The 57,671-nt window shown below is 61.7% G+C and carries 48 protein-coding genes; 20 read left to right on the forward strand and 28 right to left on the reverse strand.

Going from position 1 to position 57,671, the window contains the following annotated elements:
* The 8 genes from ABI_RS12770 to ABI_RS26265 form a co-directional block, all read left to right on the forward strand.
* The coding region (locus ABI_RS12770; RefSeq protein WP_040309227.1) for a response regulator at positions 1-672 on the forward strand (672 nt) is incomplete at its 5' end.
* Positions 673-685: 13 nt separating this feature from the next.
* Positions 686-1,015 carry a hypothetical protein gene (locus ABI_RS12775; RefSeq protein WP_040309228.1) on the forward strand — a complete coding sequence of 110 codons (330 nt, stop codon included), beginning with the start codon at positions 686-688 and terminating at the stop codon, positions 1,013-1,015.
* Positions 1,016-1,025: 10 nt separating this feature from the next.
* Positions 1,026-2,192: a sensor histidine kinase gene (locus ABI_RS12780; protein WP_006273425.1), complete on the forward strand. Its 1,167-nt coding sequence runs from the start codon at positions 1,026-1,028 to the stop codon at positions 2,190-2,192.
* A 146-nt stretch (positions 2,193-2,338) separates the two neighbouring features.
* Positions 2,339-3,358, forward strand: coding sequence for a type I glyceraldehyde-3-phosphate dehydrogenase (gap, locus tag ABI_RS12785; protein ID WP_006273426.1), 1,020 nt, complete (start codon positions 2,339-2,341; stop codon positions 3,356-3,358).
* A gap of 4 nt (positions 3,359-3,362) precedes the next feature.
* The gene (locus tag ABI_RS12790) at positions 3,363-3,698 is read left to right on the forward strand and encodes a hypothetical protein (protein ID WP_040309229.1); all 336 of its coding nucleotides are present in this window, start codon (positions 3,363-3,365) and stop codon (positions 3,696-3,698) included.
* A gap of 7 nt (positions 3,699-3,705) precedes the next feature.
* Entirely contained in the window at positions 3,706-4,902 is a 1,197-nt protein-coding gene (locus ABI_RS12795) for a phosphoglycerate kinase (protein WP_006273428.1), read from the forward strand.
* A gap of 244 nt (positions 4,903-5,146) precedes the next feature.
* On the forward strand, positions 5,147-6,184 hold the full coding sequence (gene fba, locus ABI_RS12800; protein WP_006273429.1) for a class II fructose-bisphosphate aldolase: 1,038 nt from the start codon (positions 5,147-5,149) through the stop codon (positions 6,182-6,184).
* A 62-nt stretch (positions 6,185-6,246) separates the two neighbouring features.
* Positions 6,247-7,182, forward strand: a complete 936-nt coding sequence (locus tag ABI_RS26265) for a dihydroneopterin aldolase (RefSeq protein ID WP_006273430.1) — start codon at positions 6,247-6,249, stop codon at positions 7,180-7,182.
* 123 nt (positions 7,183-7,305) lie between these two features.
* Here the strand turns inward: ABI_RS26265 and ABI_RS12815 are convergent, their stop codons facing one another.
* Positions 7,306-8,265, reverse strand: a complete 960-nt coding sequence (locus tag ABI_RS12815) for a glucokinase (RefSeq protein ID WP_006273431.1) — start codon at positions 8,263-8,265, stop codon at positions 7,306-7,308.
* Between the two features lie 177 nt (positions 8,266-8,442).
* On the opposite strand from ABI_RS12815, the gene ABI_RS12820 reads away from it, so the two are divergent.
* Entirely contained in the window at positions 8,443-9,744 is a 1,302-nt protein-coding gene (locus tag ABI_RS12820) for a hypothetical protein (RefSeq protein WP_006273432.1), read from the forward strand.
* Positions 9,745-9,834: 90 nt separating this feature from the next.
* Here ABI_RS12820 and ABI_RS12825 read toward each other — a convergent pair whose 3' ends face one another.
* From ABI_RS12825 to ABI_RS12840, 4 genes are all read right to left on the reverse strand, one after another.
* A complete protein-coding gene (locus tag ABI_RS12825; protein WP_006273433.1) occupies positions 9,835-11,661 on the reverse strand; it encodes a DUF885 domain-containing protein in 1,827 nt (608 codons plus the stop codon).
* A gap of 83 nt (positions 11,662-11,744) precedes the next feature.
* Positions 11,745-12,062: a DUF4031 domain-containing protein gene (locus ABI_RS12830; RefSeq protein ID WP_006273434.1), complete on the reverse strand. Its 318-nt coding sequence runs from the start codon at positions 12,060-12,062 to the stop codon at positions 11,745-11,747.
* A gap of 31 nt (positions 12,063-12,093) precedes the next feature.
* Entirely contained in the window at positions 12,094-12,660 is a 567-nt protein-coding gene (locus ABI_RS12835; RefSeq protein ID WP_006273435.1) for a DJ-1/PfpI family protein, read from the reverse strand.
* A gap of 4 nt (positions 12,661-12,664) precedes the next feature.
* Positions 12,665-14,617, reverse strand: a complete 1,953-nt coding sequence (locus tag ABI_RS12840) for a DUF885 domain-containing protein (protein ID WP_006273436.1) — start codon at positions 14,615-14,617, stop codon at positions 12,665-12,667.
* A gap of 150 nt (positions 14,618-14,767) precedes the next feature.
* Between ABI_RS12840 and ABI_RS12845 the strand changes: the two genes are divergently transcribed.
* The 3 genes from ABI_RS12845 (at position 14,768) to ABI_RS12855 (ending at position 17,538) form a co-directional block, all read left to right on the forward strand.
* Positions 14,768-16,363: an FMN-binding glutamate synthase family protein gene (locus ABI_RS12845; RefSeq protein WP_006273437.1), complete on the forward strand. Its 1,596-nt coding sequence runs from the start codon at positions 14,768-14,770 to the stop codon at positions 16,361-16,363.
* A 98-nt stretch (positions 16,364-16,461) separates the two neighbouring features.
* Positions 16,462-17,013, forward strand: coding sequence for a superoxide dismutase family protein (locus ABI_RS12850; RefSeq protein ID WP_040309230.1), 552 nt, complete (start codon positions 16,462-16,464; stop codon positions 17,011-17,013).
* 105 nt (positions 17,014-17,118) lie between these two features.
* A complete protein-coding gene (locus ABI_RS12855; RefSeq protein ID WP_006273438.1) occupies positions 17,119-17,538 on the forward strand; it encodes a hypothetical protein in 420 nt (139 codons plus the stop codon).
* On the opposite strand, the gene ABI_RS12860 is transcribed toward ABI_RS12855, so the two are convergent.
* Positions 17,521-18,516: a glycoside hydrolase family 5 protein gene (locus ABI_RS12860; protein ID WP_245531347.1), complete on the reverse strand. Its 996-nt coding sequence runs from the start codon at positions 18,514-18,516 to the stop codon at positions 17,521-17,523. The genes ABI_RS12855 and ABI_RS12860 overlap by 18 nt on opposite strands.
* Before the next feature lie 253 nt (positions 18,517-18,769).
* On the opposite strand from ABI_RS12860, the gene ABI_RS23720 reads away from it, so the two are divergent.
* Positions 18,770-19,171, forward strand: a complete 402-nt coding sequence (locus ABI_RS23720) for a DUF4870 family protein (RefSeq protein WP_006273440.1) — start codon at positions 18,770-18,772, stop codon at positions 19,169-19,171.
* Positions 19,172-19,334: 163 nt separating this feature from the next.
* On the opposite strand, the gene ABI_RS12870 is transcribed toward ABI_RS23720, so the two are convergent.
* The 3 genes from ABI_RS12870 to uvrB form a co-directional block, all read right to left on the reverse strand.
* Positions 19,335-19,970 (reverse strand): DUF3617 domain-containing protein, encoded by a 636-nt coding sequence (locus ABI_RS12870; protein ID WP_006273441.1) that lies wholly within the window; start codon positions 19,968-19,970, stop codon positions 19,335-19,337.
* A 198-nt stretch (positions 19,971-20,168) separates the two neighbouring features.
* Positions 20,169-20,540, reverse strand: coding sequence for a hypothetical protein (locus ABI_RS12875; protein WP_245531348.1), 372 nt, complete (start codon positions 20,538-20,540; stop codon positions 20,169-20,171).
* Between the two features lie 310 nt (positions 20,541-20,850).
* Positions 20,851-23,016, reverse strand: coding sequence for an excinuclease ABC subunit UvrB (gene uvrB, locus ABI_RS12880; protein WP_040309231.1), 2,166 nt, complete (start codon positions 23,014-23,016; stop codon positions 20,851-20,853).
* A gap of 663 nt (positions 23,017-23,679) precedes the next feature.
* On the opposite strand from uvrB, the gene ABI_RS12885 reads away from it, so the two are divergent.
* Both ABI_RS12885 and ABI_RS12890 read left to right on the forward strand, forming a co-directional pair.
* Positions 23,680-23,961 carry a hypothetical protein gene (locus ABI_RS12885; RefSeq protein WP_006273444.1) on the forward strand — a complete coding sequence of 94 codons (282 nt, stop codon included), beginning with the start codon at positions 23,680-23,682 and terminating at the stop codon, positions 23,959-23,961.
* A gap of 5 nt (positions 23,962-23,966) precedes the next feature.
* Positions 23,967-24,827, forward strand: a complete 861-nt coding sequence (locus ABI_RS12890; protein WP_006273445.1) for a cell wall hydrolase — start codon at positions 23,967-23,969, stop codon at positions 24,825-24,827.
* 74 nt (positions 24,828-24,901) lie between these two features.
* Here ABI_RS12890 and ABI_RS12895 read toward each other — a convergent pair whose 3' ends face one another.
* Positions 24,902-27,673, reverse strand: coding sequence for a TonB-dependent receptor domain-containing protein (locus ABI_RS12895; protein WP_006273446.1), 2,772 nt, complete (start codon positions 27,671-27,673; stop codon positions 24,902-24,904).
* Positions 27,674-27,878: 205 nt separating this feature from the next.
* On the opposite strand from ABI_RS12895, the gene ABI_RS12900 reads away from it, so the two are divergent.
* Positions 27,879-28,886: a cyanophycinase gene (locus tag ABI_RS12900; protein ID WP_006273447.1), complete on the forward strand. Its 1,008-nt coding sequence runs from the start codon at positions 27,879-27,881 to the stop codon at positions 28,884-28,886.
* A 9-nt stretch (positions 28,887-28,895) separates the two neighbouring features.
* On the opposite strand, the gene ABI_RS12905 is transcribed toward ABI_RS12900, so the two are convergent.
* Positions 28,896-29,660, reverse strand: a complete 765-nt coding sequence (locus ABI_RS12905; protein WP_211211166.1) for an AIM24 family protein — start codon at positions 29,658-29,660, stop codon at positions 28,896-28,898.
* A 239-nt stretch (positions 29,661-29,899) separates the two neighbouring features.
* On the opposite strand from ABI_RS12905, the gene ABI_RS12910 reads away from it, so the two are divergent.
* From ABI_RS12910 to ABI_RS12925, 4 genes are all read left to right on the forward strand, one after another.
* Positions 29,900-31,621: a methyl-accepting chemotaxis protein gene (locus tag ABI_RS12910; RefSeq protein ID WP_006273449.1), complete on the forward strand. Its 1,722-nt coding sequence runs from the start codon at positions 29,900-29,902 to the stop codon at positions 31,619-31,621.
* 296 nt (positions 31,622-31,917) lie between these two features.
* Positions 31,918-32,316: a hypothetical protein gene (locus tag ABI_RS12915; RefSeq protein WP_006273451.1), complete on the forward strand. Its 399-nt coding sequence runs from the start codon at positions 31,918-31,920 to the stop codon at positions 32,314-32,316.
* A gap of 213 nt (positions 32,317-32,529) precedes the next feature.
* Positions 32,530-32,904: a hypothetical protein gene (locus ABI_RS12920; protein WP_006273452.1), complete on the forward strand. Its 375-nt coding sequence runs from the start codon at positions 32,530-32,532 to the stop codon at positions 32,902-32,904.
* Between the two features lie 704 nt (positions 32,905-33,608).
* Positions 33,609-34,148, forward strand: a complete 540-nt coding sequence (locus ABI_RS12925; protein WP_006273455.1) for a retropepsin-like aspartic protease family protein — start codon at positions 33,609-33,611, stop codon at positions 34,146-34,148.
* On the opposite strand, the gene dusA is transcribed toward ABI_RS12925, so the two are convergent.
* The 17 genes from dusA to ABI_RS13020 form a co-directional block, all read right to left on the reverse strand.
* Positions 34,132-35,154: a tRNA dihydrouridine(20/20a) synthase DusA gene (dusA, locus tag ABI_RS12930; protein WP_006273456.1), complete on the reverse strand. Its 1,023-nt coding sequence runs from the start codon at positions 35,152-35,154 to the stop codon at positions 34,132-34,134. The two genes, ABI_RS12925 and dusA, sit on opposite strands and share 17 nt — an antisense overlap.
* A gap of 36 nt (positions 35,155-35,190) precedes the next feature.
* Positions 35,191-38,541, reverse strand: a complete 3,351-nt coding sequence (locus ABI_RS12935) for a DEAD/DEAH box helicase (RefSeq protein ID WP_050808289.1) — start codon at positions 38,539-38,541, stop codon at positions 35,191-35,193.
* A 67-nt stretch (positions 38,542-38,608) separates the two neighbouring features.
* Positions 38,609-39,745 (reverse strand): FAD-dependent oxidoreductase, encoded by a 1,137-nt coding sequence (locus ABI_RS12940; protein ID WP_006273458.1) that lies wholly within the window; start codon positions 39,743-39,745, stop codon positions 38,609-38,611.
* Positions 39,746-39,914: 169 nt separating this feature from the next.
* The gene (locus tag ABI_RS12945; RefSeq protein ID WP_006273459.1) at positions 39,915-41,234 is read right to left on the reverse strand and encodes an NCS2 family permease; all 1,320 of its coding nucleotides are present in this window, start codon (positions 41,232-41,234) and stop codon (positions 39,915-39,917) included.
* A gap of 181 nt (positions 41,235-41,415) precedes the next feature.
* A complete protein-coding gene (locus ABI_RS12955) occupies positions 41,416-42,309 on the reverse strand; it encodes a 5'-methylthioadenosine/S-adenosylhomocysteine nucleosidase (RefSeq protein ID WP_006273460.1) in 894 nt (297 codons plus the stop codon).
* A 255-nt stretch (positions 42,310-42,564) separates the two neighbouring features.
* Positions 42,565-44,208: a sodium:solute symporter family transporter gene (locus ABI_RS12960; RefSeq protein ID WP_157138887.1), complete on the reverse strand. Its 1,644-nt coding sequence runs from the start codon at positions 44,206-44,208 to the stop codon at positions 42,565-42,567.
* 180 nt (positions 44,209-44,388) lie between these two features.
* A complete protein-coding gene (locus ABI_RS12965) occupies positions 44,389-47,112 on the reverse strand; it encodes a glycoside hydrolase family 3 protein (RefSeq protein ID WP_245531349.1) in 2,724 nt (907 codons plus the stop codon).
* A 521-nt stretch (positions 47,113-47,633) separates the two neighbouring features.
* Positions 47,634-48,521 carry an NAD(P)/FAD-dependent oxidoreductase gene (locus ABI_RS12975; protein WP_006273463.1) on the reverse strand — a complete coding sequence of 296 codons (888 nt, stop codon included), beginning with the start codon at positions 48,519-48,521 and terminating at the stop codon, positions 47,634-47,636.
* A complete protein-coding gene (locus ABI_RS12980) occupies positions 48,521-48,940 on the reverse strand; it encodes a response regulator (RefSeq protein WP_169313732.1) in 420 nt (139 codons plus the stop codon). Before ABI_RS12980 ends, ABI_RS12975 begins: the two co-directional genes overlap by 1 nt.
* Before the next feature lie 191 nt (positions 48,941-49,131).
* Positions 49,132-50,184, reverse strand: a complete 1,053-nt coding sequence (locus ABI_RS12985) for a LacI family DNA-binding transcriptional regulator (RefSeq protein WP_006273465.1) — start codon at positions 50,182-50,184, stop codon at positions 49,132-49,134.
* A 178-nt stretch (positions 50,185-50,362) separates the two neighbouring features.
* The gene (gene eda / locus ABI_RS12990; RefSeq protein ID WP_006273466.1) at positions 50,363-51,013 is read right to left on the reverse strand and encodes a bifunctional 4-hydroxy-2-oxoglutarate aldolase/2-dehydro-3-deoxy-phosphogluconate aldolase; all 651 of its coding nucleotides are present in this window, start codon (positions 51,011-51,013) and stop codon (positions 50,363-50,365) included.
* A gap of 192 nt (positions 51,014-51,205) precedes the next feature.
* The gene (locus tag ABI_RS12995) at positions 51,206-52,219 is read right to left on the reverse strand and encodes a glucokinase (protein WP_006273468.1); all 1,014 of its coding nucleotides are present in this window, start codon (positions 52,217-52,219) and stop codon (positions 51,206-51,208) included.
* 9 nt (positions 52,220-52,228) lie between these two features.
* Positions 52,229-54,043 (reverse strand): phosphogluconate dehydratase, encoded by a 1,815-nt coding sequence (gene edd, locus ABI_RS13000; RefSeq protein WP_006273469.1) that lies wholly within the window; start codon positions 54,041-54,043, stop codon positions 52,229-52,231.
* A 10-nt stretch (positions 54,044-54,053) separates the two neighbouring features.
* The gene (gene pgl, locus ABI_RS13005; protein WP_006273470.1) at positions 54,054-54,833 is read right to left on the reverse strand and encodes a 6-phosphogluconolactonase; all 780 of its coding nucleotides are present in this window, start codon (positions 54,831-54,833) and stop codon (positions 54,054-54,056) included.
* Positions 54,826-56,310 carry a glucose-6-phosphate dehydrogenase gene (gene zwf, locus ABI_RS13010; RefSeq protein ID WP_006273471.1) on the reverse strand — a complete coding sequence of 495 codons (1,485 nt, stop codon included), beginning with the start codon at positions 56,308-56,310 and terminating at the stop codon, positions 54,826-54,828. Before zwf ends, pgl begins: the two co-directional genes overlap by 8 nt.
* 215 nt (positions 56,311-56,525) lie before the next feature.
* Positions 56,526-57,110, reverse strand: coding sequence for a hypothetical protein (locus ABI_RS13015; protein WP_157138888.1), 585 nt, complete (start codon positions 57,108-57,110; stop codon positions 56,526-56,528).
* Positions 57,107-57,619 carry a hypothetical protein gene (locus ABI_RS13020; RefSeq protein ID WP_157138889.1) on the reverse strand — a complete coding sequence of 171 codons (513 nt, stop codon included), beginning with the start codon at positions 57,617-57,619 and terminating at the stop codon, positions 57,107-57,109. Before ABI_RS13020 ends, ABI_RS13015 begins: the two co-directional genes overlap by 4 nt.
* Positions 57,620-57,671: the final 52 nt, after the last annotated feature.

A 57,671-nucleotide genomic window follows, 5' to 3' on the forward strand; every position in this document is an offset into this window, starting at 1 on the left:
GACGACGACCGCGATATCCGCGAACTGACCGGGAATTTCCTCGGCCAGAACGGGTTTGTGATCCATACCGCCGCCCAGGGGAAGGAGATGGACAAGATCCTGACACGCGGCGACATCGCCCTGGTCGTGCTGGATTACATGATGCCGGGTGAAGACGGCCTGTCGATCTGCAAGCGTCTGCAGGAACAGGGCGGACCGCCGGTGATCATGGTGTCGGCGCGCGGCGAGGAGATTGACCGCATCGTCGGGCTGGAACTGGGTGCCGACGACTATATCGCCAAGCCCTTCCATCCGCGTGAGTTACTGGCGCGCATCCGCGCCGTCCTGCGCCGGCGCGAAGCCCGCACCGGCGGCGACAAGGGCGCCCCCGTCACCACCTTCTTCGGCTGGTCGCTGGACAATATCAAGCGCACCCTGACCCGCCCCGACGGTATCCAGGTGGCTTTGTCCAACGCCGAATTCGAATTGCTGCGCGTCTTTCTCGACCGCCCCGGCCGAGCCTTGTCGCGCGATCAGATCCTGGACTATCTGCATGGTCCCAATGCCGACAGCTTCGACCGCGCCATCGATGTCCAGATTTCGCGCCTGCGCCGCAAGCTGAGCGACGACCACAACGAAGACATTATTCGCACCATCCGCGGCATCGGCTATATGTTCAAGCCGCTGAAATAGGATTTCGCCCTCGTTGACCGCCCAACCTAAACGCCGGCTTCTATCGCTCCCCATTTTCTGGCAGGTCCTGGGGCTGAGCCTGGCTGTGTTGATCCTGGCTTTGGGGATCAACACCTTTCTGGTGATCAACGCGCCCGATCCGCCGCCGTCGGGCTATACCCTGGAGGAGGCGGCCATCGCGTTGAAGACCGGCAAGGTCGAGTTGCAGAATGGCCGGACCTTGACGACGACCACGGCGACGACCACACCCAGCTTCGTCAGTCAGCCGGCGCGCGGTCCTTTCGGCATGATGTCGGCCGCCCTGGAACAAAAAGCTGGCGGCGCAGCTGGGCGTCCCGGCTGACACGGTCAAGGTGCGCATCCTGCCCCACCGCCGCACCTTTCGTTCCGGCCCCCGCCCCATCGAAACCGACCGGATCGTGTCGTTCAGACATGACGGTCCGGGGCCGGAGGGCGAAGGCCGTTTCCGCGGCGAAGGCGGAGCGGGCGGACCGCCGCCACCGCCACCCGATGAGATGGCCGGTCCCATCATGCGCATCGAGCGACTGGAATTGCGCGGCGACATCGTCTACCCGCCGTTTTCGGCCGCCTGGAAGCTGAATGATGGCAGCTACCGCGTCATCACCCCGCCGCAGGACCTGATCGCACCGTGGCAGGTCCGGCTGCTGCTCGGGTTCGGCCTGACGGCGCTGCTCATCCTGCCACTGGCCTGGTGGCTGTCGCAGCGCCTGGCCGGGCCAATCGTCGCCTTTTCCGAAGCCGCATCCAAGATCGGAGTCGAGGACAATGCTCCGCCAGTGATGGCCATTGGTCCGCGCGAGGTCCGCCAGGCCGCCGATGTGCTCAACGCCATGCAGATCCGCATCCGCAAGCAGGTCGAAAGCCGCACGGCGCTGATGGGGGCCATCGCCCACGACCTGAAGACGCCCCTGGCCCGCATGCGTCTGCGCATCGAAGACCTGCCCTCGCCGCTGCGCGACAAACTGGCCGACGACATCGCCCATATGGACGGGCTGATCCGCTCGGCCATGAGCTTCACCAGCGCCCATAAGCTGGGGGATTCCCTGCGGCCATTGGACCTGTCGGCCCTGGTCGAGACCCTGGCCGACGACCTGTGCGCCGTCTGCCAGATGGACCCGGCCCTGATCGAACCTAACATCATGATCAAGGGGGACATGGTGGCGCTGAAACGCATTGTCACCAACCTGGTCGAAAACGCAGGCCGTTATGCCACCTCATGCCGGATAGAGTTGGCGGCACGCGGGCCGTCGGCAGAGATCCGCATCATCGATAACGGTCCGGGCCTGCCGCCCGACCAACTGGAAACCGTGTTCGAACCCTTCTATCGCATGGAGAGTTCGCGCAGCCGCGATACGGGCGGCACGGGACTGGGTCTATCCGTGGCGCGGTCTCTGGCCGAAGCTCAGGGCGCGACCTTAAGTCTGCACAATCGTTATGAAGGCGCCAACGTCGTCGGGTTGGAAGCGCGCCTCGTGCTGCCGCGGTTGATGCGAAAATAGCCAAAAGCGGTTTCACGTCTGACCATCCGGCTGGAATCCAAGGGTTAGCGTTACCATATACAGTGCGGCGCAAAATAGGGCTTGACTTCAAAGCCTTGAGGTTCAAGAACCGCGTCGAAAAAAGACCCATAGCAAAGGATGCTCCCATGGCTTTACGTGTCGCCATCAACGGGTTCGGCCGCATCGGCCGCCTGGTTCTCCGCTCCATCGTCGAACATGGCCGCACCGACATCGAAGTCGTGGCGATCAATGACCTGGGCCCGGTGGAAACCAATGCCCACCTGTTGCGTTACGACTCCGTACATGGCCGCTTCCCCGGCAAGGTCACCGTCGACGGTGACAGCATCACACTGATCAAGGACGGCAAGACCTACGGTCCGATCAAGGTAACGGCCATCAAGAACCCGGCCGAGCTGCCGCACAAGGAACTGGGCGTCGACATCGCGCTGGAATGCACCGGCATCTTTACCGCCCGCGACAAGGCCGCCTTGCACTTGGACGCCGGCGCCAAGAAGGTCATCGTCTCGGCCCCGGCCGACGGCGCCGACAAGACCATCGTTTACGGCGTCAACCATGACAGCCTGACCAAGGACGACACGGTCATCTCCAACGCCTCGTGCACCACCAACTGCCTGGCGCCGGTCGCCAAGGTGCTGCAGGATCTGTGCGGCATCGAGCGTGGTTACATGACCACCATCCACAGCTACACCAACGATCAACCGTCGCTGGACCAGATGCACAAGGACCTGTACCGGGCCCGCGCCGCGTCGCTCAGCATGATCCCGACCTCGACGGGTGCTGCCAAGGCCGTCGGTCTGGTCTTGCCGGAGCTTAAGGGCAAGCTCGACGGTTCGTCGATCCGTGTGCCGACCCCGAACGTGTCGGCGGTCGACCTGGTCTTCGTGCCGGCGCGCAATGTGACCAAGGACGAGATCAACAACGCTATCATCGCCGCCGCGGAAGGCCCGATGAAGGGCGTGCTGGACTACACCAACGAGCCGCTGGTGTCGTCGGACTTCAACCATGCACCGGCATCCTCGACGTTTGCGCTGAACCAGACCCAGATCGTAGATGGCGGACTGGTCCGCATTCTTGCCTGGTACGATAACGAATGGGGCTTCTCGTCGCGCATGGCCGATACGGCCGTGTATTTCGGCAAGATCTGATCCGATGCAAAGTCGGGCGACCCTTTGGCTGATTGTCCGAGGCGTCGCCCTTATTGTTACCGGCTTCGTCGCCGCCGCTGGCATGACGTTTATTTGCGTCCTGCGAAATCGCTTTTTATGGCGCGTAGATGACTCTATGCAGTTTGGCCCCGGCGTCCCAGACGCTGTTTATGTAGCGCCATTTATTGTTATGATCGCTTGGTTGGTCATTGCCTGCCTGTTTGCCTGGCGCAATCGAGCACCTGTCGGCTTGGCCCTTTCGGCCATTGCCTTTGCTGTCTTCGTGATAAATGCCAGCAACGTTTTTAGACTTGCTTACCCGGTTTGCAACGCTTTTTGAGGTTTCCATGCCCTTCAATACGCTCGACGATGTTTCGGATCTAACCGGCAAGACCGCCCTGGTGCGGGTCGATTTCAACGTGCCGATGGAAAACGGCCGCATTACCGACGACACCCGCTTGAGGGTCGCTATCCCGACCATCGAAAAGCTGAGGAGCAAGGGCGCCAAGGTCGCGCTGCTGGCCCACTTCGACCGCCCCAAAGGCAAGGTCGTACCGGAAATGTCGTTGCGCCCCATCGCCGGTCCGTTGTCGGAACTGCTGGGTATCACGGTCGGCTTCGCCAGCGACTGTGTCGGGCCAGCCGCGTCCGACCTGCTGAAGCTACTGCCGGCCGGTAGTGTCGCCCTGCTGGAAAACGTCCGTTTCCATGCCGGTGAGGAAAAGAACGACCCCGAATTCGCGCAAGCCCTGGCCGACATCGGCGACATCTATGTCAATGACGCCTTCTCGGCGGCGCACCGTGCCCACGCCTCGACCGAGGGCGTCGCCAGGCTGCTGCCGGCATATGCCGGTGAGAGCATGCGCCGGGAACTGGATGCGCTGGAAGCGGCGCTGGGCAATCCGCAGCGCCCGACGCTGGGTATTGTTGGTGGTTCGAAGGTGTCGACCAAACTGGACCTGTTGAAGAACCTGGTCGGCAAGCTGGACGCCCTGGCCATTGGCGGCGGCATGGCCAACACCTTCCTGTTTGCGCAAGGCGTCGATGTCGGCGGTTCGCTGTGCGAGAAAGACCTCAAGGAGACTGCGCTGGAGATTTTGACCGAAGCCGAGGCCAAGGGTTGTCGTATCCTGTTGCCGGTCGATGTCGTGGTGGCTCAGGAGTTCAAGGCCCACGCGCCGTCGCGCACGCAGGATATCGACGCTCCGCTGTCGGCAGAGGATAAGATTTTTGATGCCGGCCCGAAGACGGTGGCGCAACTGAACGAGGTCATGGCCCAGAGCAAGACATTGATCTGGAATGGGCCGCTGGGTGTGTTTGAATTGCCACCGTTTGACGCCGCGACGGTCGCCGCAGCGAAATTTGCTGCGGCGCAAACAAAATCCGGTAAGCTGGTGGCGGTCGCGGGCGGTGGGGACACCGTCGCCGCTTTGAACCATGCCGGTGTGGCCGATGACATGACCTTCGTGTCGACAGCCGGCGGCGCCTTCCTGGAATGGATGGAAGGCAAGGTTCTGCCCGGCGTCGCGGCGCTTGAACAGTAAGAGGAAACGATTTAATTCTTAATTCCAAGCGGTCCACAAAGGTCAAAAGACCAGACCGCTTTATTCTAGGCCCCGCCACAGGGCCATAACCACAGCCAGCAGGAGCTGGCATGGTGAGCCGAAAACGGCTGGCTTTCGAGCACCGGAGCGGAGTGGACTTAAGTCCATGAGCACCGGAGCGCAGAAAGACGGCGGTTTGCAGGCCACCAAGGCAGCTCCGTCTTGAAAGAGGGAAAATTTCAACATGGCCCGTATAAGTCTTCGTCAGTTGCTCGACCACGCCGCCGAGCATGGCTACGGCATGCCCGCCTACAATATCAACAATATGGAACAGGGCCTGGCCATCATGGAGGCGGCCCGCCGCACCCAGTCGCCGGTCATTATCCAGGCATCGCGCGGCGCCCGCGCCTATTCCAACGACCTGATGCTCAAGCGGATGATCAACGCCCTGGTCGAGATCTATCCGGAAATTCCGTTGTGTATGCACCAGGACCACGGCAACAGCGTCGGCACCTGCGCCTCGGCCATCCAGCACGGCTTTACATCGGTGATGATGGACGGCTCGCTGAAGGCGGACGCCAAGACCCCTGCCGATTTCGAGTACAATGTCGATGTCACCCGCCGGGTGGTCGAGATGGCCCACGCCTGCGGCGTCTCGGTCGAAGGTGAACTGGGTGTGCTGGGCTCGCTGGAGACCGGCATGGGCGAGGCCGAGGATGGCCACGGCGCCGAAGGTGTGCTGGACCATTCGCAGCTTCTGACCGATCCGGATCAGGCCGTCGATTTCGTCGCCCAGACCAATGTCGACGCCCTGGCGATTGCCATGGGGACCTCGCATGGCGCCTACAAGTTCACGCGCAAGCCCGACGGCGACGTCTTGGCAATGAATGTGATTTCCGAGATCCACAAGCGCCTGCCCAATACCCATCTGGTGATGCACGGCTCGTCGTCGGTGCCGCAGGAACTGCAGGACATGATCAACGAATATGGCGGCAAGATGCCGCAAACCTGGGGTGTGCCGGTCGAGGAACTGCAAAAGGCCATTAAGATGGGCGTGCGCAAGATCAATATCGACACCGACCTGCGCCTGGCCATCACCGCCGGCATCCGCGAAACCTTTATGAAATCTCCGGAAGTCTTCGACCCGCGAACCTATTTCAAGCCGGCCTATGCGATGATGCAGAAGGTGTGCGAGGACCGCTTCGAGCAGTTCGGTGCCGCCGGCAAAGCGCCGAAAATCAAGCCAGTCGGATTGTCGACCATGGCGCAGTTCTACCTGTAGGCAGGCAGGGCGGCCAAAAGGGCGCATTGACTTGGCAGGTTATATGCGCTTGAAGGCCGCCCATGCTGATCCAGTTTAAACGCCGCTTTTCCATGGCCCATCGTCTGCGCTTCGATTCTGTGTCGAAGTGCATGACGCCGCATGGCCATAACGAATTCGTTGCGGTCAGTTTGCAGCCGAAAGCCTCGGCTAAGGGCATGGATTGGGGAAATGCCAACTACGCCGCCAGCTTCGCCGACCTGAAGCGCCACTGGCACAGCTTTGTCGATGACGCCCTGGACCACGCCTTCCAACTGGGCGTCGACGATCCGATGCTGGGCTATTTCCGCGACCATGAGTCGGAATTGCTGCCGCGCCTTCTGGTCATCCAGGGTGATCCGACCACCGAGGCGGTGGCGACGGCGCTGTTCATGAAGCTCAATGCGATTTTGGCGAAGTTCCGGCCCGATTTTGAATGCGTCCGCTTCGAGATCGAGGAAACCCCGACCAACAGCATCATCCTGACGCCGGAAGACGTCACCGGCTGTCCAATCCGGCTGGGCGAGTGGTGCCATCGGGCGGATCTCAGCCTGAACGATCTGATGCCTGTCGAGTCATGGGGGCAGTTCGCAGCCGCCCTCAAGCAGCGAAGCGGTAGGGCAACAAAAATGATGACGTCGCGGCGAGTTTTTGTCCAAGGCCTGCGCATCGAGGCCGCTATCGGGATCTATGATCATGAACATGGCCGTACCCAGCCGCTGATCATCGACGCGGTCATCGACTTAAGCCTGCATGAGATCCACGGGTTGAAGGATACGCTGAACTACGAGCTGGTCGGCAAGATCGCACGCCAATTCGTCGCGCGCGGTCATATCCGACTGGTCGAGACGCTCGCTGAAGACGTGGCGTCGGAACTGTTGAACCTGCCGCATGTTCAGAGGGTGGAGCTGTCGATTGCCAAACCCGAGGCGCTCAGCGATGCCGATCGGGCGGGCGTGACCGTGGTCTACACGCACTGAGACAAGCTGTGCGTCAGATATTCGGTCGTCCTCCGAAGGCCTTTCAGGCTCGCCGCCCCTCACCCGATCGCGTTCACTTCGTTCCGCTCTCGTCCTCTCGCCGCAAGCGGGGAGAGGTATTTTTTACTCTGCCAGGTCGTCGAACAGGGTGCTGACGCCCAGGATTTCCGCTTCATCGGCGACGATCTGGTACACCGGAATGTCGCGGACATAGCTTGCCACGCGGCCCTTATCGTAGAAACGGCGCGTGAAGACATCGTGGTCGAACAGGCTACCCAGTGCCGTCAGGTGGCTGCCGCTGAGATAGACACCGCCCTTGGCGCCCGTCATCAGGGCGAAGTCCGACGCTACGCCGGCATAGAGCTCGGTTTGTACTCGCACCGCTGTGACGGCTCGCGCTTCGCCGATAAAGGCCTGGGCCATGATCTCTTCGACCGTCATCGACTCCGGTGTTTCGCCGTCAATCACGGCCAGACAGCGCCACAGTTCGCTCAGACCCGGCGCCGACACGGCGCGCTCACGCGAGACATGGCCGTATTTCGCCAGCATCAGCTTGAAAATCTCGACCTCCAGCGCATTGCATGGTGCGAAATCGGCATGGCCGCCTTCGCAATGGGTCGCCACCCAGCCACCGCGGCCATTGGGCGCCAGGAAGGCGCCACCGAGCCCGGCTGTTGGCCCCACGACGGCGACCACCGGCCCCGGCGCGACATCGTCGCCGCAGACCTTCACCCGCTCGTCGCGTTCCAGCACCGGTATGGCCAGGGCCTTGGCGACAAAATCATTGACCATGGTGACGCGCGGCGTCCCCAGCCAGCGGCAGAGTTCCGAGCGATCGAGCGAGAAACCGTAGTGGACCAGGTCGATATGGCCATCGACCTCCCAGCCGGACGTCGAAAACGCGGCGCCCATCAGCTTGGGGCTGCCATTGTCGGCGAGAAAGGCTTCGATGGCGCCGGAACAGTCGTCAAAGGAGTCGCAGCCATAAAGGCTCAGAACCTCAGGGCGGCGACCCGGCTCGGCCAGGGCCAGCTTCATGACCATGCCGATACTGAGGTCGCCCAGAAGGACCTTGCCCGCCATGTGTCTGAACCCTTGTGATGCCTGAACCCTGTTATCCTAAGGTCGGCCGCTTAGGTTAAAACTTCCTTGCCGGACAAGCTTACGCATCGACTTTAAATCGTATTTTTGCTGAGTTAACACCTTCGCAACCATAGGGCGCGATCCTTGGTATCAAAATAGCCAGGTGAGGTCCAGCGCGTGAGTGCGCCCGAAGTGCACACGACCGACCTGCTGACGCAGGATGCCACGGGCAGGATTTTCCTGACCCTGGCCCAGGACGACGCCGCCGAGATCGTCGAGCGCCTGCGGGAGACCCATGCCGATCTGCAGGGACGTGCCTACCTGATCCGGCTCGACATTCTGGTCGAACGGCTGGGCGCCCGATGGGAGATCAAGCGCGACCTCGTCTTCGACCACCTGAAAACCACCTTCGAACGCAAGTTCAAGGAACCGGACTGGTGTATCAAGATCAATGACGACAGCTTCCTGGCCGTCATCCTGACCCTGGGCGAATACAAGGGGGCGCTGAGCGCCGCCGAACTCTGGTACGCGGCCGGGCAGTTCTTTGTCGGTGATGTGTCTGGCGCACCGCCGCCGCTGTTCGAGGCCCTGGCTGACGATGTTGACCGGCTAAGGCTGATTCCGATCGACCTCAACACCTATTTCGACCGCGCTGATGCCCGGCCCTTTCGCGCAACCGAAGCCCCTTTGCCCCAGGCCGCCAGCGACGCCGCGCCCAGGGCCGCGACCTCCGTTGGCACCATGGTGGCGATGCGCCGGCCGTCGTCTTCCGGCGCCGCGATTATGGTGGGGGGCCGCGAGCTGCGTATCGCCAGTGCTCTGGAACCGGTGTTCGAAATGAAGAAGCTGGCGATGATCGGCCACCGCTTCGAACCCACCGTGACGGAAGCGACAGGGTTTCCGCTCGATGCGCGTGCGATCGCCGGCCTCGACTGGGGGGACCGTGAACAGGTCGACCTCGCCAATATCGAACAGGGCCTGAAACTGCTGAAAATGCGCCATCCCGACCAGCGCAAGATGGTGATGATGATCCCCGCCGCGTTCTCGACCTTTGCTTCGGCCAAGGCGCGTGCGCGGCTGATGCCGATGGTGAGCCAGGCCGCCCAGGAGATGCGGCTGAAGGTGCTGTTCGAAATCCGGCATCTCAACGGCGTGCCCCAGGGCCGTGCCGCCGAGGTCGTGTCGATGTTGAAGCCCTATTGCATGACGGCTCTGGGACATGCCGGCGCCGAGCCACGCGCCATTTCAGGCCTGCGCGACCGTGGCCTGGCAGGGGCGGTGGTCGATTATGACGGCGCTCGCCGCGACGATGGTGCACTGGAGGTCTATCTGACCACCTTCACGGCAGCCGCACGCGCCGCAACAGGCGCGTGCATGATCCAGGGCTTCGACAGCCTGCGACAGATGGCCGTGGCCCGGCTGGCGGGGGTCAGCCATGCCAGTCTGAAGGCCTCGGCCCTGACGGCCGCGAGAGGGTAAAAATCCAGGCCGAAGAATACCCCTCCACCGCTCCGCGGTCCCCCTCCACACAAAGTGGGGAGGAGAAGAAAAGGCCCTGTTTCGCTCGGCTCAGATCAGTCCGGCGTCCTTATAAACCTGTTCCAGCACGGCCAGGGGTACGGCGGCGCAGGTCAGGCCGGTGTCGTGGAACTTTTTGATGTCGAAGTTCGCGCCGGCTTTTGCCCGCGCCAGCTCACGCAGCCTGATCCACTGGATCTTTCCGATCATATAGCTGAGCGCCTGGCCCGGCCACACGCAGTAGCGCTCGATCTCGGTCGTCGCCGCCGACTCTTGGTCACCATTGGTGGCGACGAAGTACTGGATGGCCTGTTCGCGGGTCCAGCGCTTGGCGTGCATGCCGGTATCGACCACCAGGCGGATGGCGCGGAACATCGATGACTGGAGATAGCCGATATAGCCGGGCTTATCCTCGGCATACATGCCCATCTCGGCCGCCACCAGTTCCGAATACAGTGCCCAGCCTTCGGAATAGGCCGAATAGCCGCCGGTCTTGCGCAGCATCGGCAAGCCTTGCGCCTCCATCTGGATGGAGATCTGCATGTGGTGACCGGGAATGGCTTCGTGATAGGTCAGGGTCGGCAGCGACCAGGACGGCCATTCCGCCGTGTCGCGCAGGTTGATGTAGTAGGCACCCGGACGCGAACCATCCAGGGTCGGGCGCTGATAATAACCACCCGGCGCTCCGGCTTCGGTTTCCTTAGGGACGCGGCGCACGGTCACCGGCGTCTTGGGCAGGACGCCGAACCAGTCGGGCAGCTTGGCTTCGATCGCGCGGATCTGGACGTTCAGGTCGCCCAGTAGCTGCTCCTTGGCCTCATCCGTATTGGCGTAGACGTATTTCGGATCTTCGGACAGGGCGCGCATGCGTTCGCCCACCGTGCCCTTGGTATAGCCGATCTCCTTCAACTTGACGTCGGCTTCGGCTGTGATCTCGGCCACAAGGTCGAGTCCGATCTTGTGAATCTCTTCCGGCGTCAGATCTGTGGTCGTGCCGCCCCTGGCGCAGTGGGCGTAGTAGGCGTCGCCGTCCTTCAGGCGCCAGATGCCGGCATCGTGGACGGCCTTGGGGCGCGCGGCCTTCAGCGCCGCGATCTGGGCGTCGAGCGCCCTGGCGACCGGGCCATCGATGCGTTTGGCTGCTTCCGCCGCCCAGTCCCCGGCAACGCCCGCCTTGGTGGCCTTTTCGGCCAGGGCCTTGGTCATGGAGCTGTCGCTGCCCTTGATGGCGCGCAGGGCCTGCAGTTGGGTGATGGCCTTGTCGAGCGCGAAGTCGGGCGCCACGATGCCCTGGGCTGCGTCGACGTTGAAGCGGTCGGTCTGCTGGTCCAGCACGGTGGCAAAGCCTTCAATGCGCGACAGGAAGGCGTCGGCGTCTGCCTGGGTGGCGACCGTATGCTGGGTGGCGAGGAAGTCCGGCAGGCTTTGATAGGCGCCGTTGAGCTGGCTGAGGATATAGGGTTGCGAGCCCCAGGAACCGAACTTGAACTTTTCGGCACCAGCCTTGGACTGGGTCAGGCTCCACAGAACGGAGTCGTAGTTGATACGGTCCATGCCGCTGAGATGATCGCGCGGAATGGCGGCGACGGCGGCGTGATGGCGGGCGGTGCGCTCAGACGAGGCCTTCTGTTCGGCCAGGCTGTAATCGGACAGTTTGGCCTTGGCGGCGGCGTATTCACCCTTGTCCAGGCCCAGCGAGGTCAGGGTTTCCGGCGAATGCTTCAACCGCTCCTGATAGATGTCGTCAAACACCTGGTTCAGCTTGGTGGCGACAGACGCGTCGCTGGCCCAAGCCGCGGTATTTAAGGCGGCCGACCCGACGGCGGCGGCGCCGGCCGTAGCAGCGGCGGACGCGAGAAGATGACGGCGGTTAAGCATGGGTAGGTCCCTCATGAACAGTTTGTAGCCATGCTTCGCAGGGTGGCAGCGGAATGGAAGTTAATTTCTTGTAATATTTGCAACTACCCTGAACTTCGCAGCCACGCCCGGTACCACGCCCTGGCGTCTTCGGGGCTGCCGCAGGTGCCCTCGACAACCTTGCGGCGTCGCATTGCGCCGGCCTGTTTGTAGGTGATGGCGATGGCGCCGGCGGCAATCGCCCGGTCGCGCATGGATTCCGGTACGTCGTAATGGTCGCCCTGATAGTGTTCGCGCCTCATACCGATCCGCATGGCGAAGCGATGGAGTTCCGCATCCGTGTCGGCGATCATGTGCGACATGTGCATGCCGCGAAACGCGCCAATACGATAGCGGTACATGTCATCGACAAAGACGGTCATTTCGCGACTATATCCGATATCGCGGAAAGTATCAGACGTGTTCTGCTTTAAATCCGGCCAATTCCTGTTCGGCCTCCGGCGTCCACAGATCGAGCGCCTTCAGGATCTCGACGGCAAAGCTATACGGCGCGCTGCCCGGCGCGGTGATGATGCGGTCGTCACGCACGGCCTGAGGCTGATCGCGGTACAGCGCATCGCCAGCATAGCCTGGCCAGGCCTTGTGCGCCTCCAGGGCATTGCCGGTATGGGCGGCGTTGTCGAGGATGCCTGAGCCCGCCACAGCGCCGGCGGCAGCGCAAATTCCGCCAATCACGCGGCCAGCGGCGCTGAAACGAAGGATCAAAGGCGTCAAGTCCGGCGCCGTGCCCGTCTCCCAACTCATGCCGCCTGGAATGACGAGCGCATCGAAGTCCGCCGGATCGAGCGCCTCATAGGCCAGGTCCGGCGTGACCTTTAGCCCGCCCATGGAGGTCACAGGCGCGCCGTCGGGCGAGGCGGTCACCACCTCCGCACCGAGATAGGCGCGGGCCGCCGCCATCAGCAGGGCACCTTCCCAATCGGCGAACTCCGGTGTCAGGGCGATGGCAATGCGTTTCATGATGTCAGATCAGCCCCTTGGCCTTGTACAGGTCTTCCAGCACCGCCAGCGGCAACGAACCCGCGGTCAGGCCGGTGTCGTGGAAAGTTTTGTAGCTGAAGGCCCCGCCCTGCTTTTTCTTCATGGCGTCGCGTAGTTTCAGCCAGGTGATCTTGCCGACCATATAGCCGAGCGCCTGGCCCGGCCAGGCACAATAGCGCTCGATCTCCAAGGTCGCGCCGCCTTCGGAGTCGCCCGTCGTATCGACCATGTAGCGAATGGCCTGCTCACGGCTCCAGCCGAGATGGTGCATGCCGGTATCGACGACCAGGCGCACAGCGCGGAACAGGGCATCGTGCAGATAGCCCAGGCGGCCGTACGGGTCGTTGTCGTACATCTTCATCTCGGTCGCGGCCAGTTCCTCGGAATACAGCGCCCAGCCCTCGACATAGGCGTTGTAGCTGGCGACCTTGCGCAACTGATGCAGCGGCGCTTCCTGCTGGATCGAGATCTGCATGTGGTGGCCCGGAACCGCCTCATGGTAGGTCAGGGTCGGCAGGCTCCATTTCGGATTGTCGGCCATGCTATGCAGATTGATATTGTAGACGCCGGCACGCGAACCATCCAGGGCCGCCGGTTGATAGTAGCTGGGCTGGCCCAGTTCGTTGGCGATCGGCACGCGACGGATGCTGGCCTTGGTCTTGGGCAGGACGCCGAAATACTGCGGGATCTTGGCCGTCACGGCGTCGACCTTGCCGTTCAGGTCCGACAGCAGTTGCGCCCGGCCTTCGTCACTGTCGGGATAGAGCTGCGACGGGTCGCCGCCCAGGATTTTGTAGCGGTCGGCATTGCTGCCCGCGGCCATACCCAGGGCACGAAAGCGGCTGTCGATCTCGGCCGACAGTTCCGCCACCTTCTGCAGGCCGATGGTGTGGATGTCCTTGGGCGTCAGGTCCGTCGACGTGCCAACGCGGGCGCAGTAGGCGTAGTAGGCAGCGCCATTGGGCAGGTTGCGCACGCCGGCATTGTGCGTCGCCTTACCCAACAGGGCGCCCAGGGCCGTAATCTGGGTGGTCAGGGCAGGCTTGACGACGTCATTGACCTTGGCCGTGGCCAGGGCCGTCCAGTCGCCGGCTATGCCCTTTTCGGCGGTGCGGCGGGTGATCGAGGTCACCAGGATCGACTGTTCGACCGGTGTGTCGCGCAGGTTGGTAATCTGCAGCGCCGCCTTCTTCAGGATAAAGTCCGGCGGGACGATGCCGCGCTGGGCCTCGGCCACGATGCGGGCGGTTTCCTGTTCCAGACCCTTGGCAAAGGCGTCGAGGCGCTGGATATAGGCTTCGGCGTCGGCGGCGGTGTTGATTGTGTGCTGACCGTCCAGGAAATCCGGCACCGTGTTCCAAAAGCCGCTGAGCTGGCTGACGATATAGGGCGTCGGCGCATAGAAGGTGATGTTCATCGGCGTGGCGTTTTCGCCGAAGGTCCAGGTCTGGGCGGCGTCGGCCTGAAGCTGTATGTCCCAGCGCACAGCATCGTAGTCGATGCGGTCGATCGCTGAAAGCTGGTCACGGTCGATGGCGGCCAGGGTTTGGACCGCCTTGCGCAGGCGATTGGCGTTGACATTCAGGCTGGCGGCGCTGCGGTCATCAAGGCGCGACTTGAGATAGGCCAGGTCGCCCTTGTCGAGGCCAAGGTTGGTCGCTGTCATCGGCGACTGGACCAGCAGGTCGCGCAGGATGGAGTCAAAGGCGGCATCCAGCTTCGCCTTGACCTCGGGCGCTGTAACCTCCGGCACGGGCGGAGGGGGCGGCGGTGACGGCGGTTTGGGAGCCGCCTTCTTCGCCGGCTTGCGACTCTTTTTCGAGCTGGCCTTCTTCTTCGCCGGCGCCTTCTTCTTTTTCTTAGTGGCGGCCAGGGCCTCGGTCGCCGTGAAGGCAAGCCCCGACAGGGCGGCTAACAGAAAACGACGATCCAGCATGGACATCTCGCGCAAATACCAAAAAACAAACCTAGGCGGAACAAGGCCTCAGGCGCAACCGGTTGCACATGAAAATGTTGTAATCTTGGCCGATTTATCAAACCGTCGCACAGCTGTCATACCCTTGGTCGTTCACTTTGGGGGCTGATCGTGATTTCGCGTTTTTTCGTATTGCAGATCGTCTGGGCCGCGACTCTCGCGGCACTCGGCCTAGGCTTTTTTGTCGACCGTGCGGTATGGTGGGCGTTGCTGGTCCTGGCACCGCTCAGCGCCATTGGTTTGCTGGACATGATCCAGACTCAGCATTCCATCCTGCGCAATTATCCGATTATCGGCCACTTTCGTTTCTGGATCGAAGCCATTCGTCCGGAAATCCGCCAGTATCTGATCGAGGACGATCGCGACCCCGTTCCATTCTCGCGCGAACAACGCGCCCTGGTCTATCGCCGCGCCAAGAACGCGCCTGACCAGCTTCCGTTTGGCACCATCCGCGACGTCAACGCTATCGGCTACGGCTGGATTTCGCATTCCATGGCCCCTTTGAAGCTCTCCGATCACGATTTCCGTATCGCCATCGGCGGCAAGGCCTGTTTGAAGCCTTACCAGGCCTCTGTGCTCAACATATCGGGCACCAGCTTTGGCTCGGTCAGCAGCAATGCCATCCTTGCTCTCAACAAAGGCGCGCGCAAGGGCGGTTTCGCCCACAATACCGGCGAAGGCTCCATCAGCCGCTACCATGTCAAGGGCGGTGGCGACCTGATCTGGCAGATCGCCTCAGGTTATTTCGGCTGCCGGACGAAGGATGGTCGCTTCGATCCGAACCTGTTCGCCAAGGCGGCCTGCGGCGACCAGGTCAAGATGATCGAAATCAAGCTGAGCCAGGGCGCCAAGCCAGGCCATGGTGGCGTGCTGCCCCGGGCCAAGATCACGGCCGAGATTGCACGCACCCGCCTGATCGACCGTACCCGTGACTGCATTTCACCTGCGCGGCATCCTGAGTTTTCGACGCCACTGGAACTGATGGCGTTCATTTCCAAACTTCGGGACCTGTCGGGCGGCAAGCCGGTCGGGTTCAAGCTCTGCGTGGGCCATCGGTTCGAGTTCCTTGCGCTGATCAAGGCCATGCTGGAGAGCGGTGTGACGCCGGACTTCATCGTCATAGACGGTGGCGAAGGCGGCACCGGCGCTGCGCCAGTGGAATTGTCCAACCATGTCGGCCTGCCGCTGATCGAAGGCCTGTCCTTTGTGCACAATGCCCTGGTCGGCGCCGGCTTGCGGAGCGAAATCCGGCTGGGGGCTTCGGGCAAGGTGGTGTCGGCCTTCGACTTTTGCCGTATCCACGCCTTGGGGGCCGACTATGTCATGTCGGCGCGCGGCTTCATGTTCGCTCTGGGCTGCGTCCAGGCTCGCGCCTGCCATACCAACCACTGCCCGTCGGGTGTTGCCACCCAAGACAAGGGGCGGGCGCAGGCCCTGGTCGTATCGGACAAATTTAAACGGGTCCACACCTACCACCGCAATACCCTGCGCGCCCTTGCCGAGATGCTGGGGGCCGCAGGACTAAAACATCCGTCGGACCTGAAACCATGGCACCTGCATATCCGCGCGGCGACTGGCGAAGTGGTACGAGGCGATGTCGCCTACACCCATCTCGAGCCCGGCGCCTTGCTGTCGAGCGATCTCGATCCCCGGCTGAAACGCGAATGGGACCGTGCCCAGACCCAGAGCTTCGAACCGGCCTTATGAGCAAAAAAAGCCATATTGCCCTTTTACACCGCGAGGCCGACAGGTATTGCGAATTATTCGCGTTTAACGCCGGATTCATCCCTCGTAAGGACCTACCCATGCGCCATCTCTCTGCCTTGTTCGTTCTCGTCCTGCTCGCTCCGCCGGCTTTGGCCCAGACGCCCCCGGTCAATGCCACCACGGCGACGCAAGCCCCAGCCACCCATGGCGGCAGCTTCAAGAGCCCGGACGGCGCCGAACGTGGTACCCTGACCCTGACGGCGACACCCGACGGCGTGCTGCTGCGCGTGGATGTGAAGGGGCTGACCCCGGGCTGGCATGGCCTGCATTTCCACGAAAAAGGCGCCTGCGCCGACGAGAAGTTCGCCTCGGCCGGTGGCCATGTCCATGGCGACACCCCGGTAACCCATGGCCTGCTGGCCATCGGCCACAACGATGCCGGCGACCTGCCCAACATCTATGTCGCGGCTGACGGCACCGGCGCCGCCGAGGTCTATTCCAATCTGATCACAGCCCAGACAAAGGACAAGCGCCCGGCGATCTTTGATGCTGACGGCACGGCCGTCGTCATCCACAGCATGGCCGACGACTATACCAGCCAGCCGATCGGCAATGCCGGTCCACGCGTCGCCTGCGCCGTGATCCAGTAGACAAAACCTCCATAAAATTCAACGATCTGACGCGTAGAAAACTTTTTAGTTGACACTTATCCACATTGAGAACAAAATAAGAACATCGAAGAAGGATGTTCTGCCATGGCCTTTACCTGCCAGCCGCAACTAAAGACCCTGCCGCGCGACGGCCGCATTGCCGTGACTTGCCAGACCTGTGGCAATCACTGGGCGGAAAGCGTGCAGGAGATGGTGGAAACACGCCGCCTGGGCGCGCAGTTCATGGATCTGCTGGAGTTCGAGACACGCTGCAACGATGCTTTTTGTGGCGGTACCGTCGACTTCGACTATGAGGGCAAGCCGGACGTGACGCCCTATACCACAAAGGTGATGACCTTGCCGCGGCCCAAGGCCGAGCGCCTGCCCTATCCGGTCAAGGCCGTGGTCAAACGGCGTCCGCCTGTCTCGCCGCAGTATGGCGTACCGCAATACGACTTACCGATGGCTTTGCCGCCGCTCCGCCCCACCCAGCCCGGGCGGATTGTCTCAGTCGCAGGTCGTTGAAGCATTCTTCAGGATATCGCGCACCAGCAGGCCCGATGGCGTCAGGTCGGCATCCGTCCAAGGGCCGGTCGCCGAAGCGCCCGGCTTGAACAGCGAAGCGCCCTCCTTCTTGTCACTGACGGCCCAGTTGGCCTGGCTGAGGCAGTTCGCCTTCATCCAGTATTGCCAGCGCCCGGTTTCCTTGACATCGGCGCCACCGTCGCCATTGGCATTGACCGAGCCCCACTCCGACACAAAGAGGGAAGCGCCCATCTTCAGCGCCTTGTCGCCCTTGTTGCGCAAGGCCTGCTTATGGGTGCCGGCATAGAAGTGCAGGGTGTAGGTGATGTTGCCTCCGGAAACCGGATCGGCCGCCGCGACGTCGACATCCTGCGACCAGGTCGGCGATCCGACAACGATCAAATTGTCGGGATCGACAGCGCGGATGGCGTCGATCACCGTCTGCGAGTAGGGTTTAACCTGACGTGCCCAGTCGTGATTGGCCAGAGGCTCATTATAGATCTCGTAGATGACATTGGGCGTATGGCCATACTTCTTTGCCATGGCTGTGAAGAAGTCGACCGCCAATTGCGGATCCCGCTCGGCGCCGTGCGAATGCCAGTCGATGATGACATAGACGCCGTTGGCGATGGCAGCGTCGATCAGGGTTTCGGCCCGGACGCGACCGGCGGCCGGATCCTCCTTGTAGCCGCCACGGCCATCGATCCCGATAGCGGCGCGGACCACGGAGACATTCCAGTCTTTCGCAAAGGTGGCAACGGCGGATGGGTTGTAGAATTTTTCCTGGCCCCAACCGGTGTTGGACCAGAAAAAGCTGACACCATTGAGTTTGACGGGTTTGTCGTGGCTGTCGACGATGCGATTGCCGACGACCTTCAGGGCGCCATGATGATGGACAGGCGGACCGGCAAATGCCGAGGTTGCCAATAACAAAGGCGCGGCCATGACAAGCATGGCGCGCGCTAAAGGAAAGGGCATGTGGTATCCTCTCAACCAGGATTCTTTTGAGCCGGTTATTTTTATGGGCAGAATCACGCCTGCTCCTTCCGGTGAGCGCTCATACCATGTTCGGTCGCCTCCGCATGTAACAATGTCCGTGAAAATTGCCATTTCGGCGCAATTTTCGACGCACTTGTCAAAAAGTAACGCTTTAGGTGTGTCTGCTTCTGACATGCATATTTTGCTTTGCAGCATGATAAGGCCGTACTAGGCTTTGGGCGAAGGAATCCTGATGACCCAATCCCCTGCCCCCTCCACCAACCGGTCCCTATTCGCCGACGGCCGCGGCCTGGCCATGCTGAACTATGCCCTGCTGTTCTTTATGTCCATGTCGGTGGGCGCGACAGGTATCGTGGCGCTGATCGTCGCAAACTTTGCCGACAGCGACAAGACGCCGGCGTGGATCAAGAGCCATTATCAGTTCCAGATCCGCACGTTCTGGATCGGCATCCTCCCGACCCTCCTGACCTTTTTCCTCAGCCAGTACCTGCTCAAGGCGCTGCAGGTCGAGCCGCTCTATATGTTCGCTGTGGTGATACCCGTCCTTGGGTGGATTGCCGCGCGCTGCGCGATGGGCTTCAACCACCTTCTCTACGGGCGGCCGTACCCGACGCCAAAATCCTGGCTGGTCTGATCCAAAGCGCAATCCGACAAAGTGTGCAGCACTTTTCGGCAAAATTGCGCGACAAAACAAAAACTTAGAGCGGGGTTTTGATTCCATCAAAACCCCGCTCTAAGTTTTACCTTTGTACGCTCCGCGCGTTTTTCGATTTGATTCCGAGTAAACGCGGTTTGCTCTAGTCGCCTGGATGCAGCGGCGCGCCGCTGGAGGCTGCCCCCGAACGTTGCATGCCTGCCATGTCGAACAGGTTGAACTGCACGCCATCATTGACGACATCACCGGGAGACTGACCGCTGGTGCAGTTGCCCGTACGTTTGGCGGTGACCGTGTAGTTGGCAACCCCCTGGGATGCCCCCCCTTGCGTGGTCTGGGATCGCAATCTCATGTTGTAGGCAGAGGCGTAGTCGCCGACGATCGCGCCGGAATATTCATTGCTGACGCCATTGCCCATATCGCAGGCCGCGAGAACGTCCCAACCTTCGGCATTGGCGCTGACCGTCTTGCGGCAACTGTCGCCGGAAAGGTCATTGCCCAGGACGCCCAGATGGCGGTCGGCTTCCGCGTCGATACATATCTGCAGCAACTGGGGTGGTTCTGCGCTGCCCTCCTCGGCAATGGTCATTTCCCACAGACCGGGATTGCGCGACGGCAGGTGCACAGGGGGCTTGGGCGGCGCCACTGGCTGGACCTGGGGCTCGGGCGCCGTCTCCGGTTTTTTCCCGCACCCCGATGTCAGACCGGCCAAACTGCCGATCAGGACGAACGCAACAAGCCGTCCGATCAGGGCCGATGACCGGCGGGTCTGCACCATGGAGAATTCCCCTTCAAGAGCTCGAATCTAGGGTAAATTCCAGCACCATGCCAGCGTTATATGATAACATCAGGCATATATTTTTGTGAACAGTTGCGATGACCAGCCATAAAAAAAGCCCGCAGCGCGGGCTCTTCCATAGTCTCTTCAAGACAGGACCGCGATCTTTACACGACTGTCCCGCTCAGGGTCTTGAACTTAGTTTTTTTTCGAGATGACCTGCAGGGTCTGCAAGGTCCGCGGCAACTCGTCGGAGAGACGGCGGCAGATTTCACGGGCGCCGATCGAATAGACCTCACCGCCGTCGGCAATTTCCAGCGCCATCTTGGCGGTCGCGTCGATCAGCACTTCGAACTCAGAAATCTGCTCGCGCGCCAGGGCACGGGCTTCTTCCTGCAGACGACGTACGCGGGCGGTGCGGCTTTCACGCACGACCGGCACCTCATCCATGGCGGTCGACTTGTGCGACACGTGCGCCGGCAGGCTCATAACCTTGTCACCATCGATGACCTGGCCGAGCGCGACCTCTTTCGAGACAGGCGGCACCACATTCAGTCTTGTTCTACGCATCAGTATACCCCAGAACTTAGATTCCGTGCCTTAAGTGTCCGCGCACAAGGTTAACAACCTGTTGACCCGTGACGTCCCGATCAGCCCGACGATTGCATGATTGGGAAGAGCCTCGCCCGATTTGTGATAAAAATCCAGTACGATTGTGGCGCAACACACCGAAATGTGGCGAGGTGTGTGGGGAATGAAACGCTTATGGGTTAACGCAACGGCATCCGGGTGAACGGACAGTCCACAATACGCGAATCGGGCGCAAAAATGCTGCGCGGCAAACAGGGCGATGACCTCGTCGCGCCATTCCGCGGCGCGTTCAGGATGCGTCTCCGCCGATCATATCCTTGGCGAATTCCAGATCGAGTAACTTCAGACGCTTGATCTCGTCGCGCAGGCGCGCCGCGGTCTCGAACTCGAGATTCCCCGCGGCCTCGCGCATCTTGGTCTCGAGGTCCTTGAGGGTTGCCTGGAAGTTGGAGCCCATGAACGGCTTGGAATCCTTCTCGGCAACGCCCATCGGAATCTGAACGCGATCGCCCTTTTCGAACGGCGAGTCGAGAATGTCGGAGATGCCGCGCTTGACCGATTCCGGCGTGATACCGTGCTCGACATTATAGGCCATCTGCTTTTCGCGGCGGCGCGCGGTCTCCGCCAGGGCACGCTCCATCGACCCCGTCATTCTGTCGGCATAGAGGATCACCCGGCCGTCGACGTTGCGAGCCGCCCGGCCGATGGTTTGGATCAACGAGGTTTCCGAGCGCAGGAAGCCTTCCTTGTCGGCGTCCAGAATGGCCACAAAACCACATTCCGGAATATCCAAGCCTTCGCGCAGCAGGTTGATGCCGATCAGCACGTCGAACGCCCCCAGGCGCAGGTCGCGGATGATCTCGATCCGCTCCAGGGTTTCGATGTCCGAGTGCATGTAGCGCACGCGGATGCCCTGCTCGTGCATATAGTCGGTCAGGTTTTCGGCCATCTTCTTGGTCAGCACCGTGATCAGCGAGCGATAGCCATGCTTGGCGACTTCCCGGACCTCGGCGATGACATCGTCGACCTGATTGAAGCCGTCCTTATGCACGGGGCGGATCTCGACCGGCGGATCGATCAGGCCGGTCGGGCGAATGACCTGCTCGGCAAACACGCCGGCGGTCCGCTCCATCTCCCATTTGCCAGGCGTCGCCGACACAAAAACGGACTGAGGCCGCATGGCGTCCCATTCCTCGAACTTGAGCGGGCGGTTGTCCATGCACGACGGCAGCCGGAAGCCGTATTCGGCCAGCACCGATTTGCGCGCGAAGTCGCCACGGTACATGCCGCCGATCTGCGGCACCGAGACATGGCTTTCGTCGACGAACAACAGGGCATTGTCCGGAAGATATTCGAAGAAGGTCGGCGGCGGCGCCCCTGCCCCTCGCCCTGTCAGATAGCGGCTGTAGTTTTCAATCCCGGCACAGGCGCCGGTCGCCTGCATCATTTCCAGGTCGAAAGTGGTGCGCTGCTCCAGCCGCTGCGCCTCCAGCAGCTTGCCCTCGCCATGCAGTTGGTCGAGACGGAGCTTCAGTTCTTTCTTGATGCCGTCGATGGCCTGGTTCAGCGTTGGTCGCGGCGTAACATAGTGACTCGCGGCATAGACCTTCAGGTCCTGGAGATCGACGATCTTGCGGCCGGTCAGCGGATCAAACTCGTGCATCGACTCGATTTCGTCGCCGAACATGTTGATGCGCCAGGCGCGGTCTTCGTAGTGGGCCGGGAAGATTTCGATGACATCGCCGCGACGGCGGAACGTACCGCGCTCGAAGGCCGCGTCGTTGCGCTTGTACTGCAGGGCCACCAGGTCGGCGCGAAGTTGGCCCTCGTCGATCGACTGGCCGACCTTCAGCTCGAAGGTCATGGCCGTATAGGTTTCGACCGAACCGATACCGTAGATACACGACACGGAGGCGACCACGATGACGTCGTCGCGCTCCAGGATCGCCCGCGTCGCCGAATGGCGCATGCGGTCGATCTGTTCGTTCACCGACGAGTCCTTCTCTATATAGGTGTCGGTGCGCGGGACGTAGGCTTCCGGCTGGTAGTAGTCATAGTACGAGACGAAATACTCGACCGCATTGTCCGGGAAGAAGGATTTGAACTCGGAAAACAGCTGGGCGGCCAAGGTCTTGTTGTGGGCCAGGATCAGCGCCGGGCGCTGGGTCTGCTCGATGATCTTGGCCATGGTGTAGGTCTTGCCCGACCCGGTGACCCCCAGCAGGACCTGATCGTGTTCGCGCGCATTGACACCCCCGACCAACTCGGCGATCGCGGTCGGCTGATCGCCGGCGGGTTCATAAGGCGCCGCCAGCCGAAAACGCTTGCCGCCTTCGGACTTGGCCGGGCGCTCCGGCCGGTGCGGAACCCAGGTCACTGGATGGGCTTGGCTGAAATCGGCCACAAACGCGCCCGAATTGTCGGAAAAGCCGGGATTTTGGGGTGAACTATTCATGAACACAACATAAGCCGGAGAAAAAAATATGAAAGGGAGCCGTAAAAACTTTTCCCTTTCGACCGATTGGGGCGCGCAAGTGATTCTGACGCACCGCACACCCTTTTTTAGATGAAAAATTGGCAAAACTTGTCAGCGGACGTTGTAACATGCCGTGATTTCCGTTGCGATTCCAGTTTGTTAGCCGGGAGCGTCCTTCAGACCGATGTGCAGGTGCGGGAGAAATACCGTTGAAAGCCGCCCTTAGCGGATTCTTAAATTAAGATTTTCTTCGCAAAGATGCGACTATAAAGAAGAAGCAAATAATAAAGACCGCCCACTCCGTATAATCAAAGTATCCAATACTCACTTTTACCAGTCAATAGAAATGCGATCAACTTCGTGTATATCGCACCATCTGCTTATGCGATGCCCATAGGGGAACGCGTTAAACTATAGCTAACGGGTTGTTAATCACATTTTAACACATTTGCGCCACATTTGCCCCCTAGAAGTCCGCTCCGGCCGAGGCGACTTCGCAGAGGAGTACCGGCCTATCTGACGCTGGCACAGAACGTGAAGGAACGTTCGCTGGCTGACTTCCGGGGGGCAGACAGCCCTCGCCACAGAGGACAGATAGCTTTGAGTTCAACACCCATTGCGCGCTATCGCAGACGCGCACTCATGGCGGCAAGTTCCATCGGTTTGCTTATTGGTGCTTCCATCGGTTCGGCCTACCTGGGCGGTGCCTTGGTCCATGACTCCTCCGCCCGTCATACGGCGGCGCGCATCCTGCAACTGGCTTCGATCAGCGAAGACGGTAAGATAGACGAGACGGAACTGCATCGCCTGGAAGCGACCGCAGACGCCGCTCCGGTCAGCCGAACCGCCATGAATATCGCCATGCGCTTTACCGACTACGCCGGCACGGACGCTACCCCAACACGCTGCGGTCTCAGAATCTGACGGCCATGCGCACCTCCAGCGACCAGCGCTATCAGGGCGCGGAAGTTGTCCGCGCCAACGTCGTCACCCCGGCCGAACCTGCCATGCAGACCGCGGTCACACGCGCCGCGGCCGCCTTCGGTTTCAAAGGCCACACCCAGAACGATCTCGATTGCCTGACCCAGGGCGTCTATTACGAAGCCCGGGGCGAAGGCGTCGACGGTATGCGCGCCGTGGCTCAGGTCATTCTGAACCGCGTCCGCCATCCCGCCTACCCCAAGTCGGTCTGCAATGTCGTCTACCAGGGCGCTCACCTGCGCACCTCGTGTCAGTTCAGCTTCACCTGTAACGGCGCTTTGGGCCGTCCGGTGGAAAAGTGGGCCTGGCGCCGCGCCCGTGACGTCGCTCAGGCGGCATTGAACGGCCACGTCATGCCGGCCGTCGGCACGGCGACCAGCTTCCATACCACCGGCGTCAATCCGCGCTGGTCGGGCACAATGGAGCGCGTCACCCAGGTCGGCACGCATATCTTCTATCAGTTCCGCGGCCGTGGTTCGCGCATGGGCGGCGACGGTGTCGTCGTGCCGTCGAACGCGGTACCGCAGATCGTCCAGGCTGACACCACCGAGACGCCGGTGGCAAGCGATGCCCTGAACCAGGCCCAGGCTGGTGCTACCCAGCCGGCCGATGCCCTGGCGCCGAATGTAAGCATGGCACCGACGACCAAGTCGCCGACCGGTGATGCCCGTGCCGCCCTGATCGCGGCGGTCGCCAAGGCCTCGCCGGAACCTCCCCGTGCCATTTCGGTCAAGTCGACCGTCAGCGGCAAGTCGGCGCAAGACATCACGGCCGAAGTCGCCATGAAATCTGGCGGCGTGTCGCAATAGCGCCAATACCACCTCTATCAAAAAAGGCCCCGTAGACAACTGCGGGGCCTTTTTCGTGGTGCGTATCCGCAGGATCAGTACTTGTAGGTGATCTGCAGATAGCCGCTGCGGCCGATGCCGTCGTACCAGCTGCTGTTGTAGTAGGGATAGCTGACCCAGCCCGCGTCATAGACCGGCTTGGTATCGAACAGATTGCTCAGGGCCAGCGAGAGCTTCAGGTTGTCGCGGACTTCGTATTGCACTGAGCCATTCCACGTGGTGTAGGCGTCGACCCAGGCGTTTTCATCATAGTTGGGCAAACGAGCGGTGTGGTTGCCGTCGATGTTGAAGCGCCACTTGCCCTTGGCCAGGTTCACGCTGACCGAAGCCTTGTCGCGCGGGATGTAGTAGCTGGAATCATTGGCCAGCTTGTCGATCTCCGGATCGCCGACATAGCGTGTGTAGCCGTGATCCAGTACGTGAGTATAGCTGGCCGAGAAGCCCAGCGTGCCGACCGGGGTCTCGAAACGGCTGTGGAGCGACAGGTCGACGCCTGAGGTGCTTTCTTCCGATACGTTAATCGGGCTGACGAAGACCTGGGTGATGTCGCCGTCACTGTCGCGGGTCACGCGGGCGATGGCGTCCTGACAGGTCGGCGTATTGGCATCCTGCAGGCCGGCGCGGCATTCGCCTTCCGTACGGGTCAGATTGTTGACCAGCAGGTCCTCGACCTGGCCGTTCATGTCGATCTTGAAGTAGTCGACGCTGATGTCGAAGGCGCGTGACGGCGCCCAGACGACGCCGGCATTGAAGGATTCGCTGGTTTCCGGTTCCAAGTTGATATTGCCGCCGGTACGCACGCGAATGCGCGGTCCGCGACCGCAGTCGTCGGGATAGTCACCGTCCTGGATACATTCGTAATAATCTGTGGCTCGGCCCTCTTCGAAGCCGGTGCCCCGATAGACATAGTTCAGGTCCGGCGCGCGGAAGCCGGTGCCGGCCGCAGCGCGGAACAACAGGGTCTTGATCGGCCGGAACTCGAGGCCAAGGTTATAGGTCGTCTCACCGACGGTGTGGCCGGCATAGTCAAAGGTGTCGTAACGCGCCGCTACGCTGGACTGAAGGGTCGACAACAGCGGGATGCTGAACTCGACTGCCGCAGCCGAATGGGTGCGATGGCCCTTGGCGGTGAAGTCGACCCAGCTGAAGTAATAGGGCTGGGTGGCCTTGGGGTCCGTACCCTGATTGTAGTCCTGGCGCCCCGCCTCGACCAGGAAGTTGAAACCGACCGGACCGGCCGGCATCTCGAACAGGTCCTGGGTACCTAGGGTGACGGAGGCTTCGAAGACCGAACTGCGCGGCTTATAAATGCTGTTTTCGGCGATCGATGCGTACTGCGCCGGTGTCAGCGGCGTATAGAAGCGTGTCGGATCAGCGCTGAACACCGGCAGGCCATAGCCGTCATCTTCACCGAGGAATTCTTCGTCGGTATCCCAGCCGAGTTGCGGCCCGAGGAAGAAGGCATTGGCCTTTTCGACGTTGATGAAGGGGAAGGTGACCTCGGCATTATAGACACTGGCGCTCAGAGCCGCCTCGTAATGCCACTTGTCGTCCGTACCGAAGGTGCCACGCACGCCCGGAGTGATGGTGTAGGTTGTCGACTCGACCCGACGCATGGCCTTGTCCAGCCCGCCCATCTCTTCCGGCGTAAAGATCCGGTACCAGTTGTCGGTGCCTTCGTAGCTGGGATGGACGTTGTAGAAGTCGCCGACGTCGTTGCCATCCTCGTCCTGATAGCCCCACGAGGTCGGGCGCTTCAGCAGTTTCAGATTGCTGCGCCCGAACTGGACATCCAGGAACAGGTGGGTGCTATCCGACAGGTCGTAGGCAAAGGATCCGACCAGGTTGATCATGTTGCGCTGCGACTGGATGGTGCGGTAGCCAACCGCCGTCTGCGAACCGCAATAGGCGCCAAGGATCTCATCACCGTCGCCGTAATAGGGATCGATCTGCAGGCTGGTCGTGCCCTCGTTCGTGCCGGCCGCGCGGGCACAATCGGCGGATGTGGCGTCGATAGCGTAAACGTCATAGTCGACGCGCTGCCAGTTGGTGACGCCCATCTGATATTCGGGATCGGGCGCGTCGGCCGTCGAATCCTGGCGCTCACGCTGGTAGCCGTAGATCGGATCCTGTTTCATGATCTCGCCGCCGATCACGCCGTGGAAACGGCCCAGGTCGACGCCGGTCGAAAAATTGAGCCGGTGTGACTGTCCGCCGCCCTGCTCGGTCCAGCCGTAGCGGTAGTCGACCGTCGTCTCGTCGGCGCGGTCTTTCAGCTTGAAGTTCACCACGCCGGCCAGGGCGTCGGAGCCATAGATGGCCGAGGCCGAACCGGACAGCACCTCGATGCGGTCAACCATGCCCAGCGGGATATTGGAGATGTCGGTGAAGTTGCTATCGCCGTTGAACGGCATGGGATAGTCGGCGACGCGGCGGCCGTTGACCATGACCAGGGTGTGGTTGGGGCCCAAGCCCCGCAAATCAACCTGTTGCGCGCCTGGCGAATAGTCGGCGGCATTGCCCGACTGCATGGACTGGGTCTCGCCGCTGTTCTGGGTCAGGGTTTTCAGCACGTCCGGCACCGAGCCGTAGCCACCTGCACGGATCTGGTCGGCTGTGATCACGGTTACGGGCGCAGGGCCTTCCTTCTGCGTACGGGGAATACGCGAACCGAGCACGGTCACGACGGCGCCGTCTTCCGGCGGCGGAGCGTCCTGGGCCAGGGCGGCGGCGCCGGAAAGGCCGATCAGGCTGCAGCCGGCAAGGAGGCCGGGCCTCAACATCTTACGTAACAAGGTTTTCTTCATCTGATCACTCCTGAGAAGCGGGTGAGGGCCGCCGCCTTCCCCGGTGGGGCGGACGACCTGAGGTAGGAATCGAACTTCGTATATTTTTTGCCGTTAAACTTGATCCTCTTACCGCAAAGGGGAAATCAAATTCTTGCCATGCCGCAAAATTGCGATCACAGTGACACAATTATGTCACCTTATGATACCGCCAAAGGATAATGCCATGCGTCCTCTCGTCATCGCCTTCAGTCTCCTCCTGGCCTTTGTGGTGCAACCGGCGGCGGCGACGGAATGGACGCAAGGCCCAGGCTACAAGACCTTCGTTATCGGTAATGAGGCGGCGCCGACGCCGGACGCGGTCACGGGCGGCCTGCTGATGAGCGGCGGTGGCGATTGGGCTATGGATGCCTTTCGCTGGTTCACGGCCAAGGCCGGCCATGGTCATCTGGTCGTGCTGCGCGCCTCCGGCACGACAGAAAGCCAGGACGAGTTCTACAATGTCGTCGGCGGCCTGGCCTCGGTCCGCACCTTCCTGTTCCTCGAACGCCAGGCCGCCTACGATCCGCAATTGCTGGCGGCTGTGAAGAAGGCCGATGGTATCTTTCTGGCGGGCGGCGACCAGGCCAATTATGTCCGGATGTGGAAGGGCACGCCGCTGAATGCCGTGATCGACGCCCATGTCGCCGCCAACAAGCCGTTGGGCGGAACCTCGGCCGGATTGGCGGTGCAGGGCGCCTGGCTCTACGGCGCCATGGACGGGGGCAGCATCACCTCTCCCGAAGCGCTGGCCGATCCATTGGGCGCGGCGGTCACGATTGAAGGTGACTTCTTTCATTTCCCGCTGCTGACCCACGTCGTGACCGACAGCCATTTCGACGAACGCGAACGCCAGGGCCGCCTGATCGCCTTTGTCCTAAAGGCCGAGCGCCTGCGTGGAGCGGGCGATGGCGCGCCGCTGGCGGGTTTGGGCGTGGACGAAGAAGCCGCCTTGACGGTCGAGGCCGACGGCACGGCCAAGGTCCATAGCAACAAGAACGGCCATGTCTGGCTGTTTCAGGGCGGCGAGGTACAAAACCTGACCGCCGGCAAGCCTTTGACCGTCACCGGCGTCAAGGCGACGGGTCTCGGCACGACGAGCCGCTTCAATGTCAAAACGTTGGAGGTCAAGGCTCCGGCCTTTGTCCGCACCTACGATGTCAAGGACGGCATACTCAGCGAGCGCACGCCCTGAGCGCGTCGTCTATGACACCCGCGCCGTCGGCATGACCCAAATCGAACCCGTACCACGAAACTTGTAGACCAGGCCCTCGCCCGAGCGAAAGGCATTGCGCAGCCCCTTGACCAAAGGCCCGATGACCACCTCCAGAGAGGCAGAGAACATCAGCACGAAATCACCGTCGACCACGGCTTCGCCGTTGCTCAGTTCGATGACGTCGATCTCTTCGACCGGGACGGGGCTTTCGACAACAAAGGCGCCGCGGCCGGACAGTTTGGGCTGCATGAAGCCATTGCCGGCCAGGATGCCGGTGACCGAGGTGTGGCGGTGGGTGGAAAGGCTGATGCCGCCGGAGCAGGCGTAAAAGGCGCGGTCATCCAGCAACAGGTCGTCGCCGGCGTCCATGTTGCCCAGAATGAAATGTTTGCGGCTGGGCTCGGCCCACAAGGTGCCGGTGCCGGTGAACTTCGTCGCAAAGGCCGACTCGCCGGTACCGGCCGAGGCCACAGCACGCGACAGGAACCCCTTGCCCGGTTCGTGGCGCTGAATCTCCGACTGGATGCGTCCGTGATGGTACTGCAGTGCGCCCGGCTCCAGGAGCAGGGAACCGCCCGACAGTTCTACCCCGATCTGGTGGATCTGGGTTGCCTCGGAAATGACATGGGTCAGCGGCGCGCCATTGGCGCCGGCGCCGGCCGGGATCACCCGTGCCACCTGGCGCTTTTCGACGAACCGGTAGGCGGTAATCTTCACGCCGTCGGCGGATACAGTCTCGATGGGATCGCGCAAAGAGGTCTCCTTAAGGGTTCGGATTTTGTCGCGATGCAGATGTAACAACAAAAGCGGCGGACGCAAAGCGTCTGCGGTCGGTCGCCGCCATTGTAACAATCCCTTTCCGCGTTAGGAATTCAACAACCTTAATGTGAAAGGTTGTCCCCAAAGCCTGTCTTAACCATGACTCGCGCCTGCGCGTCAGGTTGCGGGTTTCCTGAAAACAAAAGCCACTATCCTTATAGTCAGGGGCCAAAATGACGAAACAAGGTACAAAACAAGCCGGCGGATTCCAGATTTCCAACTGGCCGTTTACGGTAAAATTCATGGCGCCCGCTGCGGTCGCCACAGCGATTCTGGTCGTGCTGACCGGCGGCGCCGTCTACATTATGAACGGCCAGGGCAAGGCGATCGACGAGATCAACAACAAGGCCATGCCGCAGATTGTCGAACTGGGCGATATCAAGTCGAACATCAAAGAAGCCAACGGCCAGTTGTTCAATGCGCTGACCAAGAAGGCCACCGATCCAACGGCCAATGCTTCGGCCGCCGTCGCCAAGGTCGTCGAGGATCTCGCCAAAACCGAGGCTCGGGTCAAGGCCGACGCCGACAAGGCGACGTCTCCGGAACAAAAGAAGCAGTTCAGCGACCTGGCCAAGGAAATCAAGACCTACAAGGAAGCGGTGGAGTTCGCCGGTTCGGTGATGGACGTCGACTTCGCTTCGGTCGGTCCGCTGATGTCGCAATTCGACGACGGCTACGCCAAGATGTCCCAGATCACCGACCAGATGATCGAAGCCAATGTCGCCGAGGCCAAGGCCTCTGCCGCCGATGCCAAAAAGGCCCAGACCTCCGGCGTCACCATGCTGGCTATCTTTGCCGCCATCATGGCCGCTCTGTCGATGGGGATCGCCTTTATCTTCTCGCGCGTTACCGTCACCGGCATCAACCGCATCGCCAAGACGACCGAGGAACTGGCGACCGGTAATCTCAATGTCGACATCTCCGCCCTCGCCCGCCGCGACGAACTGAAAAGCGTTGTCGACAGCCTGAACGTCTTCAAGGCCAACGCCGAAGAAAAGGCCCGCCTGTCGGCGATGGAAGCCGCCACGGCGAAGACCCGCGAAGAACGCGCCCGTCAAATGTCGGAACTGGCCGAACGCTTCCGCCACGAAGCCCAGGATATGCTGGACGCCCTGTCGTCGGCCGCTTCGGACCTGGACGCCAACGGCCGCACCCTGCTGACCATCGCCCAGGAAAACGAGCGCCGCTCGCAATCGGCGGTGTCGTCGATCCGCAACTCGGCCGACAACGTTCAGAACGTCGCCTCGGCCACCACGGAACTGTCGGCCTCAATCGGCGTTATCGGCGACCAGGCCGTGCGCTCGGTGGAAATCGCCGCCGAAGCCGTGTCGGAAGCCGACCGCACCAATGCCTCGATGGCCGAATTGTCACGCGCCGCTGACCAGATCGGCGAAGTCGTGGACCTGATCAACGCCATCGCTCAGCAGACCAACCTGCTGGCGCTGAACGCCACCATCGAATCCGCCCGCGCAGGTGAAGCCGGCAAGGGCTTCGCCGTCGTGGCCTCGGAAGTCAAGTCGCTGGCCCAACAGACCGCCAAGGCAACCGACGAAATCCGCGATCGCATCAAGGACATCCAATCGGCCGCCCAGAACGGCGTCAACGCCATCCGCGGCATCGGCGAGACCATCAAGCACATGAACGAGATCGCTTCGTCGATCGCCGACTCGGTGCATCAGCAGGGCGACGCCACCAACGAAATCGCCCGCAACGTCAACGAAGCCTCGGACGGCACGACCATGGCGTCCAGCTCCGTGGCACAGCTGTCGGCCTCGGCGGCGGATACCGAAAAGGCCTCGACCGAAATGCTCGGCGCCGCCAACCAGCTTACCAAGCGTACGGAAGCCATGAGCGAGAACATCCGCCGCTTCCTGGGCGAACTCACGGCCGCCTAAATCGACTGTAGCCGTCCCGCACGGCCCTGCGGGGCGACGGACACAATCAACGGAGACGCCTCACCGGCGTCTCCGTTTTTTTATGCCCGTCAGGTGCGTACCACCAGTTATCCGAAAAACGAGAGCCGGCTAAACAAATTCTATATAAAAAAAGGCCCAGAGGCCTGCTGCAGCGCACAATCGATTCACATGATATTAAATACTTTACCTACAAATTGTTAAATGCAACCTGGCGTATATTACGCTGATCTCCCCTCACGCACCTCCCCGGCGTGTCTTAGTGAAAGCTTTGCAAAATGCAGAAATTTGCCCTCGCCCACCGTCCCTTCCGCTCGCTCTTGGTCGCCGGCGCCGTCCTGGTATCGGCTGGAGTTGCCGGTCATGCCTTTGCCGAATGTGAAGAAGCCGAGGAAACCATTGCCGGCAAGGCCGTCGCCACGGCCGCCGCGGCCAAGGTGTCCACGGCCGTTGCCGTCACCGGCAAACAGATGCTCGATGTCGTCGAATGCAATATCGGCAGCGGCAGCATCATGGTGGTATTCAAATACAACTTCCTGGGCGCCGACGGGCTGTACTGGATTCAGGGCAGTGCCAAGGTCAAGGCCGGTATGGTAACCGAGATGCAAGTCAAGCACCTGAGTCCCAACCTGACGGCAGCGTCCGCGGCCAAGGGCCTTAAGCTGGCTTCGAACTAAGATTTTTAAGGGCGGAAGATAAAAATCTTCCGCCTTTTTTTTTCCTGACGAAGAACAGGTCGATCGCGTTAAGATTTGATGCCTTGATTCCACAGGGTTGCCGACCTGGCCGTTAAATTTGCTTAATTTGCAGTAAATACAAGACTTTACGGAATATTTTCCATTTCACCTTATACCTGATGTCACCCTGAAGAACCTCAAGGAGACACTCAGATGAAAAAAGCCCTCATTCTTTCGGTCATCGCGCTGACCGCCGCTATCGCCGCCCCCGCCTTTGCCGCACCCTGCTCGGAAGATCAGGAAGCTGCCGCCGGCATGCTTGCCGCCGGCGTCGGCAAACAAGCCGTTTCCAAAGTCGTTGCCGTCACCGGCAAGCAGATGGTCAATATCTCGGCCTGCGAATTCCGCGCCGGCAGCTATCAGGTCGACTACAAGTACAACTTCCTGGCCGCCGACGGCCTGTACTGGGTTGAACTGTCGTCGAAGTTCGACGGCACGGGCGGTGGCGCCACCTCTAAGGTCGTCAAGGCCAGCCCGAACATGGCCGCTGCCGAAGCCAAGGCCGGCGTCAAGCTGGCGTCCAACTAAGCTTGTCCGGCAAGCCTCAAGCCTTGTGACTTCAGGGTTACTGTAGGCGTAAGCGTAAAAAAAAACGGCCTCCCGGTGCTCGGGAGGCCGTTTTCGATTTGGCATGATCTTCGCTCAAGGGCCGAGCAGGCTCGCCGCAGAGGCGGCGGCGTGCCGTTACACGCTGCTTTCAGGACATGCCTGTAACGACGGCACTTCCTACTTCCGGTCGAACGGACGGAAATCCTGAGGCCGGCTGACGACCCGTTCGCTTTTCTGCCGCGGACTGCCGAACAGCCCTCCAAACAGAGCAAACGATGTCATGGCATGTGCCTTTTTCTCTTGATCCTGCATGATGCGTCTCCTTTCCATAAAAGCAAGCGGACAAGAGACGCGTCGCGGCTCACAGGGGGTTGGTTTGGCTTGATTCACCGGGCCTCACCCTCACAGTCGTCGTCGCGTCGATCATCAGTATGCAGATGATTTACTCTGATCGCAAGAACTAATCCGAACACGGATTATAAATGTGAGAGTTAAAATTTTACGCCATTGAATTTTCACATTTTAATATTGGTTAAGGGGCGTTTACGAATATCAAAAATGATAGTTCTGGCAAATTTTCGGCCGATTCATTTCAAATCAACCCTTCTTGTTTAGACTTTGGTCAGGCGCAAAAGCGCTGCGGTCCGGCGGGGTGCCCGGTTCCGATCCCGGGAGTGCGTAACATGTACAAATCGGCCATCATCGTCGGCAGCGCCGTATTCTGCGCCGTCATGGCCGGCATGGGCATCTTGTCCCTGCACGAGCAGGAGAAGGCTTCCAAAGATGTCTCCGCGCAGGCAAGCGTACCCCAGGCTGCGGTCGTCCAGGCCGAACTCTCGTCCGAAAGCGCCTCAGGCCACACCACAGCTATACCGAAAGCCAAGGACGGCCACTTCTGGGCCAATGCCTCGGTCAACTCTACCGCTGTCCGTTTTCTGGTCGATACCGGCGCCAGCCAGGTCGTCCTCACCCCGTCGGACGCCCAGCGCCTCGGTTTTACGCCCAACAATCTGGTCTATGACCGCAAGGTCATCACCGCCAACGGCCCGTCGTTCGCCGCCATGGTAGAACTGAAGTCGGTCGGCGTTGGCACCAGCACCGTGCGTAACGTCGAAGCCCTGGTCGTTCGGGAAGGCCTGCACACGTCGCTTCTCGGTATGAGCTATCTGGGACGTTTGAGCCGCTTCGAAGCGACGCGGACGTCGCTTATCCTGCACCCGTAGCCAAGTACTGATCCCGGCGCGCTTCAACGGCCGCCTGGGCATCGCGCACGGCATGGGCCGCGCGGTCGATAACCTCTGTCCCCGCACCCGGCACGATCGATTCCACCGTCAGAATACGCCGGAAAGCCCGCGCGCCCGGCAGGCCGTGCATCAGGCCCAGTATATGGCGCGTCATGTGGGTCAGGGGTACGCCCTCGTCTAACCGTGCCGCGATGTAGGGACGGTAGGCGTCCAGCGCTTCGAACGGTGCGACATCCTTGCTGCCGCCGAAGACGGAAGTATCGACCTGGCCCAGCAGGGCGGGTTCATGATAGGCCGCGCGGCCCAGCATGACGCCGTCGACATGCTGCAGATGCCTTTGGGCGTCGTCCAGGTTCGCAATGCCGCCATTGATCGAGATGAACAGGTCGGGGTGGCTCCGCTTTAGTTCGTAAACGAGTTCGTAATCGAGTGGCGGGATGTCGCGGTTTTCCTTGGGCGACAGGCCCTTCAGCCAGGCCTTGCGGGCATGGACGATAAAGGTGGTGACCCCGGCTTTGCGGCAGGCCTCGACTAGCGTGAACAGGGCGTCGCGCGGGTCCTGGTCGTCGACGCCGATACGGCACTTAACGGTAGCTGGCAGCTTCGACGCCTCGATCATGGCCTGCATGCCGTCGGCGACCAGCTGCGGGTCGCGCATCAGGCAGGCGCCGAACGCGCCGGACTGGACGCGGTCGGACGGGCAGCCACAGTTCAGGTTGATCTCGTCGTAACCCCAGTCTTCGGCAATCTTGGCGCACTGCGCCAGTTCAGCGGGATCAGAACCGCCCAGTTGCAGGGCGACGGGATGCTCGATGTCGGAAAAGCCGATAAGCCGCTCGCGGTCGCCATGGATGACGGCCTTGGTGGTGACCATTTCGGTGTACAGCAGGGCACGTTTGGTCAGGGCGCGATGGAAGGCCCGGCAATGCCGGTCCGTCCAGTCCATCATGGGCGCTACGGAGAATTTGGACGCAAGGATACGCATGACATCCCTATCGCGGATCGGCCGCCAATTGGCAAGTCAGGCGCCAAAGAGCTCCGCGATGTCATCTTCAGACAGGGCCGGAGAGACACCGCCCTCCTCGTCGAATAGGCCATCGGCCAGGGCCTGCTTTTTCGCCTTCAAGCCCGTCATCTTGTCCTCGATCGTATCGGAAGCGGTCATGCGATAGACGAAGACGGGCTTGTCCTGGCCGATGCGGTAGGCACGGTCGATCGCCTGGGCTTCGACAGCGGGATTCCACCACGGATCGTAAAGAATGACCGTATCGGCCGCGGTCAGGTTCAACCCGACACCGCCTGCCTTCAGGCTGACCAGGAAGAGATTCACCTCCCCCGACTGAAAGCGGTCGACCGCGGCGGGACGGTCCCGGGTGGTGCCGGTGAGCAGGCTGAAGGCGATGCCGGCTGCGTCAAGGCGCTCGATGATCAGGGCCAGCATGGAGGTGAATTGTGAAAAGACGACGATCTTGCGGCCTTCGCTCAGCAACTCCTCAAGCATTTCCATCAGCCGTTCCAGCTTGGCCGAGGGCGCCGGCGCTTTGCCGTCATCCTGCGGCAGAAGCCGCGGATCACAGCAGACCTGACGCAGCTTGAGCAGGGCGTCAAGGACGACGATATGGCTTTTGGCCAAGCCCTTTTCGGCAATGGCGTCGCGCACCCGCTTATGCATTACCATGCGCACGGCGTCATAGACCTGACGTTGCGCCGGTTCGAAAATGATGGGCTCGACGATATCCGTCTTGGGCGGCAGTTCGTGGGCCACCACGGCCTTGGTCCGGCGCAACATGAACGGACGGATACGGCGGGCCAGGGCGATCTGGCGTCCGGTATCGCCGTGTTTCTCGATCGGGTTGCGCCAGGTGCGGCCGAACTCGGTCTTGTCGCCGAGATAGCCGGGATTGACGAAGTTCATCAGGGACCACATTTCGCCGAGGTGGTTCTCCATCGGCGTACCCGTCAGGCAGAAGCGGTGTACGGCCTTCAGGTCGCGCAGGAGCCGCGTGGTCTGGGCATTGGGGTTCTTGATCGTCTGGGCTTCGTCTAGCACTGCCATATGCCAGTCGCACGCCAGCAGGACAGGGTGATCCTTGGAAATCAGGGGATAGGTGGTCAGGACGATGTCGCTGTCGGCAATATCGTCGAAGAGCGCCTTGCGGCCGCTGCCGTGCAGGACGAGTGTGCGCAGGTCCGGCGCGAACCGGCGGGCTTCGTTCTGCCAGTTGCCCATCAGGCTGGTGGGTGCCAGGATCAGGGCCGGCTTCTCCAACCGGCCGGCGGCCTTTTCCACGGCCAGCAGGGCCAGGATCTGGACGGTCTTGCCCAATCCCATATCGTCCGCCAATATGCCGCCCAGCTGCGTTTCCCGCAGCAGATCGAGCCAGGCCATGCCCTCGGCCTGGTAGGGCCGCAGCGTGGCGGAAAAGCTTTTCGGCAAGACCGGCGCGGTCAGCTCCGATGTCGCTCCCAGCCGCCGGGCCATTTGGCGCAGCCCGTCCTGGCCGCGGAAGATAGCCCCGGTGTCGGCTTCAACTCCGGCCAGCAGAGCCAGTTCCGCCCGCGACAGTCTCGCGCCGTTGCGGATGGAAACACCCGTCTGCTGCAATTGGTACAGGGCCAGGATCACTGGCAGGTAATGCGCCGCGGTGAGAGTCAGGATACGCCCGCCGAGCATCGGCAGGTACAGGCTGCCCTCTTCACCCGCAATCTGTTTTAGGACCTCGACGTCGAAGTCCTTGCTGCGCACCAGATCGGCCAGCAGGTTCCCCAGATCGACACGCTTTCCGTCGACCTCCACCCCCAGGTCGAGATCGAACCAGTCGGTGCCGGACGGCGTGATATCCGCCGTAAAGTCGCTCCCCGGTGCGACGAGATTATAGGGGAAGTGAACGTCGGTAACAAAGATAAAGCCTTCATGGTCCAGAACCGGCTTGTCCCGCGACAGGAAGGCATACCACTCTGCCGGCGTGGAGAAGGTGACATCGCGTTCGTGGTTCCATTCCAGGGCCGGATAGACGCCACGGGACGGGGCAAGGCCCACCGACAGCAATCTGGCAAGTGCCTCGCGCTCCAGCTCCGGCCGACGGATAACCTCGAAACGCCGCCCTTCATGAACTCCGGTGATGACCGGCCGCGCTTCACCCAGGTCCACGGTCAGGGGACCGTAGCGGAAGCCGAGCGTCGCCAAAGGGATGATCTTGGCGGGGACGCTGTAGGATTGGTAATAGGTGACACGTCCGGTCCGCAAGGTCACCACAGGCACGGGGTCGCCATCGATGATCAAAGGCGGTTGCGGCGGTGGCGGGGTCATCTCGGCGGGAAGATGACCGCCAAGCGCTTCGGCAACAGCCTGGACCTGTCCCGGCGCAATCACCGGCGCGCTCAGCAGGCGGTAGGCTAGTTGGGGCGCCACGGGCAAGTCCAGTTCGCCGATAGTGCCCTGATTGGGATCGACGTAAACCGGAGGTTCGCCGTTCAGGGCGATCGCGCCATCGACCTTCAGAACGGGTTGAACACCGGACGTCAACGTTTCCCACACGATCTTGCCCTGACGAGGCCCGCTCCAGCTCAGCGGCTTGTTCGGTGACTGCCAATAGGCCCGGCCGGTGGCCATAACCCTTTCCATGATCTCGCGCTGCACCGACGGATGGACGTGCTGGGCGGGGGATCCGTAGCTGTAGCCAGAGGTGCGTGACAATAACGAACAAATCTTCAAGTCGCTGTCGCGGTAAAAGGCAGGCGCGCGCAACGGGTCGAACTGATTGAGGTTCTGCCGGCCCGTCTTTCCCTTATAGGCGCCGTTCTTGTCTCGCCGGACGGAGACGACTTCGATGCCCAGGAACAGAGTTGGCTTGCGCATGTCTATGCCGGCCAGGATGTAGGCCACCTGCGCCTTGGCCTCGGGCGCAGCGACCTCGGCCCGTGCGGCCTTACCGACGATTTCGAGCCATTGCGCCACTTCGGGCGATGGCCGTTCAGCGGCGTCGATGACCGGGGCCGGCCGCGAGGGCGTGAACAACGCGTCGATGCGCGATTGGGTCTGTGGTGGCCCGGCCACTTCGCCACCGGTCTGCAACGCCTCGAACAGCGTCGCCACGACATGCTTACAGTTGAAGCCAACGGGACAGGAGCAACTGCCGTTGATCTGCTGGACATGGACGTCATCGAGATCGAGGTGAATGTCCGTGGCATAGGGGCGCGGGGCCGTGCCTTGAACCTTGGCCGAGATGTGCGTCAGATCGGCGGTGACGGTGAGTCCTGCCACACGCTCCTGCCGCTGGTAGCGCCGTCCCGCCGCAAACGCGCTGTCTGTGCAGAAGTCGGCAATGTCCTCTTCGCTGAGAACATCGGTCAGGGTCAGGGCATCCGTCATGGCAAGGCTTCGCGCGTGAGAATCTGCGGCGGTCATTGCACACGCCCCATGTGGCGGAGTCAACGCATCACGCCGGAAGGAAAACTCCCTTGAGTGTTTCGAGCGCCGCCTTTGCCGCCTCCGGATCCGGGCTTTCGTTGTCATCGTTCCAGCCCGACATTTCTCCGCCGGTCGCCTGGACGACGATGCCGTCGCGCCGCGCCAGCACCAGCAAACCGCGGGCGTAAAAACCGTAATGCACGTCCGGTTGCGGCACCAGCCAGACGATCTGGCCGCGCACAGGGGTGATGCTCTCGTCCTTCCACAGCGCGCGGGCGCCGTAGCCAGTGCAGTTGATCACCACTTTTTCCTTCAACCGCGACAGGTCAGACGGCGAATGGAACTCCATGGTTTCGAAGCGGCCGCCGGCGGCGAGGAAGTCACTTTCGAGTTGATGGCAGTAGGACGCGACATTGAAGGTCATTTGTGACAAGCGGCGGACTTCGGCCGCGTCGAACGGATGCGGACCCTGATAGGCGTGCGACCGCGGGACCACGTCGCGCAGCCGATCTTCCAGATAGATAAAGCCGGGATCTTCATCGGTCGAAGGCGGTTCCGGGGTACCAGGCGGGGGTGATGGGTTGCGGCGGAGCATATACTGGTCCAGCCATTCGACCGGATTGCCACCCAGGCCGACGAAGCCGCGATGAAAGGCCAGGGAGGTGCGCGCCATACGCTCCCAACGATCGGCGAAACCGGCGTCGACGGCTGACTCCTTGGCAACGCGGGAATCGGGTGACCAGGTGCCGGTCGCCCGAGCCGAGCGCACAAAGGGGAAGCGTTCCTTGGCGTAGATGGTGACGTCGGCCCCGGCCCTTTGCGCCGTGATCGCGGCGGTCAGGCCCAGGGCGCCGGCGCCGATGACCGCGATCTTCTCGGGTGAGGATTGCATGGCCAGTTTGACCGCCGCTTCGGCGGAACCCCAGGACAGCGACCAACCGCTGCCGCCATGGCCGTAGTTATGGACGACAATCTTGCGGCCGACCGTCTCGGTTTCAATACGCGGTCCGGCGGCGCGGAACGGCCGCAGGCAGACTGTAGTGCGGAAGACATCGGGTTCATTAACGCGGATCGGCACGATGGGCGTATCGGCCCTAGCCAAGGTCGGCAGTGCTGTCAGACCCGCCGCCGCCAAACCTGTTTTGAAGAGATGCCGCCGGTCCATTCTATGCCTCCTGAATGCGGTATCAGTGTCATGACCGGGAGCCAGGCGCAAGGGTTGTCGGTGGTAAAAGTGGGTCCACAGATTTCACAGATTTCACAGATTAAGACTTTGAATAATTTGTGAAATCTGTGGATCGCGAAACCGGCGGCGCGGCGGGGAAGTCCCAAGCCTATCCGGCGCTCAGGTAGACGAAGCGCACCACGAACAAGCCCGCCAGGACCAGCAGCATCCAGTCGCTCCAGCCCGCCTTGCCGCGCAGCAGTTTCAGCAGAGCATAGGCGGTGATGCCAAAAGCGAGACCATTCGCGATCGAGAAGGTCAGTGGAATGCCGATCAGGATCAGGAAGGCCGGCAGGGCATCGATGGGATCGTCCCATTCGATTTCGGCCAGGGGCTTCATCATCATGGCGCCGACGATGATCAGGGCCGGCGCAGTGGCGGCGGCCGGGATGAACTGGGCATAGGGCGCGAAGAACAGCGCCACCAGGAACAGCAGGCCTGTTACCACAGCCGTCAGGCCGGTGCGGCCGCCGGCCTGCACCCCGGCAGCGCTTTCGATATAGCTGGTCACCGTCGAGGTGCCGAAGAAGGACCCGACCATGGTTGCGATGGAGTCGACGGTGAGGATGCGGTTCAGACGCGGGATCTTGCCGTCGACATCGATCAGGCCAGCACGCTTGCTGACCCCGACCAGGGTGCCGACATTGTCGAACAGATCGACAAAGAGGAAGACGAAGATGATTTCCAGCACGCCGAAGCCGGTCTTGCCGATGTCGAGTGCGCCGGCGATATCGAGCTGGCCCACGGTCGCTGTCATCGCCATCAGGTTATAGGGCTGCGGTGTGTAGGTGACCAATTGCAGGGCCCAGCCGATGGCGGCGGTCGTCACGACGCCGATCAGAATGGCCCCCTTGACCCGCCAGGCATTGAGTACGGCAATGATCAGCAGCCCCGCCAAGGCCAGTAGCGGCGTCGGGGCATGCAGGTCGCCCAGGGCGACGGTCGTGGCTGGATTGGCGACGATAATGCCGGCTTCTTTCAGGCCGATAAAGGCGATGAACAGCCCGATCCCGGCTGCCACGGCGGCGAACAAGGGCTTGGGGATGGCATTGACGATCAGTTGACGGACGCCGGCAAAGGTCAGGATCAGAAAACAGACGCCCGAAATAAAGACGCAGCCCAGCGCCACCTGCCACGGCAGGCCCATCCCCTTGACGACGGTAAAGGTGAAATAGGCGTTCAGACCCATGCCGGGGGCCAGGGCCAGGGGATAGTTGGCGACCAAACCCATCAGGATCGAGGCGAATGCCGCCGACAGGCATGTGGCGGCGGCGATGGCGGCAATGGGCATACCGGTCTGGGACAGGATCGCCGGGTTGACCAGGATGATATAGGCCATGGTCAGAAAGGTGGTGAAACCGGCGACGACTTCGGTCCGGACGCTGGTGCCCTGGGCGGTGAGGTTGAAGTACTTGTCAAGGAAGGTCATAGAAGCATCCTTTCGATGATCCCCTCATCGTTTTGAGGCCGCGCTTCATCAACTATCGCGCCAAGAAATCCCCCCTCCGTCTGCCGCGCTCCGCTTGCAGACACCTCCCCCGCATAGCGGGGGAGTATAAGAAAAGAGGAGCCCATTGATGCGATGTCGCATGCGGTTGAGATCGACGTGTTCATGGTTTTGGCAAGGCCTTGATGAAAGCGACGACGACCGCCGCTGAGTTCTCCGACGCCAGGGTCATGAAGGCCATCATGTGGTTGACGTCGGCGTCGCCGCCGGCCAGGTCGGAAAGCGAACGGAAGGCGATGAACGGCACCTTATTGGCAAAGGCGACCTGGGCCACCGCCGCCGACTCCATGTCGGTCACGCGCGCCGAAAACGCGGTGTGCAGATAGTTGCGATACTCGATATTGTCGATGAAGGAGGCCGCGCTTACCCCCTCCCCGCCGACCACGACCTTGGGCGCATGGTCCAGGCACAAGGTGTCGGAGACGCATTGTTTCAGCGGCATGGGTTCGAGTTTGTGCGCCAGGGCGAGCAGAGCGGGATCAGCCGGGAAATTGTCGTAGTCGATGGTCCCGATACGCACCTGGCGCGGCAGGAACATGCCGAAGTTCGGTTTCGCCGACATGCCCCATAGCCAGGCCGGCGGGATATAGCCTTCCCGGGTTTCGCGGGCGGTCAGGGTTTCCATCGGCTGGGACCAGGCGTCAGCCACAACGATATCGCCAATGTTCAGGCTGGGGTCGACGCCGCCAGCAATGCCCGACATGACGATGCGCGATACCTTGTAGTGGCCGAGCAGGCGCTGGGTATTCATGGCGGCATTGACCATGGAGACGCCGCTCAGGGCCATAACCACGGGTTCGTCGCCGATACGTCCGGTGACATAGGTGACGCCGTCGTGAGTTTCGGTTTTCGCCGCTTCGATGTGCGGCAGCAGTGCGTCCCATTCGGGATCGAAGGCCAGCACGATCGCGGTGCGCGGCTTGTCCCACGGCATGGCCTTGGCCTGACCTGTCACCATCACCCCTATTACCAGCAGAATCGCCGCCAGAGTCCGCATCGATGCCCTCCGTAAGCGGACAGTCAAGACACGGCGGGACGTTTCGTCAACGGATTATTTTGCAGGTGCGATATCGGACAACGAAAAACGCGGCCAGATCGCTCCGGCCGCGTTTCTTTTTTGCGCTATACGACAACCCGCTGCGGCGCGGCGAGAACCGTTAGCCGACGAGAAACGGAGCGGAGCGTACTTGACGAGTACGTGAGCACCGTATCGCAGCCGGATGACGGTTCGCAGCCCGCCGCAGTAGGGTTGTCACCAGAACATGGCGTAGAGCGCGATCAGAATAATCAAAACGCCGACTGCGAGCACATTGAACACGGGTGTCGTCTTGAAGCTGACGCCTTCCAGAGTCAGGGTCGAGACTTCGCGTTTGTTCGGTACGACCAGCGACACGATCACGCACATGGCCAGAGACAGCCAGAACACCCAGCCGACGCGGTTCATGAACGGCATGTCGGGCAGCGCCGTCAGAGCTTCCAGCCCCGGGACCGGCGTCTTGTGGACGTAGGAGACCAGGTAGAAGAAGCATGAGGCCAGGAAGCCGCCGGCGACGGCGGCAAAGGCGCCGGCCGTCGAGGCGCGCTTCCAGAACATACCCAGCGCGAAGATGACCACGATCGCCGGCGTGAAGAAGCCGGTGAAATCCTGGATATACTGGAAGGCCTGGTCCAGTTGGCCCAGCAGCGGTTCGGCCGTGGCGATGGCGATGGCGACGGCGACAACCGAAGCGATGCGGCCGACCGTCACCAGCTTGTCGTCCGGGATCGACTTGTTGAGCGGTGCGATGATGTCGATGGTAAAGATGGTGGCAATTGAATTGATCTTAGACGCCGTCGAGGCGATGACCGCCGCGACCAGGGCTGCGAAGACCAGGCCCAGAAGACCGGCGGGCAGCAGCTTCATCATTTCCGGATAGGCCTTGTCAGCGGGCTCGAGGCCCGGCGACAGGATCAGGGCGGCAATGCCCGGCAGGACGACGATGACCGGCATCAGCAGCTTGAGATAGGCGGCAAAAGCGATGCCCTTCTGCGCTTCGGGCAGGTCCTTGGCAGCCAGGGCGCGCTGGATGATGTACTGATTGAAGCCCCAGTAGGAGATGTTCATAATCCACATGCCGCCGATCAGGACGGCAATACCGGGCAGGTCCTTGTAGAAGGGGCTGTCCTTGGCCAGGATCATATCGAAATGTTCGGGGAACCTTTCATAGACCATCGTCAGGCCACCGATCATGCCGGCGTCGCCGCCGATCTTGGAATAGGTGATGAAGACGATGATCAGCCCCCCTATGATCAGCAGCCCCACCTGAACGATGTCGGTCAGGGCGACAGCCTTCAGACCGCCGTAGAGCTGATAAGCCAGGGCGAAGACACCGAGGAAGATCAAGGCGGTCAGCGGCGAAATACCGGTCACCGTGGTGATCGCGGTACCGCCCAGCCACAGGATGGTGGTCAGGTTGACGAAGATGTAGAGGATCAGCCAGAAGACGGCCATCAGGTACTTGACGCTGGGGCCGAAGCGTTGCTGCAGAAAGCCCGGCATGGTCGTCACGCCGTTCTTCAGGAACACCGGCAGGAAGTACTTGCCGACGATGATCAGCGTGATGGCCGCCATCCATTCATAGGAGGCGATGGCCAGGCCGATGCGATAGCCCGAACCCGACATGCCGATGATCTGCTCGGCCGAGATATTGGCCGCGATCAGCGAGGCGCCGATGGCCCACCAGGGCAGTTGGTTATTCGCTAAGAAGTAGCCCTTGGAGGTGGTTTCTTCGCCGGCTTTGCGGCGCGACACGACCTGGGCCAGGATGAAGATCGATACCACGTAGAACAGCACGATCCAGATATCCATGTTCGACAGGAAGTTCGCTGTCGGCATGAGACTTTTCAAATCAGGCATGATTGCCCCCTGTAAGACAGCCCGGTTTGAGGCCGGGCCTGGTTAATTATACTACAAATGACACAGCCCGCGGGCTGAATCAATGCGCAAGTCTCAACAGGTGTGTGGCGGCGATGAAATTCGCCGCTCTGTGTTTATACCTCCCCGCGCGGAGAGCGCGGGGAGGTATAAGGTCGGTCTTTATTTAGGACAGGTCGCGTCGCCTTCGTCCGAGGCGATCTTGATGCTGGAATAGCTTATCTTCAGCGGCGCATCGCTGGTCAGCGAGAACGGCACGCCGACCTTGCTGACGTCAACGCCCGCGGCGACGAAACAGTCCAGGGTGACCTTCACCGTTGCCCACTCGCCGACCGGCGCCGTCAACGCCGAGGCGATATTGACCGGATGAGTTGATGAGGCGTCCACGCCCATGCCCAGCAGGACAGGCCCCTGGACAGGCGCATCGAGGCGATAGGTGACGCCAAGCGTCATCTTGCCCGTGGTCTGGCGGCTGAGGTCGACGGGGGCACCGGAGATGGCGGCCTGGCCGCGGCCGGAACCCGAGAAGGTCAGCGAACGGCCGGCCTCCTGTTTGCCGGCATCGACCGCGCTCTGGCTCACGGCGCCGCCCGGGCTGGAGAAGACACCCTGGTCGCCCGAGGTGCTGCCCGACACGTCGATCAGGTTCAGGCTCCACGGCGCCTTGATGCGGCCGGAGGCGAAATAGGTGTCGACATTGACCACAGCCTCTTCGGCCAGGCCGGATTCTTCCGACAGGACGGGCACATAACCGTCGTTGAGATAGGTCAGGCCGTAACCGTAGGCAAACTGCGGATCGTAATCCATCGTGCCGACATTAAGCGGCTGCTGGTTGGCGGCCTTGGGCCACGAGAAGGTCAGCTTGCCCTTGAAATCGTTACGCGGCCGCTTGTCGGCGTCGGCGACGATCACGTCGGCAACGCCGCCGCCTTCGGTGCCGGGCAGCCAAGCCGCCACAAACGCATCCGAAGCGTTGATTTCCGGGTTGGTCCACATCGGGCGGCCCGACAGGAAGACAGTGACGACCGGAATGCCGGCGTCCTTCAGCTTCTTGATCAGGGCCAGGTCGGTGGCGTCGCCAGGCTGGTAGTCCAGGTTCGGACGATCCCCCTGGAACTCGGCATAGGGATCCTCACCGATGACCACGACGGCCACGTCCGGCTTTTCCTTATAGACGCCGTCAACGCTGAGCGAGGCCGTGCCGCCGTAACGTTCGGTGGTTTCGGCAATGCCTTCCCAGATCGACTGAGCGTTGGGGAAGTCTTCGCGCGAATTGCCCGTGCCTTGCCAGGTGATGGTCCAGCCGCCCGACTGCTTGCCGACATCATGGGCGCCCGAGCCGGTAACCAGGATATGGTCGGAACCGCGCAGCGGCAGGATGCGGTTGTTGTTCTTGATCAGCACCAGGGATTCGCGCACGGCCTGGCGGGCGATGGCGCGGTGTTCCGGCGAGCCCAGAACCTGCCATTGACCGGACATGGCGCGGTCCTTCGGGGCGCCCAGCTCGAACAGACCGCCCTTGATCTTGGCGCGCAGGATGCGGCGGACGGCGTCGTCCAGGCGCGCCATCGGCACCTCGCCCGACTTCACATCGGCCAGCAGGTGGGTATAGACGGCCTTCCAGGTGTCCGGCGCCATGTACATATCGACACCGGCATTGATGGCCTGAGGGCAGTCGTCCTGCTCGCAGCCCGGGATCTGGCGGTGGGCGTTCCAGTCGGTAATGGCGAAACCGTCGAAGCCCATGCGCTGTTTCAGGGCGCCCGTGATGAGCTTCTTGCTGCCGGCCAGCTTCTGGCCGTTCCACGACGAAAAGGAGATCATGACCGACAAGGTGCCGGCTTCGATCGCCGGCGGATAACCGGCATTGTGGATGCGGGCCAGGTCGGACTCGCTCATCTCGGCGTCGCCCTGGTCCTTGCCGCCGGTGGTGCCGCCGTCGCCGAGATAGTGCTTGGCCGTCGACATGATGTTGCCGGGTTTGATGCCGGTGCGGGCACCTTCGGCGCCTTGCAGGCCCTCGACCATATAGCCGGAATAGGCGGCAACGTCGGCCGGATTTTCGGAATAGGACTCATAGGCCCGGCCCCAGCGCTTGTCGCGGGCGACGGCGACGGTCGGGGCGAAGGTCCAGTCGACCCCGGCTACGGCCATTTCCTTAGCGGTGGCCTCGCCAATCTTGCGGATCAGTTCGGGGTTGTGCGCGGCGCCCAGGCCAACATTGTGCGGGAAGATGACCGCGCCGACCAGGTTGGAGTGGCCATGGACGGCGTCGATGCCGAACAGGACCGGGATCTTGACCTTTGACGGATATTCCAGCGAGGCGCGCCAGTAGTCGTCAGCGAGTTGCAGCCAGGCATCCGGCGTGGCGCGTTCGTTCTGCCCCGGCGAAGAGTTGCCGCCGGCCAGGATCGAACCCAGCGGATAGGTCTTCAGCTCTTCCGGCGTGATGAAGTTGATGTCGGCCTGGACGGTCTGACCGACCTTTTCCTCCAGCGTCATCTGGCTCATGATCTCGGTGATGCGCGCCTCGGTCGCCGCATCGGCAATGCCGGCGTCAGGCACGACCGGCCAGGCGGGATCGACCGGGATAATGGCGTCTGCTTTCGGCGCGGCCGGCTTCTTGGCGGCAGCCTTTTTGGTGGCCTTGCGCGGGGCCCGCTTTTTGGCCTTGGCCTTTTTCTTCTTGGCGGCCAGGTCGATGGCAGCGGGCGCGGCCTTCGCCGGCATTTGCGCCAGAACGGCTTCGACATCGCCGGCCTGCGCGGCGGTGACACCCCCCGTTACCGAGAGCGACAGGGCCAGGCCAAAGGCGGTGCCCAGCTTGAGCAGGCGCTTGAAGCGGGCGGAGGGGTTCATCGTGACGGACGGTGACGTAAGAGACATGTGGCTCCTTAAAGCGCTTTTCCCAACGGTTTTCGACTTTGTAGCATGGTTAGGAGCGCGGAACAAAGCTGCCCGCGGAATGCCCCTCACCGCACTCGCCCATGTGACCAAATTTGTGACCGGCCCCAGGCTGTTGGCGGCGATTATTGACAGCGCTATCAGCTAAGGTCAAGCGGGCTTAATACGGTCTTTACCCCCTGAAACCGATGTAAGTCTCGGTTTCATATGAAAAATATTTTTGCTTTCATTATCTATTTGACAGCGTTGTCAGTTTGCGGTTATAGATACGCTTACCCTGTTTCCTGTTGCACCTCGGTGCCTCAGGTTTGTGTTTAAAACCGCTGGCTGACGATCGGACTTCTTTCCCTTTTTCACAGTCCGGGCGTTATGTGGTTTTAAAGCGCCTTCTTAAATGTGGCATTATTTGGAAGGCACTGGCCTTTGATCCCGACGGTTCGCAAGAACCGTCGGGTTTTTTTTGCTTATCCTCCACCGCGTGCGGGGGAGGATCAGAATAACTGCTACCACGCCCTTGGTAGTTCGTGATGGATATGGCAGGCGGCGATGGCGGCGTGACCGCAGGCGACGCTGATCTGGTTCAGCCCGCTGACGACGTCGCCGGCTGCAAATAACCCCGGCACCGTCGTTTCCTGATAGGCACCGACAATCAGTTCACCCTTGTCGTCGCGCTTGGCGCCCAGCGTTTCGGCCAGCCCTGCCCGCGGCCGGCAGCCGAACATCGGATAAACGGTGTCGAAGCCGTGCCGAACGCCATCGACCGCGACGCAAGGCCCTGTACCATCGACCTCAAGATCGATGGTAACGCCTTCGATCAGTTGGATGCCGGCGTCGGCAAGCTGCCCCCTCGCCGCATCATCGAGCCCGTCGGGCTTACCGACATGGACCAGAGTCAGGTGGCCGGTGTAGGTACGCAGGAACAGGGCATGGCCGACGGCGTGATCGCTGCGGGCGACGACGGCCACCTGCTTGTCGATGGCTTCGAAGCCGTCGCAGACCGGGCACAGGCGCACAGTTCCGGCACGAATGGCAGGCTCCAGTCGCGCCATGTCCAGCCCGGCGTCGGTGATGCCCGTAGCGAGGAGTACGGTTCTGGCGTCAATCGTGCCTTCGGTCGTGCGGGCGATAAACCGATCGCCGGCCCTTTCCAGCGCTTCGACCCGGCCTTCGCGGCAGTGGACCTCATAGGGCGCCAATTGCTCGCGCAACCGTCTCAGCAGGCCATCACCGGTCACACCCTGCGGAAAGCCGGGGAAATTATGCGACACCGGAATGAGCGACGTACGACTCTGGCCATCGTCGATGACCATGACCTGGCGCCGAAACCGCGCCAGATAGATGGCCGCCGTCAGACCTGCCGGACCACCGCCGATGATCAGGCAGTCCAGCATCAGCGATGTCGACGCAGCGGATTGGTCCTCAGCAGATGCAGCATGTCGGCCAGGACATTGGGATCCACCGGCTTGACCAGGTGGAGGTCGAAGCCTGCGGCCGCCGTCATGCGCTTGTGCTCCGGTCCGGCGTGGCCCGTCTGAGCAATGATCTTGACGCCGGCCAGCGAAGAGTCCTTGCGCAGTTGCCGACAGACCTCGATGCCATCCATACCCGGCATGGCCAGGTCCAGCAGGATCACATCCGGCAGGAAGTCATGCGCTTCACGCAGTGCCGTGCGGCCGTCATGGCAACTGCGAACCTCATCACCAAAGGTTTCGATGGTCCATTCCAGCGTCTGGGCGGACGGCACATTGTCGTCGACCACCAGCACGCGCAGCGGCAAGAGTTCGGTATCCCGGTCGGGTGTAATGATCATCTTGGTCATCGGTTCAAAACAGGCTTACGGGCAAGGCAAACCGGCCGAGGCAGGCGCTATAGAAGAGTACATGGACGCCCCCCACAGGTCTGGTTGCAGGCACACGATGTGCCCGCCACAGAGATGGCGTGTCCTAGCGGAAATAAAATAAGTTCCGCATGCGGTTTGCCTGGTTGTGGAATAAAGGCGGTCTACAGCCTTGCGGCCGACTGACGCGCGATCAGCTCGAACGGCAGCAGCCGAGTATCGCCGGGGTGGCCGGCGTACTCGCCATTGGCCCGGGCCAGCAGCATGTCGGCGGCCTGGTGGGCCAGGTCCTCGATCGGCTGGCGGATCGTGGTCAGGTGCGGCCACACCAGCAGCGCGCCCGGCGTGTCGTCGAAGCCGACAACCGAGACGTCGTCCGGCACGCGGATGCCGGTCTGGTGACAGTGGGCGATCATACCGAACGCCATCGAGTCGTTGCTGGCGAAGACCGCTGTCGGACGTTCGGCGCCGGCGAACAGCGACTTAGCCGCGTCGATGCCGGATTCGAAGCTGAAATAGCCCTGCTTGACCCATTCGGCGCGCGGTTCCATGCCGGCGTCGCGCATGGCCTTGACATAGCCCTCATAGCGCAGGTGCGAGGCGCCGTGTTCCGGGTGGCCGAGGATAAAGCCAATATCGCGGTGACCCAAGTTCAGGAGGTGCTGCGTCATCTCGTAAGCGGCTTTGGCGTCGTCCATGCGCACCGCAGCCGACCGGTCGGGATAGAGAAACGGCGCAACGCGGACATAGGGCACGCCGGCGGCTTCGATGGTTTGCAGCACGACCGCCATGTCGCACAGCGGCGGCGTGAGGATGACGCCGTCCAGCCGGATCGTGGCGAGCAGCCCGCCGATGGCGCGCTCCAGGTCGGGGGCGTGGGCATCCTGGGGCTCGGCCATGACGTGATAGCCGCTCTGGCGGCAACGCCTGATGGCGCCCATCTGAAGGTCGTAGACGTAGGACTGGCTGGGGTTATCGTAGAGCAGGCCGATCATGAAGCTGCGCGCGCCGGCAAGGGACCTGGCCAGCAGGTTCGGCCGATAATGCAGCAGGTTGGCAGCTTCCTTGACCTTGGCGCGGGTTTCGTCGCGCACATTGGGTTCGTCGTTCATGACACGTGAGACGGTCTTGATCGATACGCCGGCCAGGCGTGCCACGTCATTGATGGTCGAAACCGCGCTTGCGGGGTTAGAAAGCGCTTTAGGCGGTTGTGCCAATGACAGTGTCCTGCGTTGTCGCGACATCACCAAAAGGTGTTGTGTGACACCATTCTGCGTCTGTGACAGCTTTGTCAACCGCTCAGGAGTAGGTCCTTAAACTGAAAGCCCCTCACCCGATCGCGTTCACTTCGTTCCGCCCTCGTCCTCTCCCCGTAAACGGGGAGAGGTAATTTCATCAGATCGTTGGTTCGGCCTTCTTCTTGCCGAAGGTCGCGACCGCCTCGGCGGCCAGGCGCGAAATCTCGTTCCAATTGCCGTCCTTCATGGCCTTGGCCGGCGCGACCCACGAACCGCCGACGCACAGCACATTGTCCAGAGCCAGGAACTGCGCCGCATTGCCGGCATCTATGCCGCCGGTCGGGCAGAACTTGACCTGGGGCAGCGGACCGCCGATGCCCTTCAGATAAGGCACACCGCCGGCCGGCACCGCCGGGAAAAACTTCAGGTGGGTAAAGCCCCACTCAATGGCCTTCATCACTTCGGAAGACGTCGCCACGCCCGGCAGAAGTGGTGCGGCGTCCTGATGGGCCAGGGTCTTGGTCAGGCCAGGCGAGACGAGGAACTTGGCGCCGGCCTTGGCGGCCTTTTCGGCATCCTTGGGCGTCAGCACCGTCCCGGCGCCGACGACGGCGTCCGGACGTTCCTTGGCGATCAGCTTGATGGCGTCCAAGGCGCAATCGGTGCGCAGGGTGATTTCCAGGGCGCGGATTCCGCCCTTCAGCAGGGCATCGGCGAGGGGAAGGGCCTGGTCGAGGCTCGGGATCACCATCACCGGCAGAACCGGGCCCAAGGTCATGAACTTTTCTACGTCGGGATGGGTCGGCATGGGGAATCCTCTTGATGGGCCGGCGCACGCATACACTGCCGGTAAAAGGCGATCCACAGATTACACAGATTACACAGTTTTTTTAGGGGCGCTTCGCGCCGATCACATGCCCGACCGGTCGCTCCGGAGATTCAATCCAACCCCTGAAAAATCTGTGTAATCTGTGAAATCTGTGGACCCACTATTTTTAACTTACGCGGTTATCTGGACATCCGTCAAAGCATTGGCCGAACCGAGCAAGGCCGCGTACGGATGGATGATGATGCGCGAGGGCGTAGCGGCCACGATGTGGGCCAGCGGCGCCTTGGCTTCCATGCGGGCACGGAAACGCAGCTCGTCGATATGCTTGATCAGACGCGGCGCAATCCCACCGGCGATGAACATCCCCGAGGTGGCGCCATGCGCCAGGGACAGGTCGCCGCAGACGCTGGCCATGATGTCCAGGAAGGCCTCAACGGTATAGCGCGAGCCGGTGGCATCCTCGCCGTCCAGATGGGTGATCTGGGCCGGGGTAAAGTCGTGCGCCGGTTCACCGCGGATCGCCGAAATCGCATGATACAGATTGACCAGGCCCGGACCCGACAGCAGCATCTCGACCGTGACGCGGCCGTACTTTTTGCGCAGCACGCGCAGGATTTCGCTTTCGTAGTCGTTGACCGGCGCAAACGAGATGTGGCCGCTTTCGGTCGACAGACAGTAGGGACCAAATTCACCGCCGACCAGAACCGAGGCGCCGAAACCGGTGCCGGCGCCCATGACGGCGTGGACATTGCCAAAGCCTGTCTTGACGGCGCCGATGGTCTTGGTGTCGGCATCGCCCAGGTGCGGCAGCGCGAAGGCCAGGGCAGCGTAGTCGTTGATCAGCCGCGTCTTGCGCGCGCCGGTCGTCTGGCCCAGCAGGTCCTCGCGCACCAGCCAGTCGAGGTTGGTGAACTGGATCGCCCCGTCCTTGACCGGACCGGCCACGGCCACAACCGTAAAGTCGAGCTCCGGCTTGCCGCCGATCATGGCGAAATAACCAGTCAGGGCGTCATAGACGTCCTTGTAGTCCTCGCACTCCAGCGACTTGAAATTGGCCAGGGTGGTCTTGCCGGCGACGCGCTCGGCAATGGCAAATCGGGCGTTGGTGCCGCCGATGTCGCCAACCAGACCCCGTAGGGGTTGCGATGAAGTGATGACGGATCCCGTCTCAAAATGCGCTGTCATACTATGTCTTTACCAAAATACCGCGCCACCCGCGTCAGCCGGTCCGACCGATCTGCGCATGTGGGCGAAGAGTTCCCGTCCTACACCATCAGCCTCTTCGGGCTGTAAGGCGTTTGCTCTTTGAGCGAACTCGGCGGCATCTCCGAGGTAGTCAATAGTGCCTTTTTCACAGTCGACCCGCAACAGGTCGCCGTTTCTCAGCTTGGCAATCGGTCCACCATCCATGGCTTCCGGCACCAGATGGATGACGGCCGGCACCTTTCCCGAAGCGCCGGACATGCGTCCATCGGAGACCAGGGCGACCTTGCGGCCGGCATCCAGAATCGACGACAGGCCCGGCGTCAGCGAATGCAGTTCCGGCATACCATTGGCTTTTGGCCCCTGGAACCGGACGACGCAAACAAAATCGCCTTGCGGGAGTTCCTTGGCCTTGAAGGCCGCCAGGAAGTCGTCCTGATCGTCGAACACCACGCACGGTCCTTCGACCACCTGGTGCTCCGGCTTGACGGCCGACACCTTGGCGACCGCGCGGCCGATATTGCCCTTGATTTCCCGCAAGCCGCCTTCCGGCGAGAACGGGCTGGCGACGCCGCGCAGGATGGTTTCGTCCAGACTCTTCTCCGGCGAATCGCGCCAGGTCAGGACACCGTCCTGCAGGTAGGGCTCGCGGGTGTAGTCTTCCATGCCCTCACCCCAGATGGTGGTGACATCGCCGTGCAGCAGGCCGGCCGACAGCAGTTCGCGAATGACGAAGCCGATACCGCCCGCGGCGTGGAAGTGGTTCACGTCGCCGGCGCCGTTGGGATAGACCCGCGCCAGAAGCGGCACGACGGAGGACAGCTTGTCCATATCTTCGAGAGTCAGGATGTAGCCCGCCGCCCGGGCCATGGCCGGTAGGTGCAGGGCGTGGTTGGTCGAACCGCCCGTGGCCAGCAGGCCAATGACGCCGTTGACGATGGCGCGTACGTCGATGACGTCGGCCATGCGCTTCGGGTTTTTGGAATTCTCGGCGGTCTTCGCCGCGCGTTCGACGGCGGCATTGGTCAGGGCATCACGCAGGCCGGTGCCCGGCGACACAAAGGCTGCGCCCGGCACGTGCAGGCCCATCATCTCCATCAGCATCTGGTTGGAGTTGGCTGTGCCATAGAAGGTGCAGGTGCCGGCGGCGTGGTACGACGCCATCTCGGCTTCCAGCAGCTTGTCGCGGCCGACCTGGCCCAGGGCATACATGGTCCGGATCTTGGCTTTTTCCGGATTGGGCAGGCCTGACGACATCGGACCGGACGGCACGAAGATGATCGGCAGATGAGCAAACGACAGGGCGCCGATGACCAGGCCCGGCACGATCTTGTCGCAGATGCCCAGCATCAGGGCGGCATCGAAGGCATCATGGCTAAGTGAAATCGCCGTCGACATGGCGATGACGTCGCGCGAAAACAGCGACAGTTCCATCCCCGGACGGCCCTGGGTCACGCCGTCACACATGGCCGGCACGCCGCCGGCGACCTGGGTGGTGGCGCCGAACTTGCGGGCGAAGGCGCGGATCTTTTCGGGGTAGTCGTGGTACGGCTGGTGGGCCGACAGCATGTCGTTATACGAGGTCACGATGCCGATATTGGGCACGGCGTCCAACGCCTGCTGCAGCTTGTCGGTGTCGGTCGAGGCCGCCACGACGTGGGCATAGTTGGCGCAGGACAGCTTCTTGCGCCGCGGCTCATCCGACTTGTAGCGGTCGGCGCGGCGCATGAACTGGGCCCGCAACTCCGTGGAGCGGTCGGCGATGGCGGCTGTGACTTCGGCAATAACAGGATGCAGTTGGGTCATAATAGGTCTCTCACGCGGCCCAGACGAATTCGACGGGTGCGGGGCACTGGGCCAGGAAGGCGCCGATTGGCGATTCCAACGGATCGGTCGACTGGCTGGCGCTGCGCAGCACCTCCAGCTTGGTGGCCCCGGTGATAAAGAAGATAATCTTGCGGCTGCGGTTCAGCGCCGGAACGCTTAAGGTAATGCGCGGCAGGACGGGTTCCAGCGAGCCGTCGGTCGGTGCGACCGGCAGGACGATGCGGTCGGTGCCATAGACCTCGCCATTGATGGCATGGTGCGGGAAGATCGAGGCATAGTGGGCATCCGGCCCCATCCCCATCAGGGCGATGTCGAACACCGGCGCCGCCCCGCCCCCCAACTCCAGGAAGCGCGCCTCAGCCTTGTCGGCACAAGCCTGAGCACTCGACAGGTCCTGGATCAGGGTCATGAAATCCATGTCGTCCAACACCGGCTCCAAGGCCTCGCGCATCATGCGGGTGTTGGAATTGGTGTCGTCGGTCGGCACGAAGCGCTCATCGACCTGGGCCAGGGTGATGCGGTCCCAGTCGAGGTCCAGGGTCGTCAGGCTTTCATAGATCGGCTTGGGCGTGGAACCGCCGCAACCGATCCACAGCGCCTTGCCGCGGTCGGCCACGGCGGCCTGCAAGGTGTCGGCGATAACATCGGCGACATAGGCGCCGGCGTCAGCCTTGCTGACGAAGCTGAGAACGCGAACCTCACCGCCCGGTGCCGGCCAGTGCAGCACCGTCGGTTCGGGAATATCACGCTGAACGGCGGCCTCAGTCATTCCAGGTACGGCCTTCGTCGCGTTCGATCAGGCGATAGCCGCTGACCGGGCCAAAGGTACCGGCCGGGTATTGCTGGGGCTTCATGCTGGTCTTGGTCCAGCTATCGATAATGCCGTCGACCCACATCCATGCCGCCTCGACCTCGTCGCGGCGGACGAACTGGGCGTTATTGCCCTGGAGCGCGTCCAGGATCAGGCGTTCATAGGCGATGCGGCGGCGCGGGGCTTTTTCACCATTGCCTTCAAAGGCCTTGATCAGCGACAGCGACAGGTCGAGCGACTGCAGGTGGGTGCCCTCGGCGGTCAGGCCGGGCGCCTTGTTCATCACGGTCAGCGAAATGTCTTCATCGGGCTGCAGACGGATGTGCAGGCGGTTGGCCTTGGCCTCGGTGCCAAAGATGGAGTGCGGCAGCGGTTTGAACTGGATGACGATTTCGGTCGAGCGCGACGGAAGGCACTTGCCCGTGCGCAAGTAAAACGGCGTGCCGGCCCAGCGCCAGTTGGCGATTTCGGCCTTGATGGCAACGAAGGTTTCAGTGTTCGACGGCGAACCTTTTTCGACCTCGTAGCCGGCGACCGGATGGCCATCGGCGAAACCGGGGCCGTACTGACCGCGGGCGGTGTGGTCCTTGACGTTGTCGACGGTGATGGCTTTGAGCGAACGCAGCACCTTGACCTTTTCGTCGCGCAGGGCGTCGGACGACAAAGCCGATGGCGGCTCCATGGCCAGCAGGCAGACCAGTTGCAACAGATGGTTCTGCAGCATGTCGCGGATCGCGCCATATTCGTCATAATAGCCCAGGCGCTCACCGACCCCGACGGTTTCGGCGATAGTGATCTGGACGTGGTCGATGGTCTGCGAGTTCCACAGCGGCTCGAACACCACATTACCGAAACGCAAGGCGATCAGGTTCTGGACGGTTTCCTTGCCCAGATAGTGGTCGATGCGGAAGGTGCGCGATTCGTCAAAGGCGTGGGCGACGGAGTCGTTGATGACCTTCGACGAGGCCAGGTCGCGGCCGATCGGCTTTTCGATGATGACGCGGTTGGGCGCCTTGTTCAGGCCGGCGCGCTCGATATGCTCGCAGATCGGCTTGAACAGCGACGGCGATACCGACAGGAAGAAGACGACGTCGAGATGTTCAATATCACCCAGTTCGGCCTTCAGCTTGGCGCCCCAATCGTCCTTGGCGGCGTCCAGCGCCACGTGAACAATGCGCTTGCGAAACCGCGCCAAAGTGCCGGGCTCCAGCGACTCGCCCACCCGCTTGGTGACGGCATTGCCGATACGATCAACGCAGACCTCGGTGCCGCAGTCTTCGCGCGCGACGGAAATGATGCGCAGATTGTCGGCCAGGAACCCGTCTTGGTCCAGCATGGCCAGGGACGGCCACAGCATCCGCATGGCAAGATCGCCGGTACCACCGACCAGAACGAAGACCTGTTGCCGGCTTCCCGCCGCTGAGCTCGAGACCATAAGGTGTTGTTTCCTGCTACCAAGGACCTGCCTGTTAACTCAGGCTTATCGGTCGCACCCTGCGGCGCGCCAGTTCATGACAACGCTGTCATAGCCCGTCTCCCGGGGCAGGTCAATCGTGAATCGGATTTAGCGCCGAGGTTCGACGCGCACGGCGGTCATATAGTCCCAAAGGGTGAGATGTGACAAGCGGATAGGACGATAGAAGACGGATATTACAGGGCGACAACCCGCTCGCCATCATCGTCATACCGAAGATATTGCAGCACTTCCCCCTCCAGTTGGTAGCGGAGGTGATACGTGCTGCCATGATCCACTGAAACCGAAAACGCGACCGTGCCATGGTCGACCCATTTTTCGCAGTCGAGATAGTAGCGAACACCCTTGGTAGTGGCGACTGCAGCCATGGTGTCGTTGCGAGCGTAGATGCGGGTCAGCAACGCCCTTGGATTGACCGTCCGTATCGTTTCACCGCGGTAATGCAGGACCTCACACCCCAGCTCATCGCTGCCGTTGACATAGTTGATAAAGACACCCTGGCCCGTGGTCGACCAACGCCCGGATATTCCCCTGTAAAAGGTTGAGCGATAGGTTTCTCGTCCCGCCCTTGAGGCCGACAACTCGTAAACCGTGCCTTCGACTTCGTTGATATCCGTCTGGACCAGGTCAAGCCGGAGCGTTCCGTCCGGCGAGGAGACGGACATGGCTCCGTCTTTCGCCGGAAGGTCGAAGTGCTTTCCGCCAGTCAGTCCGGCGCACCCTCCCACCAGAAAAGCCGCTGCCAGGATCACCATTCTCATGGACGCTGTCCGTAAAAGTCGCACGCCTCCAGCCCGATACGAAAGCCGGTGATGGCGTCATGATAGGCACCCGGCCCCAGGGCTTCGTCGGCGCGGATGGCGTCGGCGTCGACCTGATCCAGGGAGGCGGCGATGATGATGGCCAGGTCCGTCAGGCTCTCGGGCTCGCGCGCCTTGAGACGGGCGCGTTGCGCCGTTGTCATCTCTTTTAGGGCGTCCTTTACGACTGCAGCCACAGCCTGCGCCCCGGCCCTGTCGCATAGAACCGGTTTGAGCGCCTTTGACATTGCCACGGCATCCAAGTCTGCAGTTGCCATCCTGCGGCCGAGATTGGCGTAAGCATCGACCCCCAGATTTCCGACCGTCGCGTCTTTCTCTACGTGAAACTTGCCGTCTTCGCCGGTATAGCTGTGCTTCACCGGCCGCGCCAAACGCTCTGCCGGTTGTGCGCCGGCAACGCAGGCCAGCGCCATGCCCAAAAGTGCAGCGGACACAAGGAACAATTTCATCCTACCCCCGAAAACCATGGCCAGCGACATCCGTCACTGATAAGCGACTCCA

It is taken from the genome of Asticcacaulis biprosthecium C19, assembly GCF_000204015.1.
In the GTDB taxonomy this organism is placed as follows: Bacteria; Pseudomonadota; Alphaproteobacteria; order Caulobacterales; family Caulobacteraceae; genus Asticcacaulis; species Asticcacaulis biprosthecius.

Bases quoted from the DNA above. Each gene is read 5' to 3' on its own strand.
- ABI_RS13020 (WP_157138889.1), bottom strand. From the start codon at position 57,619: ATGAAATTGTTCCTTGTGTCCGCTGCACTTTTGGGCATGGCGCTGGCC.
- ABI_RS12945 (WP_006273459.1), bottom strand. From the start codon at position 41,234: ATGACCTTCCTTGACAAGTACTTCAACCTCACCGCCCAGGGCACCAGC.
- ABI_RS26265 (WP_006273430.1), top strand. From the start codon at position 6,247: ATGCTGATCCAGTTTAAACGCCGCTTTTCCATGGCCCATCGTCTGCGC.
- fba (WP_006273429.1), top strand. From the start codon at position 5,147: ATGGCCCGTATAAGTCTTCGTCAGTTGCTCGACCACGCCGCCGAGCAT.
- ABI_RS13015 (WP_157138888.1), bottom strand. From the start codon at position 57,110: ATGAGAATGGTGATCCTGGCAGCGGCTTTTCTGGTGGGAGGGTGCGCC.
- ABI_RS12975 (WP_006273463.1), bottom strand. From the start codon at position 48,521: ATGCTGGACTGCCTGATCATCGGCGGTGGTCCGGCAGGTCTGACGGCG.
- gap (WP_006273426.1), top strand. From the start codon at position 2,339: ATGGCTTTACGTGTCGCCATCAACGGGTTCGGCCGCATCGGCCGCCTG.
- ABI_RS12920 (WP_006273452.1), top strand. From the start codon at position 32,530: ATGAAAAAAGCCCTCATTCTTTCGGTCATCGCGCTGACCGCCGCTATC.
- ABI_RS12890 (WP_006273445.1), top strand. From the start codon at position 23,967: ATGCGCACCTCCAGCGACCAGCGCTATCAGGGCGCGGAAGTTGTCCGC.
- ABI_RS12815 (WP_006273431.1), bottom strand. From the start codon at position 8,265: ATGGCGGGCAAGGTCCTTCTGGGCGACCTCAGTATCGGCATGGTCATG.
- ABI_RS12790 (WP_040309229.1), top strand. From the start codon at position 3,363: ATGCAAAGTCGGGCGACCCTTTGGCTGATTGTCCGAGGCGTCGCCCTT.
- ABI_RS12895 (WP_006273446.1), bottom strand. From the start codon at position 27,673: ATGAAGAAAACCTTGTTACGTAAGATGTTGAGGCCCGGCCTCCTTGCC.
- ABI_RS12955 (WP_006273460.1), bottom strand. From the start codon at position 42,309: ATGCGGACTCTGGCGGCGATTCTGCTGGTAATAGGGGTGATGGTGACA.
- ABI_RS12915 (WP_006273451.1), top strand. From the start codon at position 31,918: ATGCAGAAATTTGCCCTCGCCCACCGTCCCTTCCGCTCGCTCTTGGTC.
- ABI_RS12885 (WP_006273444.1), top strand. From the start codon at position 23,680: ATGGCGGCAAGTTCCATCGGTTTGCTTATTGGTGCTTCCATCGGTTCG.
- zwf (WP_006273471.1), bottom strand. From the start codon at position 56,310: ATGGTCTCGAGCTCAGCGGCGGGAAGCCGGCAACAGGTCTTCGTTCTG.
- ABI_RS12850 (WP_040309230.1), top strand. From the start codon at position 16,462: ATGCGCCATCTCTCTGCCTTGTTCGTTCTCGTCCTGCTCGCTCCGCCG.
- ABI_RS12940 (WP_006273458.1), bottom strand. From the start codon at position 39,745: ATGGACCGGCGGCATCTCTTCAAAACAGGTTTGGCGGCGGCGGGTCTG.
- ABI_RS12840 (WP_006273436.1), bottom strand. From the start codon at position 14,617: ATGCTGGATCGTCGTTTTCTGTTAGCCGCCCTGTCGGGGCTTGCCTTC.
- ABI_RS12795 (WP_006273428.1), top strand. From the start codon at position 3,706: ATGCCCTTCAATACGCTCGACGATGTTTCGGATCTAACCGGCAAGACC.
- dusA (WP_006273456.1), bottom strand. From the start codon at position 35,154: ATGCGTATCCTTGCGTCCAAATTCTCCGTAGCGCCCATGATGGACTGG.
- ABI_RS12900 (WP_006273447.1), top strand. From the start codon at position 27,879: ATGCGTCCTCTCGTCATCGCCTTCAGTCTCCTCCTGGCCTTTGTGGTG.
- ABI_RS12860 (WP_245531347.1), bottom strand. From the start codon at position 18,516: ATGCCCTTTCCTTTAGCGCGCGCCATGCTTGTCATGGCCGCGCCTTTG.
- ABI_RS23720 (WP_006273440.1), top strand. From the start codon at position 18,770: ATGACCCAATCCCCTGCCCCCTCCACCAACCGGTCCCTATTCGCCGAC.
- ABI_RS12910 (WP_006273449.1), top strand. From the start codon at position 29,900: ATGACGAAACAAGGTACAAAACAAGCCGGCGGATTCCAGATTTCCAAC.
- ABI_RS12980 (WP_169313732.1), bottom strand. From the start codon at position 48,940: ATGATCATTACACCCGACCGGGATACCGAACTCTTGCCGCTGCGCGTG.
- pgl (WP_006273470.1), bottom strand. From the start codon at position 54,833: ATGACTGAGGCCGCCGTTCAGCGTGATATTCCCGAACCGACGGTGCTG.
- ABI_RS12835 (WP_006273435.1), bottom strand. From the start codon at position 12,660: ATGAAACGCATTGCCATCGCCCTGACACCGGAGTTCGCCGATTGGGAA.
- ABI_RS12965 (WP_245531349.1), bottom strand. From the start codon at position 47,112: ATGTCTCTTACGTCACCGTCCGTCACGATGAACCCCTCCGCCCGCTTC.
- ABI_RS12925 (WP_006273455.1), top strand. From the start codon at position 33,609: ATGTACAAATCGGCCATCATCGTCGGCAGCGCCGTATTCTGCGCCGTC.
- ABI_RS12830 (WP_006273434.1), bottom strand. From the start codon at position 12,062: ATGACCGTCTTTGTCGATGACATGTACCGCTATCGTATTGGCGCGTTT.
- ABI_RS12825 (WP_006273433.1), bottom strand. From the start codon at position 11,661: ATGCTTAACCGCCGTCATCTTCTCGCGTCCGCCGCTGCTACGGCCGGC.
- ABI_RS12935 (WP_050808289.1), bottom strand. From the start codon at position 38,541: ATGACGGATGCCCTGACCCTGACCGATGTTCTCAGCGAAGAGGACATT.
- ABI_RS12875 (WP_245531348.1), bottom strand. From the start codon at position 20,540: ATGCGTAGAACAAGACTGAATGTGGTGCCGCCTGTCTCGAAAGAGGTC.
- ABI_RS12855 (WP_006273438.1), top strand. From the start codon at position 17,119: ATGGCCTTTACCTGCCAGCCGCAACTAAAGACCCTGCCGCGCGACGGC.
- ABI_RS12960 (WP_157138887.1), bottom strand. From the start codon at position 44,208: ATGCCTGATTTGAAAAGTCTCATGCCGACAGCGAACTTCCTGTCGAAC.
- eda (WP_006273466.1), bottom strand. From the start codon at position 51,013: ATGCCGACCCATCCCGACGTAGAAAAGTTCATGACCTTGGGCCCGGTT.
- ABI_RS12870 (WP_006273441.1), bottom strand. From the start codon at position 19,970: ATGGTGCAGACCCGCCGGTCATCGGCCCTGATCGGACGGCTTGTTGCG.
- uvrB (WP_040309231.1), bottom strand. From the start codon at position 23,016: ATGAATAGTTCACCCCAAAATCCCGGCTTTTCCGACAATTCGGGCGCG.
- edd (WP_006273469.1), bottom strand. From the start codon at position 54,043: ATGACCCAACTGCATCCTGTTATTGCCGAAGTCACAGCCGCCATCGCC.
- ABI_RS12995 (WP_006273468.1), bottom strand. From the start codon at position 52,219: ATGACAGCGCATTTTGAGACGGGATCCGTCATCACTTCATCGCAACCC.